General features: G+C 53.3%; 54 protein-coding genes, 1 other RNA gene, 1 pseudogene and 1 other annotated feature (2 of these 57 running past the window's edge). Of the genes and pseudogenes, 29 read left to right on the top strand and 27 right to left on the bottom strand.

Annotated elements, in window-relative coordinates:
* Positions 1–264: the beginning of an acyl-CoA thioesterase II gene (gene tesB, locus FDW97_RS11910; protein ID WP_038638304.1), read on the bottom strand. Its footprint begins 597 nt before the window's first position; 264 of the gene's 861 nt are visible here — the first part of the coding sequence; its start codon is at positions 262–264; its stop codon lies off the left edge, out of view.
* Between the two features lie 211 nt (positions 265–475).
* On the opposite strand from tesB, the gene FDW97_RS11905 reads away from it, so the two are divergent.
* Positions 476–1,045: a YbaY family lipoprotein gene (locus tag FDW97_RS11905; RefSeq protein ID WP_038638307.1), complete on the top strand. Its 570-nt coding sequence runs from the start codon at positions 476–478 to the stop codon at positions 1,043–1,045.
* 31 nt (positions 1,046–1,076) lie between these two features.
* Here FDW97_RS11905 and FDW97_RS11900 read toward each other — a convergent pair.
* Positions 1,077–1,466 (bottom strand): annotated as a pseudogene (locus FDW97_RS11900) (MGMT family protein).
* An 84-nt stretch (positions 1,467–1,550) separates the two neighbouring features.
* Here FDW97_RS11900 and ffs point away from each other — a divergent pair.
* From ffs to FDW97_RS11885, 3 genes are all read left to right on the top strand, one after another.
* Positions 1,551–1,647, top strand: an RNA gene (gene ffs / locus FDW97_RS11895) — signal recognition particle sRNA small type.
* A 154-nt stretch (positions 1,648–1,801) separates the two neighbouring features.
* A complete protein-coding gene (locus tag FDW97_RS11890; protein WP_038638313.1) occupies positions 1,802–2,053 on the top strand; it encodes a hypothetical protein in 252 nt (83 codons plus the stop codon).
* A complete protein-coding gene (locus FDW97_RS11885) occupies positions 2,050–2,268 on the top strand; it encodes a hypothetical protein (protein ID WP_137351076.1) in 219 nt (72 codons plus the stop codon). The genes FDW97_RS11890 and FDW97_RS11885 overlap by 4 nt, the downstream gene beginning before the upstream one ends.
* 59 nt (positions 2,269–2,327) lie before the next feature.
* Here FDW97_RS11885 and FDW97_RS11880 read toward each other — a convergent pair whose 3' ends face one another.
* The gene (locus tag FDW97_RS11880; RefSeq protein ID WP_121528688.1) at positions 2,328–3,755 is read right to left on the bottom strand and encodes a PLP-dependent aminotransferase family protein; all 1,428 of its coding nucleotides are present in this window, start codon (positions 3,753–3,755) and stop codon (positions 2,328–2,330) included.
* 88 nt (positions 3,756–3,843) lie between these two features.
* Between FDW97_RS11880 and FDW97_RS11875 the strand changes: the two genes are divergently transcribed.
* Complete coding sequence (locus FDW97_RS11875) at positions 3,844–4,473, top strand: YitT family protein (protein ID WP_137351075.1); 630 nt, start codon at positions 3,844–3,846, stop codon at positions 4,471–4,473.
* Between the two features lie 64 nt (positions 4,474–4,537).
* On the top strand, positions 4,538–4,891 hold the full coding sequence (locus tag FDW97_RS11870) for a DUF1428 domain-containing protein (protein WP_085047628.1): 354 nt from the start codon (positions 4,538–4,540) through the stop codon (positions 4,889–4,891).
* 51 nt (positions 4,892–4,942) lie between these two features.
* Here FDW97_RS11870 and FDW97_RS11865 read toward each other — a convergent pair whose 3' ends face one another.
* The gene (locus FDW97_RS11865) at positions 4,943–6,496 is read right to left on the bottom strand and encodes an EAL domain-containing protein (RefSeq protein ID WP_085047627.1); all 1,554 of its coding nucleotides are present in this window, start codon (positions 6,494–6,496) and stop codon (positions 4,943–4,945) included.
* Positions 6,497–6,684: 188 nt separating this feature from the next.
* On the opposite strand from FDW97_RS11865, the gene FDW97_RS11860 reads away from it, so the two are divergent.
* On the top strand, positions 6,685–6,945 hold the full coding sequence (locus tag FDW97_RS11860) for a type B 50S ribosomal protein L31 (protein WP_137351074.1): 261 nt from the start codon (positions 6,685–6,687) through the stop codon (positions 6,943–6,945).
* Between the two features lies 1 nt (position 6,946).
* On the top strand, positions 6,947–7,087 hold the full coding sequence (gene ykgO / locus FDW97_RS11855; protein ID WP_005125190.1) for a type B 50S ribosomal protein L36: 141 nt from the start codon (positions 6,947–6,949) through the stop codon (positions 7,085–7,087).
* A 73-nt stretch (positions 7,088–7,160) separates the two neighbouring features.
* Here ykgO and FDW97_RS11850 read toward each other — a convergent pair whose 3' ends face one another.
* From FDW97_RS11850 to acrA, 6 genes are all read right to left on the bottom strand, one after another.
* On the bottom strand, positions 7,161–7,631 hold the full coding sequence (locus tag FDW97_RS11850) for a YlaC family protein (RefSeq protein WP_069323967.1): 471 nt from the start codon (positions 7,629–7,631) through the stop codon (positions 7,161–7,163).
* 116 nt (positions 7,632–7,747) lie between these two features.
* A complete protein-coding gene (gene maa / locus FDW97_RS11845; RefSeq protein WP_121528689.1) occupies positions 7,748–8,299 on the bottom strand; it encodes a maltose O-acetyltransferase in 552 nt (183 codons plus the stop codon).
* Between the two features lie 185 nt (positions 8,300–8,484).
* Complete coding sequence (locus FDW97_RS11840) at positions 8,485–8,703, bottom strand: HHA domain-containing protein (protein ID WP_002892050.1); 219 nt, start codon at positions 8,701–8,703, stop codon at positions 8,485–8,487.
* Positions 8,704–8,730: 27 nt separating this feature from the next.
* Complete coding sequence (gene tomB, locus FDW97_RS11835; protein ID WP_003021733.1) at positions 8,731–9,105, bottom strand: Hha toxicity modulator TomB; 375 nt, start codon at positions 9,103–9,105, stop codon at positions 8,731–8,733.
* 487 nt (positions 9,106–9,592) lie between these two features.
* Entirely contained in the window at positions 9,593–12,742 is a 3,150-nt protein-coding gene (gene acrB / locus FDW97_RS11830; protein WP_038638345.1) for an efflux RND transporter permease AcrB, read from the bottom strand.
* A 22-nt stretch (positions 12,743–12,764) separates the two neighbouring features.
* A complete protein-coding gene (gene acrA, locus FDW97_RS11825; protein ID WP_038638348.1) occupies positions 12,765–13,958 on the bottom strand; it encodes a multidrug efflux RND transporter periplasmic adaptor subunit AcrA in 1,194 nt (397 codons plus the stop codon).
* A gap of 141 nt (positions 13,959–14,099) precedes the next feature.
* Between acrA and acrR the strand changes: the two genes are divergently transcribed.
* Together acrR and mscK are read left to right on the top strand one after the other, a co-directional pair.
* Positions 14,100–14,750 (top strand): multidrug efflux transporter transcriptional repressor AcrR, encoded by a 651-nt coding sequence (gene acrR, locus FDW97_RS11820; protein ID WP_069323969.1) that lies wholly within the window; start codon positions 14,100–14,102, stop codon positions 14,748–14,750.
* Between the two features lie 127 nt (positions 14,751–14,877).
* Entirely contained in the window at positions 14,878–18,243 is a 3,366-nt protein-coding gene (gene mscK / locus FDW97_RS11815; protein WP_137351073.1) for a mechanosensitive channel MscK, read from the top strand.
* Between the two features lie 39 nt (positions 18,244–18,282).
* Here mscK and FDW97_RS11810 read toward each other — a convergent pair whose 3' ends face one another.
* The 3 genes from FDW97_RS11810 to priC all read right to left on the bottom strand — a co-directional run bounded on the left by FDW97_RS11810 (position 18,283) and on the right by priC (position 19,973).
* A complete protein-coding gene (locus tag FDW97_RS11810) occupies positions 18,283–19,194 on the bottom strand; it encodes an Rpn family recombination-promoting nuclease/putative transposase (RefSeq protein WP_137351072.1) in 912 nt (303 codons plus the stop codon).
* A gap of 69 nt (positions 19,195–19,263) precedes the next feature.
* A complete protein-coding gene (gene rsmS, locus FDW97_RS11805; RefSeq protein WP_006685679.1) occupies positions 19,264–19,431 on the bottom strand; it encodes a pleiotropic regulatory protein RsmS in 168 nt (55 codons plus the stop codon).
* A 14-nt stretch (positions 19,432–19,445) separates the two neighbouring features.
* Entirely contained in the window at positions 19,446–19,973 is a 528-nt protein-coding gene (priC, locus tag FDW97_RS11800) for a primosomal replication protein N'' (protein WP_087857063.1), read from the bottom strand.
* Positions 19,974–20,042: 69 nt separating this feature from the next.
* Between priC and FDW97_RS11795 the strand changes: the two genes are divergently transcribed.
* The 8 genes from FDW97_RS11795 to hemH all read left to right on the top strand — a co-directional run bounded on the left by FDW97_RS11795 (position 20,043) and on the right by hemH (position 28,209).
* Positions 20,043–20,420, top strand: a complete 378-nt coding sequence (locus FDW97_RS11795; RefSeq protein WP_038638360.1) for a DUF454 family protein — start codon at positions 20,043–20,045, stop codon at positions 20,418–20,420.
* Positions 20,421–20,614: 194 nt separating this feature from the next.
* The gene (apt, locus tag FDW97_RS11790; protein WP_006685676.1) at positions 20,615–21,166 is read left to right on the top strand and encodes an adenine phosphoribosyltransferase; all 552 of its coding nucleotides are present in this window, start codon (positions 20,615–20,617) and stop codon (positions 21,164–21,166) included.
* Positions 21,167–21,283: 117 nt separating this feature from the next.
* Positions 21,284–23,212 carry a DNA polymerase III subunit gamma/tau gene (gene dnaX, locus FDW97_RS11785; RefSeq protein ID WP_085047621.1) on the top strand — a complete coding sequence of 643 codons (1,929 nt, stop codon included), beginning with the start codon at positions 21,284–21,286 and terminating at the stop codon, positions 23,210–23,212.
* Positions 22,545–22,609, top strand: a sequence feature (DnaX frameshifting element). Its footprint overlaps the gene before it by 65 nt.
* 57 nt (positions 23,213–23,269) lie before the next feature.
* Positions 23,270–23,599 (top strand): YbaB/EbfC family nucleoid-associated protein, encoded by a 330-nt coding sequence (locus tag FDW97_RS11780; RefSeq protein WP_003021764.1) that lies wholly within the window; start codon positions 23,270–23,272, stop codon positions 23,597–23,599.
* A complete protein-coding gene (gene recR / locus FDW97_RS11775) occupies positions 23,599–24,204 on the top strand; it encodes a recombination mediator RecR (RefSeq protein WP_003021767.1) in 606 nt (201 codons plus the stop codon). The genes FDW97_RS11780 and recR overlap by 1 nt, the downstream gene beginning before the upstream one ends.
* Before the next feature lie 110 nt (positions 24,205–24,314).
* Positions 24,315–26,189, top strand: a complete 1,875-nt coding sequence (gene htpG, locus FDW97_RS11770; protein WP_085047620.1) for a molecular chaperone HtpG — start codon at positions 24,315–24,317, stop codon at positions 26,187–26,189.
* Between the two features lie 231 nt (positions 26,190–26,420).
* Positions 26,421–27,065 (top strand): adenylate kinase, encoded by a 645-nt coding sequence (adk, locus tag FDW97_RS11765; protein WP_003021773.1) that lies wholly within the window; start codon positions 26,421–26,423, stop codon positions 27,063–27,065.
* 181 nt (positions 27,066–27,246) lie between these two features.
* Positions 27,247–28,209, top strand: coding sequence for a ferrochelatase (hemH, locus tag FDW97_RS11755; protein WP_085047619.1), 963 nt, complete (start codon positions 27,247–27,249; stop codon positions 28,207–28,209).
* Here hemH and aes read toward each other — a convergent pair.
* Entirely contained in the window at positions 28,206–29,165 is a 960-nt protein-coding gene (gene aes / locus FDW97_RS11750; RefSeq protein WP_085047618.1) for an acetyl esterase, read from the bottom strand. The two genes, hemH and aes, sit on opposite strands and share 4 nt — an antisense overlap.
* A 151-nt stretch (positions 29,166–29,316) precedes the next feature.
* Between aes and gsk the strand changes: the two genes are divergently transcribed.
* On the top strand, positions 29,317–30,621 hold the full coding sequence (gsk, locus tag FDW97_RS11745) for an inosine/guanosine kinase (RefSeq protein WP_038638375.1): 1,305 nt from the start codon (positions 29,317–29,319) through the stop codon (positions 30,619–30,621).
* Positions 30,622–30,710: 89 nt separating this feature from the next.
* Here the strand turns inward: gsk and ybaL are convergent, their stop codons facing one another.
* Both ybaL and FDW97_RS11735 read right to left on the bottom strand, forming a co-directional pair.
* Complete coding sequence (ybaL, locus tag FDW97_RS11740) at positions 30,711–32,390, bottom strand: YbaL family putative K(+) efflux transporter (protein ID WP_042310032.1); 1,680 nt, start codon at positions 32,388–32,390, stop codon at positions 30,711–30,713.
* Positions 32,391–32,615: 225 nt separating this feature from the next.
* The gene (locus tag FDW97_RS11735) at positions 32,616–33,836 is read right to left on the bottom strand and encodes an MFS transporter (RefSeq protein ID WP_038638381.1); all 1,221 of its coding nucleotides are present in this window, start codon (positions 33,834–33,836) and stop codon (positions 32,616–32,618) included.
* Positions 33,837–34,010: 174 nt separating this feature from the next.
* Here FDW97_RS11735 and ushA point away from each other — a divergent pair, with 174 nt between their 5' ends.
* Entirely contained in the window at positions 34,011–35,663 is a 1,653-nt protein-coding gene (gene ushA, locus FDW97_RS11730; protein ID WP_121528694.1) for a bifunctional UDP-sugar hydrolase/5'-nucleotidase UshA, read from the top strand.
* 240 nt (positions 35,664–35,903) lie between these two features.
* On the opposite strand, the gene ybaK is transcribed toward ushA, so the two are convergent.
* The 3 genes from ybaK to copA all read right to left on the bottom strand — a co-directional run bounded on the left by ybaK (position 35,904) and on the right by copA (position 39,982).
* Positions 35,904–36,383 carry a Cys-tRNA(Pro)/Cys-tRNA(Cys) deacylase YbaK gene (gene ybaK, locus FDW97_RS11725; protein ID WP_003831056.1) on the bottom strand — a complete coding sequence of 160 codons (480 nt, stop codon included), beginning with the start codon at positions 36,381–36,383 and terminating at the stop codon, positions 35,904–35,906.
* Positions 36,384–36,585: 202 nt separating this feature from the next.
* A complete protein-coding gene (locus FDW97_RS11720; RefSeq protein WP_085047617.1) occupies positions 36,586–37,380 on the bottom strand; it encodes a TraB/GumN family protein in 795 nt (264 codons plus the stop codon).
* A gap of 100 nt (positions 37,381–37,480) precedes the next feature.
* The gene (copA, locus tag FDW97_RS11715) at positions 37,481–39,982 is read right to left on the bottom strand and encodes a copper-exporting P-type ATPase CopA (protein WP_069323977.1); all 2,502 of its coding nucleotides are present in this window, start codon (positions 39,980–39,982) and stop codon (positions 37,481–37,483) included.
* Positions 39,983–40,091: 109 nt separating this feature from the next.
* Between copA and cueR the strand changes: the two genes are divergently transcribed.
* Positions 40,092–40,502 carry a Cu(I)-responsive transcriptional regulator gene (gene cueR, locus FDW97_RS11710; RefSeq protein WP_069323978.1) on the top strand — a complete coding sequence of 137 codons (411 nt, stop codon included), beginning with the start codon at positions 40,092–40,094 and terminating at the stop codon, positions 40,500–40,502.
* Here cueR and FDW97_RS11705 read toward each other — a convergent pair.
* Genes FDW97_RS11705 through FDW97_RS11690 form a run of 4 tightly spaced genes read right to left on the bottom strand, consistent with a single transcriptional unit; the run spans position 40,499 to position 44,722 of the window.
* Positions 40,499–41,215 carry a DUF3142 domain-containing protein gene (locus tag FDW97_RS11705; RefSeq protein WP_069323979.1) on the bottom strand — a complete coding sequence of 239 codons (717 nt, stop codon included), beginning with the start codon at positions 41,213–41,215 and terminating at the stop codon, positions 40,499–40,501. The genes cueR and FDW97_RS11705 overlap by 4 nt on opposite strands.
* Complete coding sequence (locus tag FDW97_RS11700; RefSeq protein WP_137351071.1) at positions 41,185–43,329, bottom strand: hypothetical protein; 2,145 nt, start codon at positions 43,327–43,329, stop codon at positions 41,185–41,187. The genes FDW97_RS11705 and FDW97_RS11700 overlap by 31 nt, the downstream gene beginning before the upstream one ends.
* A 20-nt stretch (positions 43,330–43,349) precedes the next feature.
* Positions 43,350–43,808: an NfeD family protein gene (locus tag FDW97_RS11695; RefSeq protein WP_137351070.1), complete on the bottom strand. Its 459-nt coding sequence runs from the start codon at positions 43,806–43,808 to the stop codon at positions 43,350–43,352.
* Positions 43,805–44,722: an SPFH domain-containing protein gene (locus FDW97_RS11690; protein WP_003831073.1), complete on the bottom strand. Its 918-nt coding sequence runs from the start codon at positions 44,720–44,722 to the stop codon at positions 43,805–43,807. Before FDW97_RS11690 ends, FDW97_RS11695 begins: the two co-directional genes overlap by 4 nt.
* A 402-nt stretch (positions 44,723–45,124) precedes the next feature.
* Here FDW97_RS11690 and fetA point away from each other — a divergent pair, with 402 nt between their 5' ends.
* A complete protein-coding gene (gene fetA / locus FDW97_RS11685; protein WP_085047614.1) occupies positions 45,125–45,802 on the top strand; it encodes an iron ABC transporter ATP-binding protein FetA in 678 nt (225 codons plus the stop codon).
* A complete protein-coding gene (gene fetB, locus FDW97_RS11680; protein ID WP_137351069.1) occupies positions 45,789–46,568 on the top strand; it encodes an iron export ABC transporter permease subunit FetB in 780 nt (259 codons plus the stop codon). The genes fetA and fetB overlap by 14 nt, the downstream gene beginning before the upstream one ends.
* A 78-nt stretch (positions 46,569–46,646) precedes the next feature.
* On the opposite strand, the gene FDW97_RS11675 is transcribed toward fetB, so the two are convergent.
* The 3 genes from FDW97_RS11675 to tesA are packed head-to-tail and all read right to left on the bottom strand — an operon-like array spanning position 46,647 to position 48,985.
* Positions 46,647–47,501, bottom strand: coding sequence for a co-chaperone YbbN (locus FDW97_RS11675; protein WP_003847508.1), 855 nt, complete (start codon positions 47,499–47,501; stop codon positions 46,647–46,649).
* A gap of 58 nt (positions 47,502–47,559) precedes the next feature.
* A complete protein-coding gene (locus tag FDW97_RS11670; RefSeq protein WP_137351068.1) occupies positions 47,560–48,330 on the bottom strand; it encodes an SDR family oxidoreductase in 771 nt (256 codons plus the stop codon).
* A gap of 28 nt (positions 48,331–48,358) precedes the next feature.
* Positions 48,359–48,985, bottom strand: coding sequence for a multifunctional acyl-CoA thioesterase I/protease I/lysophospholipase L1 (tesA, locus tag FDW97_RS11665; RefSeq protein WP_003021850.1), 627 nt, complete (start codon positions 48,983–48,985; stop codon positions 48,359–48,361).
* Here tesA and ybbA point away from each other — a divergent pair.
* From ybbA to FDW97_RS11635, 6 genes are all read left to right on the top strand, one after another.
* On the top strand, positions 48,953–49,639 hold the full coding sequence (ybbA, locus tag FDW97_RS11660; protein ID WP_038638411.1) for a putative ABC transporter ATP-binding protein YbbA: 687 nt from the start codon (positions 48,953–48,955) through the stop codon (positions 49,637–49,639). The two genes, tesA and ybbA, sit on opposite strands and share 33 nt — an antisense overlap.
* Positions 49,636–52,050, top strand: coding sequence for a putative ABC transporter permease subunit YbbP (gene ybbP / locus FDW97_RS11655; RefSeq protein ID WP_137351067.1), 2,415 nt, complete (start codon positions 49,636–49,638; stop codon positions 52,048–52,050). The genes ybbA and ybbP overlap by 4 nt, the downstream gene beginning before the upstream one ends.
* 187 nt (positions 52,051–52,237) lie before the next feature.
* The gene (locus FDW97_RS11650) at positions 52,238–53,371 is read left to right on the top strand and encodes a porin (RefSeq protein ID WP_069323985.1); all 1,134 of its coding nucleotides are present in this window, start codon (positions 52,238–52,240) and stop codon (positions 53,369–53,371) included.
* A gap of 245 nt (positions 53,372–53,616) precedes the next feature.
* Positions 53,617–54,447: a MetQ/NlpA family ABC transporter substrate-binding protein gene (locus tag FDW97_RS11645; RefSeq protein WP_038638419.1), complete on the top strand. Its 831-nt coding sequence runs from the start codon at positions 53,617–53,619 to the stop codon at positions 54,445–54,447.
* Positions 54,448–54,510: 63 nt separating this feature from the next.
* Positions 54,511–55,527: a virulence-associated ABC transporter ATP-binding protein SfbB gene (sfbB, locus tag FDW97_RS11640; RefSeq protein WP_085047610.1), complete on the top strand. Its 1,017-nt coding sequence runs from the start codon at positions 54,511–54,513 to the stop codon at positions 55,525–55,527.
* On the top strand, positions 55,520–56,179 hold the full coding sequence (locus FDW97_RS11635) for a methionine ABC transporter permease (RefSeq protein WP_137346936.1): 660 nt from the start codon (positions 55,520–55,522) through the stop codon (positions 56,177–56,179). The genes sfbB and FDW97_RS11635 overlap by 8 nt, the downstream gene beginning before the upstream one ends.
* On the opposite strand, the gene mnmH is transcribed toward FDW97_RS11635, so the two are convergent.
* A protein-coding gene (gene mnmH, locus FDW97_RS11630; protein WP_085047608.1) for a tRNA 2-selenouridine(34) synthase MnmH crosses the window boundary here: on the bottom strand, positions 56,180–56,186 show its 3' end. It continues 1,088 nt past the right edge of the window; the window shows 7 of its 1,095 coding nt (coding positions 1,089–1,095); its start codon lies beyond the right edge, outside the window — the gene reads right to left on this strand; the stop codon is at positions 56,180–56,182.

Genomic DNA, 56,186 nt, shown 5'->3' with positions numbered 1-56,186 from the left:
GCTGAAGCTGTTACCATCACGCAGGACTTCTACATCATAAATGATGGGTTTTTGGCTATCGCCGGGGCGTAAAAAGTAGCTGTGAAAGGAGTGCACCAGACGTTCTTCCGGAACGGTTTCTTTCGCGGCATACAGCGCCTGACCGACAACCTGTCCGCCAAAAACCTGACGTAACCCTAAGTCTTCACTTTGGCCGCGAAAGAGCCCTTCTTCAATTTTTTCCAGATTTAACAGTGTCAGCAAATTTTTGAGTGCCAGACTCATAGGAGCTCTCCAGGTGATATCGATGTCGCGCGAGTTAGGCAGAGTATAACGCAATTTTAAAAGTGGTCCGATGGGTGCAATTGTCTGAATTACTGGCCTATTACAGGCAAAAACAGCTGTCTTGTGCCACACTTAATCACGTTATGTTTTTGTTAACCACTCTTCTGGCGAGGAAAGTTCTCGCTGGTGCATAGATGATAAGGAGAATTTAATGAAACTCGTGCACATGGTAAGTGGTTTAGCGGTTGCAGTCGCTCTGGCGGCCTGCGCCGATAAAAGTGCAGATATTCAGACACCTGCGCCAAGCCCTAATACGTCAATTTCTGACACACAGTCTAAAATTCAACAGCCGAATGTATCTGGTACAGTATGGATCCGCCAGAAAGTGGCCTTGCCACCGGATGCTGTGCTGACCGTTACGCTGTCGGATGCGTCGCTGGCCGATGCGCCATCAAAAGTGTTGTCGCAAAAAGCGGTGCGTACTGAAGGCAAGCAAGCGCCATTTAGCTTTGTATTACCGTTTAACCCGGCAGATATTCAGCCCAACGCGCGTATTCTGCTGAGTGCGGCAATTACGGTGAATGGCAAACTGGTCTTTATAACCGATACCGTTCAGACGGTTATCAATCAGGGCGGGACGAAAGCCGACCTGACGTTGGTTCCCGTGCAGCAGACCGCAGTCCCGCTTAATGCTGGCGGCGGCGCAACCACCACGGTGCCTTCGACTTCACCAACCCAGGTGACTCCGTCTTCAGCCGTTCCTGCTCCCACGCAGTACTAAAGCAGTCGTAACCCTCTCCATGAGGAGAGGGTTAGTACACCCAGCGATAGCGCTGTAAATCGATTTGCCCGCTGCCGGAAACGACAATCCCTTCTGCCAGCAACGCCTGACGTTGTCGTTGCAGATCGGGGCCCGTCAATGAAATAGCGCCGTGACGATTGACGACCCGGTGCCAGGGCAGGGAACTGCCTTCGGGGAGACGTTTAAGTATGCCGCCCACCTGGCGCGCAGCGCGCGGCGATCCGGCAAGTCTGGCGACATCGCCATAGGTGGTGACGAATCCTTCGGGGATTGACGCGACGATTTGCCAGACGCGTTGGGGGAAAGTGTCTTGTATATCCATCATTTATTCCTGCGCTAATCCTTCAGCATAATCCTGAATGGCGAGTGAGTGAAGCCGCATTGCGCAAGAAAACAGCATCCGATGCTGGATGGGTTGCATTTACAGGGTACACCAGTGATAATGCGCCTGCGCGTTGGTTAACAACGCTCTCAATGGGGGCTCTGTTGGTTCTCCCGCAACACTACTCTGTTTACCAGGTCAGGTCCGGAAGGAAGCAGCCAAGGCAGATGACGTGTGTGCCGGGATGTAGCTGGCAGGGCCCCCACCCAATTCTGCCGTCCGGCAATTTCCTTCTGCTTATCTTCTTTTTCTTTGTCACTGTATTGTCATTTTATTGTCATCAAATGCTGTCAATGTGTTTCGGGGATGTTGTTTGACGCTTTTACCGTCGCCGATCACAAGGACTTTTTACAATGTCGACTGCTGTACTGAATGTCAAAATTGATGAAGCGCTGAAAGAAAAACTTCGTCATTACGCCGAAGTGCATAATGAAAATCTAAGTGTCGCGACGGAAAAGCTGCTGCTGATCGCCTTTTCCGCCGTTGAAGAGGCGGGAGTCTCCGCTGAGGATATCGACAGCCAGCATACGGAAGAATCCGTCGTTGATGCACTGACTCCTAAAGAAATCAAAGCATTGCGCAGATTACTGAAGAAGAAAAAATGAAACAACAATCGTTCTCAACCGCCTGTAATTACAGCGAAGCCTGTGAATTGCTGCGATCTGGCTATGTGAAACATGTTCGCCTGAGCTGGAATGTCGGCAGCGATGAGTTCTTCCGTATTGCTTCCGACTGGTGTGATGCCGGGGCAAAAATTAAGAAGGACGGTGAGAATTTTGTGATTTCCCTGAAAGGTTTTCCGGTTCCTCCGCAGTTTTAATTGTGCCGGGACGTTGTTGTCCGTCACAACATACAAAAGCGGGTCCTTTGGCCCGTCGCTTAAATTATTTTGCGCATTTTCCCGCTGCTGGCCTGCAAACGCAGGTTATCCCAAATGGGTTGCAACACCCTGAAGGCGGCGCGTGCTGTATCATCCGGCAATGTGAAGGGCATGCGCAAAAAACGATCGAATGCGCCATCGAGGCCGAAGCGCGTACCGGTTCCTAACTGAATCCCCGCGCTTTCGGCGCGCGCAGCAAAGAGCGTCGCCAGCGTATCGGGCAGTTCGACCCAGAAAGAGAGTCCTCCTTGTGGTTGGGTAAACTGCCATTCCGGGAAATGTGTATGCATCAGGCTGGAGCACAGGTCGCGCTGCGATGCCAGCAAGCGTCTTCTGTCAGGCAGAAAGCGCCCGGCGTTATCCAACAACCAACGGGTGGCGAGTTGTTCAAGTACCGGAGAGCCCAAATCGAAAGTGTCGCGGGTTTGTACCAGGGCGGCAATTGTTCGTGACGAAGCCCGAATCCAACCCAAACGTAATCCTCCCCAAAAGCTTTTCCCTGCCGAACCCAGTAAAATGATTGGGGCATCGCGATTGAACGCGGCAAGCGGCGGTGGTGGCGGGGCGTCGTACCACAGGTTCACCATCGTCTCATCGACGACCAACGTCGTACGTGTTCTTTCGGCAATATCCGCCACGACCTGGCGGGTTGCGGCGTCCATACAACGCCCGGTCGGGTTGTGGAAGTCCGGCATCAGGTAGGCCATTCTGGGCGCCGTTTGCGCAATAGTGGCGACCAGACCCGCCGTATCCCAACCCTGCCCGGGTAGCGACACGCCAACGGGTCGACAGGATGCGCCCTGAATAGCGGCAATCGCCAGTGGATACGTGGGGTGATCAACGACGACGCGATCGCCAGGACCTGTCAGCAAACGCAGGATGAGCGCCAGACCGCTGACCGCGCCATTCACCACCATTATTTCATCGGGCTGCGTTGGGAGTCCGCGCTCGCAATAATGCCGGGCGATGGATTCACGCAAAGCTGGCAGCCCCTGCGGCAGATACCCGGAACTCAGCAGATGCTGCGGCATCGCGAACAACGCTTGCTGATAAGCCTGATGAATTTCGGGACCGGCACTGAGCGCTGCCGTGGACAAATCAAGCGCTGTGCCAGTGCTGGTTCTCGTTGGCACATGGCGAATATGTTCCGGCAGAATAACCCGCGAACCGCTCCCATGACGGCTCTCCAGATAGCCTTCTTCACGCAGTTGCGCCATCGCGCTGGCGACGGTGGTTCGGCTCACTTCCAGAACGGCAGCGAGTTCACGCTCGCCGGGCAAACGGCTATCCAGCGCCAGCCGACCATCGAGAATCAATAGACGTAGCGCTTCTGCCAGCTGTCGCCAGAGGGGCGTTCGCGAGGGGCTTTCCTGCCAGTGGCCGAGCAGGCGCTGCAAAGACTGACTTCCATAACGGCGAGATGACATAGCAGTCCACTTTTTGAAAACTGGACGTTAATCATAGTGCCAATTGCGGGGAAGATGAAAGCTATCTGAGAGTGAGAGGGGAAAAAGCATGCTGCGTCGTTTACTTCAGCTGTATATCGGTCTGGCGCTGTACGGTGTGTCGACGGCCATGTTTGTTCGCGCCGATTTAGGGGCCGATCCGTGGAACGTGTTTCATCTGGGGGTGGCCAATTTACTGTCGATGAATATCGGCGTGGTGATTATTGTCGTAGGCGTGTTGGTGCTGCTGGCGTGGATACCGCTACGCCAGCGTCCCGGATTTGGCACCCTGAGCAATGTTATTATGATTGGGTTGGCGGCAGATGCCGCGCTGGTGGTGATTCCGGGATTCGAATCCCTGCCGGCGCGCAGCGTCCTGCTGGTGACCGCGGTGATCCTGAATGCATTAGCCACCAGCTTATACATTGGCGCTGGTTTTGGCGCGGGTCCACGGGACGGCCTGATGACCGGTATTCACGCACGTACCGGATGGCCAGTACGACGCATTCGCACCGCAATTGAAGTGTCAGTGTTGCTTATTGGTTGGCTGCTGGGAGGAACCGTGGGGGTTGGCACGGTATTGTATGCGCTGGCTATCGGGCCGTTAATTCAGATTTGCCTGCCGTGGTTTCGCCACCAGCCACAGTCGCGTATCCGAGTCAGGAGTGAACCTGGGGCACGATCGCCTGCTGGCGACTAAACTTAACCTCGACTGACGCGGCCAGAATCGGCTTGCCGCGCAGTACACTTCGGAGGTTTTTCTCATGAAGTATGTTGATGGTTTTGTCGTTGCCGTACCCGCTGACAACAAGGAGGCGTACATTGCGATGGCGGCGAAAGCAGCTCCGCTTTTCAAGGAGTTCGGCGCATTACGCGTGGTGGAGTGCTGGGCAGATGATGTCCCTGACGGCAAATTAACTGATTTTCGCATGGCAGTGAAAGCGCAGGATCATGAAGAGGTGGTATTCAGTTGGATTGAATACCCTTCCAAAGAGGTCCGCGATGCGGCGAATCAGAAGATGATGTCCGATCCCCGTATGAAGGAATTCGGTGAGTCTATGCCATTTGATGGCAAACGAATGATCTACGGCGGATTTGCGCCCATTATGGACGAGTGATGTGACTGGCTGTGCGGCGTGCCGCCAGCCATCTCAACATCAACAGCCATGTCACAGCCGTTTTTCAGCCCACAGAATAAATTCCGCTTTTGGCAGTGCTTTACTGTAAAGCCAACCCTGACCGTACTGCACGCCATGTTGGCGTAGCCAGGCTGCCTGATTTTCAGTTTCGATACCTTCTGCCACCATTTCCAGCTTCAGCGTTTTGGCAATCTCAATGATATGCGGCGTCACGTTGTTGTACTCCAGGGCATCAACAAAGGATTTATCGATCTTCAGGATGTCCACATCCAGATCCTGTAAATAGCTCAGGCTGGAATAGCCGGTACCAAAATCATCGATGTATATTGAGTGTCCCGCCTGACGATATTTAGCAATAAACGGCGCGCTGTTTTTCGGATCGGCAAACTCGCGTTCGGTCAGTTCCAGCGCGATTTGCGCTGGCTTAAGTTGCCAGTGCTTTACCTTCTGGCCTAACAGCGCGGGAAGCGTTTCAGAAGCCAGATCGGCTGACTCAAGGTTTATGGAGATATGCTGATCCGGGTGTTGACGCAGCCATTTTCCTAAATCGTCAAATACGCTTTCAATTATCAAACGCGTGAGGGGTTTTGTCAGTCCGGTCTCCTGCGCCATCGCGACAAAAATTTCAGGCGACAGATAGCTCCCATCGGCCTGCTGCCAACGGGCCAGTGCTTCTGCCCCGACCACTTTTCCCGTTGTGAGCGAGATAATGGGTTGGTAATGGACCTTGATATCCCGATGCTGGATAGCATCCTGCAACTGGTGATGGGGGGACTGTAAGCGACGCAAAATGCGCAGAATAAAGGCGGCGGTAAGCAGGCCGATGATAATCCCGGCCGGGAGCCAGATCAGGGCTTGTCGGTGCCAGGTTTTTTGTAATGGTAGGGTAGATGCCCAGGTGACGATCGTGATGCCCAGTTCAGGAAAGGGGCGGGCATTAAAAATATTGCTATCTTTCTGAAAATGAGTGATCGAATGCTCTTGTTTTACATGCTGCAAAACGTCCGATGGCAGCGCGGCGCTACTGGCAACCACCACGTTGCGCGCGGTGCCAATGATAGTGACTTCGATTGGCCATGAGCCAAACGGGATGACATCAATAAAGGAACCCGGATCGACCATCACGACATAATGCTCGCTACCTAAAGCTGCCATAAAACGCTTGATGCCCAAATCATTTTGCGTAGTAAGCCATGCGCGATATCCATCCGGCGTGACTTTCATTGCTGGTGGAAATGCGGCAGCCTGGCTGTTTTTTTCCAGAGATGAACATTGTGGAACATTGTCTTTGAGATACAGCACTTCCTGAATATAGCGATAGCTATATGACAAGCGACGCATTTCCAGCAGATGCTCATCACTACAAGGCACTCCCTGAAAGGACTCTATGTGGCGTAATGCTTTCCTGGCCTGCTCGCCGACGCGTTCTGTGCGCAATGCGACTCGTGTGGAGAACATATCGAGTTCATCAATAAACTTTGTTTCGACCTGACGATGTGCCAGCCACAAGCTTAAACCTACGGGGGCGAGGATAGAAAGAAACAGCACCCCTGTCACCAGGCTTATCAGATGTCGTGTTGTCACAATGATATCCTTATTAACACAGCGTAAGGAAAGTATATCCGAAAGCCGAAAAAGCTATTCGATTGGCATCATATATTTAGGGCCACTTATCACCCCGTTTGTTTGCCCGTCGCGTAAATCAGGTTGTGATTTAAATAAGAGTGGTGTACTTTAATGATTATGTTATAACGTAACAATTTGAGGTTACCATGAAACCGGATATCCATCCTTTATATCGTACCGTGGTGTTTCACGATACCAGTGCCAATGAATACTTTAAGGTCGGTTCGACCATCAAAACCGAACGTGAGATTGAGTTCGAGGGGAAAACGTACCCGTATGTGACCCTTGATATCTCTTCTAAGTCACATCCGTATTACACCGGAAAACAAAAGACCTTTGACAACGAAGGTAGCGCAGCCCGCTTCCAGAAACGTTTTGGTCATTTTATTGGCGCTAAGCGAGGTTAAAATGCAGGTACTCAATTCGCTTCGTAGCGCAAAACAGCGGCACCCTGACTGCCAGATAGTGAAACGCAAAGGGCGTTTGTATGTTATCTGTAAAACAAATCCGCGATTTAAAGCGGTACAGGGCCGTAAAAAAAGACGTTAATTTCTTTGCCGGCATTCAGGGACTAAAGTGCGTTTCCTTTACAGGGACGCACTTTTTTATGTCAGAGGCGAAATTACTGGCTGGCCTGCGGGCGGGTGAGCGTAAACACATCGTAGAACGAGAGTTCGCCTTTACGTGAAATCATCTTTTGCAGTTGTGTTTTATGCTCGCTATCAACGGAAGGGGAGTGCAAAATAGAGTCGATGAGTGAGGAGGGAACAAAACGCGTGTTGTACCATTCACCGTTATAACAAACTCTGAAATCCAGGACGTCGATGTCTTCATAGCGATAACGCGGCGCCACGTCGAAAAAGAAAAAGCCGTTAAGTATGACAAACAGTACTACCAGCAGCCATACCGAATCGACCAGCGTTTCTGACTGTAGCATTACCGCCAGCGTGGCAAACCATGCCACATACATACCGATAAACAGCCCCGGATGTTTGCGAATAAAACTGATGCTAAAGCGCGGTTTGTTGTCGCGCTTCTCGCGAATATTTAAGTCATCGATTGTTTCGGTAAGCAGGCGCTGTATTTCTGTCATCTCTTGCCTTCGTGATATCTGCAAAATTCAGGAGCGATCGCCCTATTTTAAAAGGGGATACCACCTGAAGGTAGTAACAGATTAACCGCAATTTAGCATAACAGTTACATTTTAGATCACAGCGTTTTGATGATCCTCGCGGGATTACCGCCGACTACGCTGTTTGCCGGAACGCTTTTCGTCACCACCGCGCCAGAGGCTACAACGACATTATCACCGAGCGTGACGCCGGGATTTATCACTGCGCGGCCACCTATCCAGACATTGTTGCCGATAGTCACGGGCTTTCCGAACTCCAGGCCACTGTTGCGTTCGGTCGCATCCAGAGGGTGTGTCGCGGTATAGATATGGACGCCGGGTGCCAGCATGCAGTTGTCGCCAATATGGATTGGACAGACATCAAGCATGATGCAGTCGAAGTTAGCGTAAAATTCTTTACCGAGATAGATGTTATAACCGTAATCACAACGGAAAGAGGGTTCAATATATGCACCTTCGCTTTGACCCAGCAGATCATGCAGGATGGCCTGACGCTCACTTTTTGCCTCTGGCGAGGTGAGATTGTAGCGGTGAGTCAACTGACGAGCGCGTAGTCGGTCCTTGCGCAACGTTTCATCTGCCGGGCGATAGCGTTCGCCGGCGATCATTTTTTGCTTTTCTTTACTCATTACGAATTCCCTGTGTCCTGATGATCATTTCAGCACAGTAAAACGCAATGCAAGCAAAGGGAACGTTCCCGTTGGTTCGCTGTGATCGTAATCACGTGATTTGAATTAAATAACCATTGTAAATACGAAAATGGTCAGTCAGACAAACAAATGTCCCGCTATACCTGACTTAACCTCGAGAGCAATTAGCGAATGAATTTCCAAACGGAAGTTGGAATCTTGTCGTAGAGCTTATTCATGGTCAATTCAGCAAGACGGTGATCCGCTGCTGAGTAAAATACAGCCAGTTCGTTGTCGGACAATTCATATTTATTTTTTTCAATAACGCGCTCAAGCGTGTCAATTGTCTGGCAGCGTCGCAGGCGCATCAAATAATCTGTTTTAGTTAATGGTTTATCAGACATAACTCTTACCTATGATTGTAATAATTTTTAACAAGACAAACTAACAGGATTAGCCCTGGTGGCATTGACAAAACAGCGAAACAGTCGATTACCTGATTTCCGCCATTTCTGCAGATCCTGCGTATTAATACCATAACTGCTGAACAACATAAAAGTGTCATCCAGGTATTCATCTATCTGCGCAATCAGCTTATTGTCCTCATTGTACTTAATTTTATAATTAAGTGCGAAGGTTGCAATATGCTCTATCAGTTCATTGAGCTGCAAGCTGGTTGCAGAGGTAGGGTCGTTAACCCAGCCATGGTTACTTTGTTCAAGGTTTGCAAGACAGTCATGATACAGAGTTTCGCAGAGAAATTTAAGCTGCGCGATATCATGTCTTTTGGGTGAGTATTCATCCATAACGCATCCCCTTCTTCGTGGCTTAAACTAACCGAACACCTTCGGGATGGATACAACAAACTACCTGGAACTTGCCCGCGACTCCTGATGATTTAACTATAATCTAGTCTAAAAAAGATTTCATCGTCATATCACGAAAAATTACAATTATGCAAAATTATGACGTGGCGTCATTTTTACATTTTAACAGATAAGTACAGTTATTTGAAATCGGACAATTTCTTTATTCTTCGGGCAATCATCGGGTTATCTTCATTAGCTATCGCAACGACAGGCAACAACCGCCAGGACGGCGCGATAACCAGGAATAATCTTAATATTTATTAAGGTAAATAAGAACTCTCAACACTTTTTAAGAATAGCCTTTAAGGCTACAGGGATTATATCGCTTATTTAAGCCGGAGAAAATAAACCGAATTTCAATAAGTGGATTTTATGATTTTTCCAGAAAAAAGGCCGCTTGCGCGGCCTTATCTTTAGAGAGGTATCAATGATGATCGACTGAGTGGCTATGCTCAATATCTTCATTTTTGCGGCTAAAGCGGCGGCGTACCACCACAAAGAACACCGGAACAAAGAAGATAGCCAACACGGTTGCCGTCACCATCCCGCCCATTACGCCAGTACCAACGGCGTTCTGCGCGCCGGAACCTGCGCCGGAGCTGATTACCAGCGGCATTACGCCCAGAATAAAGGCCAATGACGTCATGAGGATTGGACGTAAACGCATGCGGACCGCGTCCAGCGTCGCCTCTATCAGACCTTTGCCTTCTTTATCCATCAGATCTTTGGCGAATTCGACGATAAGTATCGCGTTCTTCGCCGACAACCCAATGGTTGTGAGCAGGCCTACCTGGAAGTATACGTCGTTGGTCAGACCGCGGAATGTCGCCGCCAGCAATGCGCCGATAACCCCCAACGGTACTACCAGCATAACGGAGAATGGAATTGACCAGCTCTCGTACAATGCCGCCAGACACAGGAAGACGACGATCAGTGAAATGGCATACAGGGCAGGGGCCTGGTTACCGGACAGTCGTTCCTGGTAGGACATACCCGTCCAGTCATAACCGATACCGGATGGCAGTTTGCTGGCCAGTTGCTCCATCATCGCCATCGCTTCACCGGTACTTTTACCCGGTGCGGCCTGGCCTAAGATCTCCATGGAAGGCAGACCGTTATAGCGTTCCAGACGCGGTGAACCGTATTCCCAGCGTGAGGTAGAGAAGGCGGAGAATGGGACCATCTGTCCATCGCTGCCGCGCACGTACCAGTTGCCAATATCTTCCGGCAACATACGGTATTTCGCTTCAGACATGACGTAAACTTTCTTCACACGACCACGGTCGATGAAGTCATTCACGTAGCTTCCGCCCCATGCGGCACCCAGCGTTGTATTAATATCACTAATGGAAACACCCAGCGCCTGCGCTTTTTCCTGATCGATATCGATCTTGAACTGCGGCGTATCTTCCAGACCGTTAGGACGTACGCCGACTAACAGATCAGGATGTTTCGCAACTTCACCAAACAGTTGGTTACGCGCCTGGGTCAGTTTTTCATGGCCCAAACCAGCCTGGTCAATCAACTGGAAGTCAAAACCAGTGGCGGTACCTAACTCCACAATCGCTGGCAGGTTGAAGGCAAAGACCATTGCATCTTTAATCTGCGAGAATGCGCCCATCGCACGCTCGGTAATCGCCTCAACTTTATTCTCTTTACCTGGACGTTCGCTCCAGTCTTTCAGTGAGACGAACGCGATACCGGTGTTCTGACCACGACCCGCAAAACCGAAGCCGTTAACGGCAAATACCGATTCAACGTTCGCTTTTTCTTTCGTCAGATAGTAATCCGTCATTTCATCCAGCACCTTCTGGGTACGCTCTTGCGTTGCACCCGCTGGCAGCTGAGCCATTGACAGGAATACCCCCTGGTCTTCATCTGGCAGGAACGAACTTGGCAGACGAACGAACAGATAGGCCATGCCCACGACGATGATCAAATACAGCGCCAGATAACGACCGGTGCTGCGCAGAATACCGCCCACGCTGTCGGTGTAATGGTGCGTGCTCTTATCGAACATGCGGTTAAACCAGCCGAAGAAGCCTTTTTTACCTTCTCCGTGATCGCCTTTAGCAATCGGTTTGAGCATGGTCGCACACAGGGCAGGGGTCAGAATCAATGCCACCAGTACTGACAACGCCATCGCGGAAACAATGGTGATGGAGAACTGACGGTAAATTGCACCGGTAGAACCCCCGAAGAATGCCATCGGGATAAATACCGCTGACAGCACCATTGCGATACCCACCAGCGCGCCCTGAATCTGGCCCATTGATTTACGTGTTGCTTCCTTCGGCGGTAGTCCTTCTTCCGCCATAACACGTTCAACGTTCTCGACCACCACGATGGCGTCATCCACCAACAGGCCGATGGCGAGCACCATCCCGAACATCGTCAGGGTGTTTATCGAGAAGCCGAAAATCGCAAGGACGGCAAACGTACCCAACAGCACCACCGGCACAGCGATAGTCGGAATCAACGTCGCGCGGAAGTTCTGCAGGAACAGATACATGACCAGGAACACGAGGATGATTGCTTCCGCCAGCGTTTTCACCACTTCGTGAATAGAGATTTTCACGAACGGCGTGGTGTCATACGGGTAAACGATCTTCAGACCTGACGGGAAGAACGGTTCCATCTTCTTCAGTTCATCGCGGATAGCGTTTGCCGTGTCCAGGGCGTTAGCGCCTGTCGCCAGCTTGATACCCAGACCGGATGCTGGTTTACCGTTGAACTTCGCAATGATGTCGTAGTTCTCGCCGCCCAGCTCCACTTTCGCCACGTCACGTAAACGAACCTGGGAACCATCCTGATTCACTTTCAGCAGAATTTTGCTGAACTCATCGGCGGAGGTCAGACGGGTCTGCGCGATGATCGACGCGTTAAGCTGCTGGCCTTTCACCGGCGGCGTACCACCTAACTGACCGGCTGCAACCTGGGCGTTTTGCGCTTTGATTGCGTTGATGACATCAACCGGCGTCAGCTGGAAATTGTTCAGTTTGTTCGGATCCATCCAGATACGCATTGCGTACTGCGAACCGAACAGCTGAACATCGCCCACGCCTGAAGTACGGCTAATGGCGTCCTTCATGTTGGCGCCAACGTAGTCGGAAATATCCTCCTGCGTCATGGTGCCATTGGTGTTGATAACACCGACGACCATCAGGAAGCTGCTGGATGACTTCTCAACGCTAACCCCTTGCTGCTGTACTTCCTGCGGCAGTAACGGCATAGCCAGCTGCAGTTTGTTCTGCACCTGTACCTGCGCGATGTCCGCATCAGTACCAGACTGGAAGGTTAGGGTGATCTGCACGGTACCCGTGGAGTCACTGTTTGAGGACATGTACATCAGGTTATCGATACCGTTCATATTCTGTTCGATAACCTGCGTAACAGTATCCTGTACTGTTTTGGCATCAGCGCCAGGGTAGGTCGCGGAGATCGTCACTGCTGGCGGTGCAATAGTCGGATATTGCGCTACCGGCAATTTGAGGATCGCGAGCCCCCCTGCCAACATGATGATAATGGCGATCACCCACGCAAATATTGGGCGATCGATAAAGAAATTAGGCATGTCTTAACGGCTCCTGTTTAAGTTAAGACTTGGACTGTTCAGGCTGGCTACCGCTTGCGGCTTGCTGGTTGTTATCCGCGGTAATCTCCTGGGCTTTTACCTGCGCGCCAGGACGTACTTTTTGCAACCCAGTGACAATCACGCGGTCGCCCGGCTTAAGTCCATCAGTGACTAACCATTTATCGCCAATCGCTTGTGCGGCGACAATTTGACGCATTTCAACTTTGTTATCTGCACCGATAACCAAGGCACTGGCATCGCCACGCGGTGTGCGGGTAACGCCTTGCTGCGGAACCAGTAATGCAGTTGGGTTAGTCCCTTCTTCCAGGCGAGCACGGACGAACATTCCCGGTAGTAAGGTGTGATCCGGGTTAGGGAAGATGGCGCGTAACGTAATCGAACCGGTGGTTTGATCTACCGTAACATCGGAAAATTCCAGCGTACCGGCCTGCGGGAACTTGATGCCGTCATTGGTCACCAGCTCGACTTTCGCTTTACCGTTCTCTTGCTTCAGCGTGCCGTTGGCCAACTCTTGTTTCAGGCGCAGGAAGTCGTTACTTGACTGCGTCACGTCTACATAGATAGGGTCCAATTGCTGAACGGTAGCCAGTGCGGTCGCCTGACCGTTTTGCACCAGAGCGCCTTCCGTAACGGATGACTTACCAATGCGGCCGCTGATCGGCGACGTCACTTTGGTATAGGCCAGATTGATGCGTGCAGTTTCTACTGCGGCTTTCGCGGCGACAACGGCGGCGTTCGCCTGCTGTGCGTCTGCCAGCGCGCTATCGTAATCCTGTTGACTGATGTACTTAGTACCCAACAGTTTCTGATAACGTTTGACCGTCAGTTGAGCGATATTTGCTGCGGCTTGTGCTTTGGCCAGATCGCCTTTTGCGCTCTCATAAGCGGCCTGGTAAGTCGCAGGATCAATCTGATAGAGAGATACACCCGCTTCGATGTCACCACCTTCCGTGAAATTACGCTTCAGGATAATACCGCTAACCTGAGGACGAACTTCAGCAATGCGATACGCACTGGTGCGACCCGGGAGTTCGGTTGTTATCTGTAGAGGTTCAGTTTTGAGCGTAACAACTCCAACCTCTGGCATCTGCTGGCCCCCTTGTTGGGCCTGTTTGTCGTCACATCCTGTTAGCGCTAAGCTGCCTGAGAGCATCAGAACGACTGCCAGAGGCGTTAACCCTCTGTTTTTGTTCATATGTAAACCTCGAGTGTCCGATTTCAAATTGATCAATGGCTTAAAGCCCATAAACCCATTGCTGCGTTTATATTATCGTCGTGCTATGGTACATACATTCACAAATGTATGTAAATCTAACGCCTGTAAATTCACTGACCTATGGCACGAAAAACCAAACAACAAGCACAGGAAACACGACAGCACATTCTCGATGTTGCTCTGCGTTTGTTTTCGCAACAAGGGGTATCATCCACCTCGCTTGCGGAGATCGCAAAAGCCGCTGGTGTCACGCGCGGCGCAATCTATTGGCATTTCAAAAACAAATCGGATTTATTCAGTGAAATTTGGGAGCTAGCAAAACCTAACATTGATGAGTTAGAGACTGAGTATCAAGCAAAATTCCCCGACGATCCACTATCAGTATTAAGAGAAATTTTAATTTACGTTCTTGAAGCTACCGTGACAGAAGAACGCCGACGTTTGTTGTTGGAAATTATATTCCACAAATGCGAATTTGTCGGGGAAATGGCCTCTGTTCAGCTCGCTCAACGCAGTCTGTGTATTGAGAATTACGACCGTATCGAACAAACATTGCGGCAGTGCATGAATGCCAACATGCTGCCGGAAAATCTGAACACGCGTCGCGTGGCGGTGCTGTTGCGTAGCTATGTTACGGGAATTATAGAGAACTGGTTATTTGCCCCTGAATCTTTTGATCTGAAAAAAGACGCGCGTGAATACGTCGCAGTACTGCTGGAGATGTGTCTTCTCTGCCCAAGCCTGCGGGTTAACGTGGCGAAATCCTGCTAACTTTTGCGGTCTGAACCAGGAATTATCCTGGTCGTTTTGCCTGCTGCTATTCTGCTGCTCACAGCCGTGATATTCTTGCCGCTTGACTATTTCCGGTCACTTTTCCGGTTCAGAAACGTTCATTCTCATGACTATGTTGCAGCTCTATAAACGTTCACAGCATCTTATTGCTATTACCTTTCTTTTCTTCATTCTATTGCTTTCTTGCCAGTCGTCAGCATTTGCACGGGCGCAACAGAGTGGGGATCTGCCGACGAAAGCGGATATTCAGAGCCAACTGGACGCGCTGAATAAACAAAAAGATCTCTCCGCGCAGGATAAGCTGGTTCAGCAGGATCTGACCGATACCATCGCCACGCTGGATAAAATCGATCGCGTGAAAGATGAGACCGTACAGCTTCGGCAGAAAGTTGCCGAGGCGCCGGAGAAAATGCGTCAGGCGACAGATGCGCTAAATTCGCTCAGTGATGTTGATAATGACGATGAAACGCGAAAAACGCTGAGTACGCTCTCCTTACGTCAACTGGAGTCGCGCGTGGCGCAGGTATTGGATGACCTGCAAAGCGCGCAAAATGATTTGGCCGCTTATAACAGCCAACTGGTATCGCTGCAGACTCAGCCAGAGCGCGTGCAAAATGCGATGTACACCGCGTCGCAGCAAATGCAGCAAATCCGCAATCGGCTTGATGGTAATAATGTGGGGGAGGCGGCGTTGCGCCCCAGCCAGCAGGTGCTACTGCAGGCGCAGCAGGCGCTACTGAACGCGCAGATCGACCAACAGCGTAAAAGCCTTGAAGGCAATACGATTTTGCAGGACACCTTGCAAAAACAACGCGATTACGTGACGGCAAACAGCAATCGTCTTGAGCATCAGCTCCAGCTCCTGCAAGAGGCTGTAAACAGCAAACGGCTGACGTTAACCGAAAAGACGGCGCAGGAAGCGGTATCGCCTGACGAAGCTGAACGTATTCAGTCTAATCCGTTAGTGAAGCAGGAACTGGACGTCAACCATCAGCTTAGCCAGCGTCTGATCGCCGCGACCGAAAACGGCAATAACCTGATGCAGCAAAATATTAAGGTTAAAAACTGGCTCGATCGCGCGCTGCAATCCGAACGCAATATTAAAGAACAGATCGCCGTCCTGAAAGGCAGTCTGTTGTTGTCACGTATTCTGTACCAGCAGCAACAAACGCTGCCGTCGGCAGATGAGCTTGCTGATATGACCAACCGGATTGCCGATTTGCGTCTGGAACAATTTGAGGTCAACCAGCAGCGTGACGCCCTGTTCCAGAATGATGCGTTTGTCGCCAAACTGGAAGAAGGGCACAGCAACGAAGTCAACGGTGAAGTCCATGATGCCCTGCTGCAGGTCGTGGATATGCGCCGGGAGCTGTTGGATCAGCTGAATAAGCAACTGGGCAACCAGTTGATGATGGCGATTAACTTGCAAATCAACCAGCAGCAGTTGATGAGCGTGTCGAAAAACCTGAAAGGGATCCTCACCCAGCAAATTTTTTGGGTTAACAGTAACCGTCCAATGGACTGGGACTGGATCAAAGCCTTCCCGCAAACGCTTAAAGACCAGTTTAAGTCGATGAAAATCACCGTGAACTGGGAAAAAGCCTGGCCGGCGGTATTTATTGCCTTCCTGGCAGGGTTGCCGCTGCTGCTCATTGCCGGGTTAATCCGCTGGCGTTTGAAATGGCTGAAAGAATATCAGGCGAAATTAGCCGCCGCGGTAGGCAACCTGCGTAATGACAGTCAGCTCAATACGCCAAAAGCGATACTGATCGATCTCATCAGAGCGCTGCCAGCGTGTCTGATTATCCTCGCCGTGGGGCTGATTCTGCTTACCATGCAGCTGAATATCAGCGACCTGCTGTGGGCGTTCAGTAAGAAGATGACTGTCTTCTGGCTGGTATTTGGTCTGTGCTGGAAGGTGCTGGAAAAAGATGGTGTGGCGATACGCCATTTTGGCATGCCTGCAAAGCAAACCAGCCACTGGCGTCGCCAGATTGTGCGTATTAGCCTGGCGTTGTTACCGCTTAACTTCTGGTCAGTTGTTGCTGAACTGTCGCCGCTCAATCTGATGGATGATGTGCTTGGTCAGTCCGTTATTTTCCTCAACCTGTTGCTGATCGCCTTCCTGGTATGGCCAATGTGCCGTGAAAGCTGGCGTGACAAAGAGTCGCATGGTCTGCGTCTGGTCACCATTACCGTGTTGTCTATTATCCCGATTGCATTGATGGTGCTGACGGCGACAGGGTATTTCTACACCACGCTGCGCTTGTCGGGCCGCTGGATTGAAACGGTTTATCTGGTTATTGTCTGGAACCTGTTGTATCAGACGGTGCTCCGCGGGTTGAGCGTGGCGGCGCGGCGTATCGCCTGGCGTCGTGCGTTAGCGCGTCGTCAGAACCTGGTGAAAGAAGGGGCTGAAGGCGCAGAACCGCAAGAAGAACCGACCATTGCGCTGGAGCAGGTTAACCAGCAAACCTTACGTATCACCATGCTGGTGATGGTTGCCTTGTTTGGTGTTCTGTTCTGGGCAATTTGGTCCGATCTGATCACCGTGTTCAGTTACCTCGACAGCATTACGCTCTGGCATTATAACGCTTCAGAAGCGGGGGCCGCAGTGGTGAAAAGCGTCACCATGGGCAGCCTGCTGTTTGCGATTATTGCGTCAATGGTCGCATGGGCGCTGATCCGCAACTTACCCGGACTATTGGAAGTGCTGGTGCTCTCGCGACTGAAGATGCGCCAGGGAGCGTCGTATGCGATCACCACCATTCTTAACTATGCGATCATCGCCATCGGTGCGATGACGGTCTTCGGTTCGCTCGGCGTCTCGTGGGATAAACTACAGTGGCTGGCCGCAGCCTTGTCGGTTGGTCTTGGTTTTGGTTTACAGGAGATTTTCGGTAACTTTGTTTCCGGTCTGATTATTCTGTTTGAGCGCCCGGTACGCATCGGCGATACCGTGACTATCGGAACATTCTCGGGAACGGTCAGCAAGATCCGTATTCGTGCCACCACTATTACCGACTTTGATCGCAAAGAGGTGATCATCCCGAACAAAGCCTTTGTGACGGAGCGTTTGATCAACTGGTCGCTTTCCGATACCACTACGCGTCTGGTGATCCGCATTGGCGTGGCCTACGGTTCGGATCTGGAGAAAGTGAAGAAAGTGCTGTTGCAGGCGGCGATGGAACACCCGAAAGTGATGCACGATCCGGAACCAGCGGTGTTCTTTACCGCCTTCGGCGCCAGCACCTTGGATCATGAGCTGCGTTTATACGTGCGTGAACTGCGCGATCGTAGCCATACGGTTGACGAACTTAACCGTGCGGTCGATCGTTTGTGTCGTGAAAATGACATTGATATCGCCTTTAACCAGCTCGAAGTGCACCTGCATAATGCGAAAGGGGACACCGTGACCGAAGTTAAGCGTGACATCATCAAAGGTGATGATCCGACGCCTTCGGTAGGTTAAGTTGCAATCAGGGTGGCCAGTTTGCCGCCCTGATTGTATTTAGTGAGTCAGCGCTGTCAGTTCTTCCTGCGTCAGGCCCGTAAGGTGTGTAATCAGATCCGGTTCCAGGCCGCGGGCGAGCATTTTTTGTGCGATATCACGGGCTTCTGCCTGCCGACCTTTTTCCAGCCCTTGCTGCATGCCTTCCGCTCTACCTTTTTCTTCTAACCATTCAGCAATTGTCATCAGCTGTTCCTTGTACTGTGGCGCACTCTGCGCCAGTTGGCGGACAAGTACGCCGGGTTCCGTGGTATTTCCTGCTTTCAGCATGTAATTAATCAAAACGTCGAGCTGATATTCTGTCAGGCGATCCTGCGTTAAGAGCGTAATGAGTTGATCCAATAACTCGCTCAGATCGCGTTGCCGAATATGTTTTTGCAGGAGTTCCAGCATCGCTACCCGTTGATGCTGCATGATCTGATTATCTGGCATAATGGTCAGGTCTACCAGCGCAAATTCATTGCCATAAAGCGCTTTCGCAAGCTGTGGCTCGCTAAACAACTGATGCCAGTTGAGAGTATAGGGCCACGGGCTTTCTGTACCATGATAAAACAGTACAGGTACCACCAGAGGTAAGGTTTTATGCCCGGCGTTAAGGTGATGCTGCATAGCAGCAACAGCGTAGCGCATCAGGCGAAAGGCCATTAATTTTTCGGGTTTACTCTGATGCTCAATCAGCGCATAAACGTAGCCGGGTCCATGTGTTGTTTGCAGGGAGTAGAGGATATCTGAATAGCAGGTGCGTAAATCGTCCTCAATAAAGCTGCCTGATTCCAGCGTTAATGTTTCCATATCGCATATATTGAGAAACGCTCGAGGCAGATGGATCTGCAAAAAATCTCGGGCGACCTCTTTTTGCGTCAGCATTTGCCGAAAGACCGCATCGTGCGGCGTGGTGGGGAGCCGTTCCATGATCTGTCCGTTATCGTCGTGATGTTGCGACGACTCTGACACCGAAGCCAATGGCAGACCAGAGGGCAATCAATCAGTTTGCGAGGCGCCTTCCGCACTTTTAAGCTTATTTTCATAATCGCGCATAACGATCTCCAGCGCGCGTAGCACTGTGCGTGCTGGAAGCTGATTTTCTTCAAGTAAAACAATCAAATCGACGGCCAGTTTGACCTCGTCCGGGGCGTTCTCTAATGACATAAATTCTCCGGGTATTAACGGGTTAAACGCGCCAGCACAGCTTCTATTCTTGCCAGCGCATGGCGACAGCGCGTCAGTCGCGCCTCGAACGCTTCTACTTCACGATGCAATTTCTGTTGTTCTTCAAAACCAGTAGCCTGGGACAGGCGCTCCTTGCGTTCACGCGTCATTTCAACCAGCCGGCGTTCAAATTCCTGGTGTTGAACCCGCTTGCGCTGCCAACGCGCCAGGCCGGGAGAGGCGCAGTCCCACTCTCTGAGCGACCAACTGGCTGTTTCGCGTGAAATCGCCTCTAACTGTGAAGCAAGGTGTTCCGCAAGCCAGCTAATTTGGGGGAGTTGTTGCTGATCCACCGCGCGGCGTAGGGCCGTGAGATTATCTTCTGCTTCATCCAGACACGCCTGCAGCAACGTGCTGCGAGTGTGAAACAGATGCCTGTCAAAGCGGGCGCTAAGCGTTGTATGATGCGCCAACGGGGCACAACGCTGGCGCAGGCGGTTAAGCTGGTTTTCGAGCGTCTGTAGCAGCATGACGGTTTTCACGACAACACTCCGATGAAAATGAGAACTGTTATGCTAAAGTAGCGATTCTCTGTGTTAAGTACTCATATTATGCAACGCATTATTCTAATCATCATTGGCTGGCTAGCGGTAGTATTAGGAACGCTGGGCGTGGTATTGCCGCTATTGCCCACGACGCCATTTATCCTGTTGGCTGCCTGGTGTTTTGCCCGCTCATCGCCGCGTTTTCACGATTGGCTGCTGTATCGTTCGTGGTTCGGCGGGTATCTGCGCCATTGGCAAAAACACCGCGCGATGCCGCCGGGCGCAAAGCCGCGCGCTATTTTGCTGATATTGATTACGTTTGGTATTTCACTGTGGCTGGTCAATATGATGTGGGTACGCGGCCTGCTGCTGGTTATTCTCGCCTGTTTACTGATTTTTATGTGGCGGATCCCGGTGATTGATGAAAAACAACAAAAGCAATAAAGCGCAATAATCGCTGTTGCAATTGTCGCTCACAGCCAGTAAATTCGACCGTTTTCGAGCACAGGCGCAGGTGGTCAAAGGTTAAGCAAATGTAACCCTGGCCCTTAATATAGACACAAAATCATTCAAGACACGTCGAGGATGAAGTGTATAGTGCGCCGTGAAGTAATACCGAATTAATCAGGCACAAACTTATGACCGCGACTGCACAGCAGCTTGAGTTTCTCAAAAATAGCATCAAAAGCATCCACGACTACCCGAAACCGGGCATTCTTTTTCGCGATGTCACCAGCTTACTGGAAGACCCGAAAGCCTACGCCCTCAGCATTGAATTGCTGGTTGAACGCTACAAAAATGCGGGTATCACTAAAGTGGTTGGCACCGAAGCGCGTGGCTTCCTGTTTGGCGCGCCGGTAGCATTGGGTCTGGGCGTCGGCTTTGTTCCGGTACGTAAACCCCGCAAGCTTCCGCGTGAAGTGATTGCCGAGAGCTATGAGCTGGAATACGGCACCGATCAGCTGGAAATCCACGTTGATGCCATCAAACCGGGCGATAAGGTACTGGTTGTGGACGACCTGCTGGCAACCGGCGGCACGATTGAAGCCACCGTGAAACTGATCCGCCGTCTGGGTGGCGAAGTGACCGATGCTGCTTTTATCATTAACCTGTTTGACCTGGGCGGCGAACAGCGCCTGGAAAAACAGGGGCTGACCTGTTATAGCCTGGTTCCGTTCCCGGGCCACTAAGTCGGCTATCTCATCTCGGCTGAAGAGATACCGAGACACACAACCTCGCCGTCGCTGCGAGGTTGTGTTAGCATTATCCTCCTGTGAATCCACCCTCCAGCCTTTCAGAGCCTGCCAATGAGTTATCAGGTCTTAGCCCGAAAATGGCGCCCACAAACCTTTGCTGACGTCGTCGGCCAGGAACATGTGCTGACGGCACTGGCGAACGGCTTGTCGTTAGGGCGTATTCATCATGCATATCTGTTTTCCGGCACCCGTGGCGTCGGGAAAACCTCTATCGCCCGTTTGCTGGCGAAGGGACTAAACTGTGAAACCGGTATTACCGCCACGCCGTGCGGCGTGTGCGATAACTGCCGTGAAATCGAGCAGGGGCGTTTTGTCGATCTGATTGAAATCGACGCCGCCTCACGCACCAAAGTCGAAGACACCCGCGACCTGCTGGATAACGTCCAGTACGCGCCTGCGCGCGGTCGCTTTAAGGTCTATTTGATCGACGAAGTGCACATGTTATCGCGCCACAGCTTTAACGCCTTGCTGAAAACGCTCGAAGAGCCGCCTGCACACGTTAAATTCCTGCTGGCGACCACCGATCCGCAGAAGTTACCGGTGACTATCCTGTCGCGCTGTCTGCAATTCCATCTTAAAGCGCTGGATGTTGAACAGATTCGCCATCAGCTTGAGCATATCCTCAAACAAGAGCATATCGCCCATGAGCCACGCGCGTTGCAACTGCTGGCTCGCGCCGCGGACGGCAGCCTGCGCGATGCGCTGAGTCTTACCGATCAAGCGATCGCCAGCGGCGATGGTCAGGTGTCGACCGACGCGGTGAGCACCATGCTCGGCACATTGGACGATGACCAGGCGCTCTCGCTTGTTGAAGCGGTTGTCGCGGCTGACGGCGAACGCGTTATGACGTTGGTGAACGACGCCGCCGCGCGGGGTATTGAATGGGAAGCGCTGCTGGTTGAGATGTCGGCTTTGCTGCATCGCATTGCTATGGTACAGCTTTCGCCCGCCGCGCTCGGCAGCGATATGGCCGCCATTGAACAGCGTATGCGCGAACTGGCGCGAATCGTTCCGCCAACTGACATACAGCTTTACTACCAAACCCTGTTAATCGGGCGCAAAGAACTGCCGTATGCGCCGGACAGGCGAATGGGCGTCGAAATGACGCTACTGCGTGCGCTGGCTTTTCATCCGCGCATGCCTCTGCCGGAGCCTGAAGTCCCGCGCCAGTCGTTTGCCCCCGTCGCGCCGACTGCGGTGATGACCCCGACGCAAGTACCTCAGCAGCCTGCGCCAGCGCAACAGCAACAGAATGTGCCGCTCTCCGAGGCCACCAGCCAGGTGCTGGCGGCGCGCAGCCAACTGCAACGCGCTCAGGGAGCAACCAAACCAAAAAAGAGTGAACCGGCAGCCGCTTCCCGCGCGCGGCCGGTGAATAATGCTGCGCTGGAAAGACTGGCCTCGGTGTCGGAGCGTGTTCAGGCGCGTCCGGCCGTCTCTGCGCTGGAAAAAGCGCCGGCGAAGAAGGAAGCGTATCGCTGGAAAACGACCAATCCCGTAGCCGAAGTTAAAGAAGCCATTGCCACGCCGAAAGCGTTGAAAAAAGCGCTTGAGCATGAAAAAACGCCGGAACTGGCGGCAAAACTGGCGGCAGAAGCCATTGAGCGCGACCCCTGGGCTGCTCAGGTGAGCCAGCTTTCGCTGCCTAAACTGGTGGAGCAGGTGGCGCTTAATGCCTGGAAAGAAGAGAATGGCAACGTGGTTTGCCTGCACCTGCGTTCCTCGCAACGGCATCTTAATTCCAGCGGCGCGCAGCAAAAACTGGCCGAAGCATTGAGTACCTTAACGGGGTCAACGGTTGAATTGACCATCGTTGAAGATGATAATCCTGCGGTGCGCACGCCGCTGGAGTGGCGTCAGGCCATTTATGAAGAGAAACTCGCGCAGGCGCGTGAGTCGATTATTGCGGATAATAACATTCAGACGCTGCGTCGTTTTTTCGATGCAGACCTGGACGAAGAGAGTATTCGCCCCATTTGATCGTCAGCCTGATGGTTGGACGGTCGTCATCCCTTAACGTGATTGAGAGAGAAGCCTATGTTTGGTAAAGGCGGTCTGGGTAACCTGATGAAACAGGCCCAGCAGATGCAGGAAAAAATGCAGCAGATGCAGGAAGAAGTCGCCAAGCTGGAAGTCACCGGCGAATCTGGCGCGGGTCTGGTAAAAGTGACCATCAACGGCGCGCACAACTGCCGTCGTGTGGAGATCGATCCAAGCCTGCTGGAAGACGACAAAGAGATGCTGGAAGACCTGGTCGCTGCGGCATTCAACGACGCGGCGCGTCGCATTGAAGAGACGCAGAAAGAGAAGATGGCTTCTGTTTCTTCCGGAATGCAGCTGCCGCCTGGCTTTAAGATGCCGTTCTGATGCAAACCAGCCCGCTGTTAACTCAGCTTATGGAAGCACTGCGCTGTCTGCCGGGCGTTGGCCCGAAGTCTGCGCAGCGCATGGCGTTCACGCTACTTCAGCGCGATCGCAGCGGCGGGATGCGTCTGGCGCAGGCGTTAACGAAGGCGATGTCGGAAATCGGCCACTGTGCCGATTGCCGCACCTTCACAGAGCAGGATGTCTGTAATATCTGTTCGAACCCGCGTCGCCAGGAAAACGGTCAGATCTGTGTGGTGGAGAGTCCGGCGGACATCTATGCCATTGAGCAAACCGGCCAATTTTCTGGACGTTACTTCGTGCTGATGGGGCACCTGTCACCGCTGGACGGTATTGGCCCTGATGATATCGGGCTGGATCGCCTTGAACAGCGACTGGCGTCTGAGCAAATCAACGAACTGATCCTCGCGACCAATCCCACGGTCGAAGGAGAGGCGACCGCTAACTATATTGCTGAGCTTTGCATGCAGTATGGCGTTGAAGCCAGCCGTATCGCCCATGGCGTACCGGTTGGCGGCGAGCTGGAAATGGTCGACGGCACCACGCTGTCGCACTCTCTGGCCGGGCGTCACAAGATTAAATTCTGAACAAACGGAGGCCGCGACGGCGGCTTCCGCTTGAAATCCTTCGCGCTTGTCCCCATTTCACCCTCAACGTGTTTTTACCATTGAAAATGGCATTGTTGAGGTAGATCTACATGAAAGGACAAGAAACTCGTGGTTTTCAGTCAGAAGTAAAACAGCTTCTGCACCTGATGATCCATTCTCTGTATTCCAATAAAGAAATCTTCCTGCGTGAGCTCATCTCTAACGCCTCGGATGCGGCAGACAAGCTGCGTTTCCGCGCACTGTCTAACCCGGACCTGTACGAGGGGGACGGTGAACTGCGTGTGCGTGTTTCCTTCGATAAAGATAAGCGTACGTTGACCATTGCTGATAACGGCGTGGGGATGAACCGTGATGACGTCATCGATCATCTGGGGACCATTGCGAAATCCGGCACCAAATCTTTCCTCGAATCCATGGGCTCCGATCAGGCGAAAGACAGCCAGTTGATCGGTCAGTTCGGGGTTGGCTTCTACTCGGCGTTTATCGTGGCCGATAAAGTGACCGTACGTACCCGCGCGGCGGGCGACAAACCTGAGAACGGCGTGTTCTGGGAATCTGCGGGCGAAGGTGAATACACCGTTGCCGACATCACCAAAGACGATCGCGGCACCGAAATCACTTTGCATCTGCGCGAAGGCGAAGACGAGTTCCTTGATGACTGGCGCGTACGTTCCATCATCAGCAAATATTCCGACCATATCGCGCTGCCGGTAGAGATCGAAAAATCCGAAGAGAAAGACGGCGAGACCGTGGTTTCCTGGGAAAAGATCAACAAGGCGCAGGCGCTGTGGACGCGTAACAAGTCGGAAATCAAAGACGACGAGTACAACGAATTCTACAAGCATATTGCCCACGACTTCACTGACCCGCTGACCTGGAGCCACAACCGTGTGGAAGGTAAGCAGGAGTACACCAGCCTGCTGTACATTCCGTCGCAGGCGCCGTGGGATATGTGGAACCGCGATCACAAGCATGGTCTGAAACTGTACGTTCAGCGTGTGTTCATCATGGACGACGCCGAGCAGTTTATGCCGAACTACCTGCGCTTTGTGCGCGGCCTGATAGATTCCAACGATCTACCGCTGAACGTTTCCCGTGAGATCCTGCAGGACAGCACCGTCACCCGTAACCTGCGCAGCGCGCTGACCAAACGCGTGTTGCAGATGCTGGAAAAACTGGCGAAAGATGATGCCGAAAAATACCAGACCTTCTGGAAACAGTTCGGCCTGGTGCTGAAAGAAGGTCCGGCGGAAGACCACGCTAATCAGGAAACTATCGCTAAGCTGATGCGCTTCGCGTCTACGCACACAGACTCCTCCGCACAGACCGTGTCGCTGGAAGACTATATCTCCCGCATGAAAGAAGGGCAGGAGAAAATCTACTACATCACTGCAGACAGCTATGCGGCGGCGAAGAGCAGCCCGCACCTGGAACTGCTGCGTAAGAAAGGCATTGAAGTGCTACTGCTTTCTGACCGCATCGATGAGTGGATGATGAACTACCTGACCGAGTTCGACGGCAAGCCGTTCCAGTCCGTTGCGAAAGCCGACGAGTCCATCGATAAGCTGGCGGATGAAGTGGACGAGAGCGCGAAAGAAGCGGAAAAAGCGCTGACGCCGTTCGTTGAACGCGTGAAAACGCTGCTGGGCGATCGCGTCAAAGAAGTGCGTCTGACCCACCGTCTGACCGACACGCCGGCCATCGTCACCACCGATGCGGATGAAATGAGCACCCAGATGGCGAAACTGTTCGCTGCTGCGGGTCAGGCCGTACCGGACGTGAAATATATCTTTGAACTTAACCCGGACCACGTGCTGGTAAAACGCACGGCGGATACCCAGGACGAAACGCAGTTTAAAGAGTGGATTGAACTGCTGCTGGATCAGGCTCTGTTCGCCGAACGCGGCACGCTGGAAGATCCGAACCAGTTCATCCGCCGTATGAACCAGTTGCTGGTATCCTGATAGCCATCATCTAATGCCGGATGGCGCTAACGCGTATCCGGCCTACCATATCTTTTACTCGTAGGCCGGATAAGGTGTGTACACCGCCATCCGGTAATTTCACTCCTTATTTTCAATTTTCCCTCCATTAACCGTTTCAGCGTCGGGCGTCTTCCTTGAGCCAATTGCGTGATGGTGGTATCGTTTAGCGCTTTTTAAAAAATATCGACAACCTTTAAGGGGATTTTCGTAATGCGTATCATTCTGCTTGGCGCTCCGGGCGCGGGTAAAGGAACTCAGGCTCAGTTCATCATGGAGAAGTATGGTATTCCGCAAATCTCCACCGGTGATATGCTGCGTGCCGCCGTGAAATCTGGCTCCGAGCTGGGCAAACAAGCGAAAGACATCATGGACGCCGGTAAGCTGGTGACTGATGAGCTGGTGATTGCGCTGGTAAAAGAGCGTATTGCTCAGGAAGACTGCCGTAATGGTTTCCTGCTCGATGGCTTCCCGCGTACTATTCCGCAGGCTGACGCCATGAAAGAAGCAGGTATCAACGTGGACTACGTTCTGGAGTTCGACGTACCTGACGAGCTGATCGTTGACCGTATCGTGGGGCGTCGCGTACATGCTGCTTCTGGCCGCGTTTACCACATCAAATTCAACCCGCCTAAGGTTGAAGGTAAAGACGACGTAACCGGCGAAGAGCTGACCACCCGTAAAGACGATCAGGAAGAGACCGTACGTAAGCGCCTGGTGGAATACCATCAGATGACCGCGCCGCTGATCGGCTACTACTCTAAAGAAGCGCAGGCGGGTAACACCAAATACGCGAAAGTTGATGGCACTCAGGCTGTTGCTGACGTGCGCGCAGCGCTGGAAAAAATCCTCGGTTAAGTTTTAGCGCAGTCAATGCCGGATGGCGGTGTAAACACCTTATCCGGCCTATGATTTTTTTGTAGGCCAGATAAGCGCAGCGCCATCAGGCAAATTCACGTCTTACCTCTCGCAGCAATTAGTTCTTCTTCATCACTTTTCCGCTACAATTATCAACAATTTGAATCGATAAGAGGCGGTAATGCGTCAGACGAAAACCGGTATCCTGCTGGCAAACCTCGGCACCCCCGATGCCCCCACTCCTGAAGCTGTTAAACGCTACCTGCGCCAGTTTTTAAGCGATCAACGTGTAGTTGATACTTCCCGCCTGCTGTGGTGGCCGTTGCTGCGTGGGGTGATCCTGCCGCTGCGTGCGCCACGCGTGGCAAAGCTATACCAGTCAATCTGGATGGAAGAGGGTTCGCCGCTGATGGTCTACAGCAAGGCACAACAGCAGGCGCTGGCACAACGCCTGCCCAATACGCCTGTTGCGTTGGGCATGAGCTACGGCTCGCCTTCGCTTGAAAGCGCAGTCGACGAACTGCTGGCAAGTGGCGTTGAACACATTGTCGTGTTACCCCTGTATCCGCAATATTCCTGTTCGACGGTGGCGGCGGTGTGGGATGAACTCGCGCGCATCCTGGCGCGTAAACGCGGTATTCCCGGCATCTCCTTTATTCGTGATTACGCCGATGACAGCGCTTATATTGACGCGCTGGCAAAAAGTGCCCGTGACTCCTTCGCCAAACACGGCGAACCCGATTTACTGCTGCTCTCCTACCATGGGATTCCACAACGTTACGCCGACGAAGGCGATGACTACCCGCAGCGCTGTCGCGATACGACCCGTGAGCTGGTCTCTGCGCTTGGCCTGCCGCCGGAAAAAGTGATGATGACCTTCCAGTCGCGTTTTGGTCGCGAACCGTGGCTAACGCCGTATACCGACGAAACGTTAAAAATGCTGGCGGAGAAAGGGACCCGACATATCCAGGTTATGTGTCCGGGCTTTGCGGCAGATTGCCTTGAAACGCTGGAAGAGATCGCGGTGCAAAACCGGGAGATTTTCCTCGAGGCTGGCGGCCAGCAATATGAGTATATTCCGGCGCTGAACGCCACACCGGAACATATCGAAATGATGGTTAAACTGACCGCAGCCTATCGTTAAAGTTGTGCTTTGAAGTAACGCGCGCCCTCCCGCAAGGCATCGTCGGCGGTTTTCATCATCCGCGAGTAGTGCAGGAAGGCGTGCAGCGTGCCGGGGTACATTTTGTACTGGCAGGGCTGCTGATGTGCCTGTAGCGTCTGAAATAATAAGCGGCTGTCGTCAATCAACGGATCGAACTCCGCGCCGGCGATAAAACACGGTGGCACGTCGCGCGTCAGGTCGTTATTGAATAAGCAATAATACGGTGACTCGCGATCGTCGGCGCTACGCAGGTACGCGTTTTCGTACATCTGCAGATCCTCCCGCGATAAACCATCCCACGCTCCGCCCATCAGCCGTCGGCTGGGCGAATCCTGCAGGCCGTAAAGTCCATACCACAGCAATATGCCAGCGACTTTGCCGCAGGCAATCTGTTTGTCCCGCAGCCACAACGCGCTGGCAAGCGCCAGCATCGCGCCAGCGGAATCACCGGCAAAACCAATATGATCCACATTCAGAGAATAGTCGCCCGCGTGTTGGTGATAATACTGACAGACGGCGACAATCTCCTCGATGGCTTGTGGGAAACGAGCCTCCGGCGAGAGAGAATAGTCGATGCCAATTAACGTGCACTGCGTGTAAAGCGCCAGTAAGCGCATAATGCGATCGTGAGTATCCAGATTACCAAGAATGAAACCGCCGCCGTGCAGATAATACAGCGTGGCCTGGCTATGGGGTTGCGGAGAATAAATTCGCGTGGCAACGGGGCCGCGCGCGGTAGAAATGACGCATTCTCGGGTATTCATCTGCGGGGCATCGGCATTCCACAATTGCCGTTCGTGGATATAGTGTTGGCGCTGGGCCACGATGTCATCGGCGGCGGGCCAGGGCGGCAGATCGTCGCGATGAAAATTCACCACGGTTTTCATTTCGTCTGAAATTCCGTCGAGTACGGGGATCTTATTTTCCGGCTTCATAAACGCTCCTTGTGAAGGTGATTTATTGTAGAAATTCCCCCCGTATAAACTGCGATCCCATCGTCCGATATTGAAACTCAGCGCCGCATCGCATGCGTACAGGGGAATGTGCTACCATGCACCGCTCAGCTAATCACCCGTAAAATCGACCATGAAATTTCCCGGTAAACGTAAATCCAAACACTATTTTCCTGTCAGCGCGCGCGATCCGTTGCTGCAACAGATTCAGCCTGAAAATGAAACCAGCGCAGCCTGGGTGGTGGGTATCGACCAGACGCTGGTAGATATTGAAGCCAAAGTTAATGATGACTTTGTAAAGCGTTATGGATTAAGCGCCGGGCACTCTCTGGTGATTACAGACGATGTCGCCGAAGCGCTCTACCAGGAACTGGTACGTGACAATTTGATCACTCATCAGTTTGCCGGTGGAACTATCGGTAACACGATGCACAACTACTCCGTGCTGGCAGATGACCGCTCGGTGCTGTTGGGCGTGATGTGCAGCAATATCGAGATTGGTAGCTACGCGTACCGTTATTTATGTAATACCTCCAGCCGTACCGATCTGAACTATCTGCAGGGCGTTAATGGACCGATTGGTCGCTGCTTTACGCTGATTGGCGAATCCGGTGAGCGCACGTTCGCTATCAGCCCCGGACATATGAATAAGCTGCGGGCGGATAGCATCCCTGAGGCGGTTATTGCCGGGGCCTCCGCGCTGGTGCTGACCTCCTATCTGGTGCGTTGCGAACCGGGCGAGCCGATGCCGGAAGCGACCATGAAGGCGATTGAATATGCCAAAAAACACAATGTGCCGGTGGTCCTGACGCTGGGTACCAAATTTGTTATTGCCGATAACCCACAGTGGTGGCAGGCATTCCTGAAAGAGCATGTCTCCATTCTGGCGATGAATGAAGAAGAGGCCGAAGCACTGACCGGCGAGAACGATCCGCTGCTGGCGTCCGACAAAGCGCTGGATTGGGTGGATCTGGTGCTGTGCACTGCGGGTCCGGCAGGTCTGTATATGGCGGGCTTTACGGAAGAAGAAGCCAAACGTAAAACCCAGCATCCGCTGCTGCCAGGGGCTATTGCCGAATTCAACCAGTATGAATTCAGCCGCGCCATGCGCCATAAAGATTGTACTAATCCGCTGCGCGTGTATTCGCACATCGCACCGTATATGGGCGGGCCTGAAAAGATCATGAACACCAACGGCGCTGGCGACGGCGCGCTGGCGGCATTGCTGCATGATATTACCGCCAACAGCTACCACCGTAGCAACGTGCCTAACTCCAGCAAGCACAAGTTCACCTGGCTGACCTATTCGTCATTAGCCCAGGTGTGTAAATATGCTAATCGCGTAAGTTATCAGGTGCTGAATCAACATTCACCACGCCTGACGCGCGGTTTGCCAGAGCGTGAAGACAGTCTCGAAGAGTCGTACTGGGACCGCTGAGTTCTTGCCCGATAGCGCTGCGCTTATCGGGCTTACTCTGGTGTGGGAATACGTAGGCCGGATGGTGTAGCGCCATCCGGCACGTAATATTAACTGGCAGTAGCAACGTCGCCGGCAGGTGGCGTTTCAATCAGCTCCAGCATAGTGCGGGCGATTTCACGCTCGCCCATGACGACCTGATTGGCCCCGCGGTCGGTAATATATTCCACTTCATCGTCATAATGCGCGCGGGCGATAATCTCAATCGACGGGCACTTTTCGCGAGCGGAAGCGACGATTTCACCGGCTTCATAGCCGTTTGGAATTGTCAGCAGCAGCCAGCGCGCGCAATCCAGATGCGCCAGATTCATTATCTCTTCGTTGGCGGCATTTCCCAGCACCGCGCGGATCCCGCGCTCACGCAGTTCATCCACCCGCGTACGTGAGGTTTCGATAACCACCAGCGGAATCCCGGCAGCCATCAATTTTTCGCCCAGCAGACTCCCGACGCGGCCAAAGCCTACCAGCAGGGCGTGATTGCAGATATCCACCGGAATTTGTTTCTCTTCTTCGATGGCTTCTTCCAGCGTCTGCTCTTCCAGCGTTTCGGTTTTCGCGAGATATTTTTCTAACACCGCGAACAGTACCGGATTGAGCATAATCGACAGAATAGCTCCCGCCAGCACCAGGTTTTGCCCTGCCTGCGGTAACAGGTTTAGCGCCATTCCCAGACCCGCCAGGATGAAGGCAAATTCACCAATCTGCGCCAGGCTGGTGGCAATGGTGAGCGCTGTACGTTGGGAGTGGCCAAACAGGCGCACGAGGAAATAAGCGGCAACGGATTTACCAAAGACGATAATCGCCAGCGTACCCAGTACCGCCAGCGGTTGCTGGATCAAGATTAACGGATCAAACAGCATACCAACGGATACAAAGAACAATACGGCGAACGCATCGCGCAACGGCAGGGTGTCATGTGCCGCACGGTGGCTCAGTTCGGATTCGTTCAGCACCATGCCAGCGAAGAACGCGCCCAGAGCAAAGGAGACATCGAACAATTCCACTGCGCCAAACGCGATACCTAATGCCAGGGCAAGGACTGACAGAGTAAACAGCTCTCGTGAACCGGTGGCGGCGCTACGCGCCATGATCCACGGTACCAGGCGACGGCCAACCAGCATCATAATGGCGATAAACGCCACCACTTTACCAATGGTAATGCCCATATCGACGGCCAGCGATGCAAAGCCGACATCTTCTTTTTCCAGCATTCCGGCGACGGCGGGCAGAAGAACCAGCGTCAGCACCATCATCAGATCTTCAACAATCAGCCAGCCTATAGCAATTTGCCCGCGCTGGCTGTCAATAAGCTGCCGTTCCTCAAGCGCACGCAGTAGCACTACGGTACTGGCGGTTGAAAGACACAGTCCAAAGACGATACCCACCATTAGCGACCAGCCCATCACCGCTGAAAGCGCCATACCCAGTAGCGTCGCCACAGCTATCTGGGCAATCGCGCCGGGAATGGCGATGGACTTTACCGCCATCAAATCCTTCAAGGAAAAGTGTAGCCCCACGCCGAACATCAGCAGAATTACGCCAAGCTCCGCCAGTTCAGGCGCGAGTTTGGTATCAGCAACAAAACCAGGTGTAAATGGACCGGCCAGAACGCCCGCTAACAGATATCCCACCAGAGGAGAAATACGTAGTTTATTGGCAATCATGCCTAATATAAAAGCGAGCACAAGGCCGCCGACAATGGTGGTGATAAGCGGGGTGGCGTGATGCATTCCGTCTCCTTTGGTTGCTGTGTTGATCCTGAAAACCTAAATTCCGAGTAATAGTTTATGACAATTTTAATGTTTATGTTTATGAATAATTATTGAATTTTGATGAAAACGGGATTTTAGACGTAAAAAAGCACGGATCGGAAAACTACAGGGGTATGCGGGGAGTAAAGGCTGATGGTCTCTGTAAGTGAAGACGGCCAAAGTTTACTTTTGGCCGTCAGAAAATCAGGCTTTATGTCGGTTATCAGGTAAGAATATGGTCAGTATCCCCAGAAGTGGCAGGAAAGCACATATTTTATAGACCAAATCAATACTGGTATGGTCAGCAATCAGCCCTAAAACCGCTGCTCCCAAGCCGCCCATGCCAAAGGCAAACCCGAAAAATAGCCCAGAAACCATGCCGATACGACCCGGAAGCAGCTCCTGCGCGTAGACCAGAATGGCAGAAAAGGCAGATGCGAGGATAAAACCAATGATCACGGTTAAAATCCCGGTCCATTCCAGCGTTGCATAGGGTAAAACGAGGGTAAATGGCGCTACGCCGAGGATAGAGCCCCAAATAACATATTTTCTGCCAATCTTATCACCTAACGGTCCACCAATTACGGTCCCGGCTGCAACGGCAAACAGGAAGGCAAACAGATGAAACTGGGCGTTTTGTACCGATAATCCGAATTTTTGCATCAGATAAAAGGTGTAATAGCTGCTGATGCTCGCCATATAGAAGTATTTGGAGAAAATCAGCACCAGCAGAATGCTAACCGCCAGTACCACTTTATTACGCGGTAATGGATTAACAACAGTGACTTTCGGTTTTCCTTTGCTCATCCGATGCTGCGCGGCATACCAACGGCTGATTTGCGCCAGAACCACAATCGCTAATAACGCGGCCAACACAAACCAGGCTACATTACCTTTACCATATGGCGCGATGATGACAGCCGCCAGCAAGGGCCCGAGAGAGCTACCGAAGTTGCCGCCAACCTGGAAAATTGACTGGGCGAGGCCATGACGACCGCCGGAAGCCATTCGCGCCACGCGGGATGACTCCGGGTGAAACACCGATGATCCCGTACCGACCAGCGCCGCGGCGAGTAATACCATATGGAAACTGCCTGCCATGGCCAGCAATACGAGCCCGCTTAGCGTGAAGCACATACCAATAGGCAGCGACCACGGCATTGGATATTTGTCCGTCCAGTAGCCGACAACCGGCTGAAGCAGCGAGGAGGCGAGCTGGAAGGTTAGCGTAATCATCCCGATCTGCATAAACGTCAGCGAGAACTCTGACTGCAAGAGCGGGTAAATCGCCAGGATCAGCGACTGGATCATATCGTTTAGCAGATGAGAGAGACTGATCGCCCCTAAAATGCCAAATGAGGTGCGTGCTTTAGCAACCGACGCTGACGCGCCAGCCACTGGCGGGGTTGGTTCACTTATTGCCATAGAAAGTCACTTCTGTTTGGGTTGCGATTATGAGGGTAATCTATTTTGTTATTATTACCTGCCTAACATACCTGCGGAAGGTGTTTGAAGGAAGTCTCATTTCTGAAAACATTTTCGACTATTATTTCATATCATTGTAATTTCAGTCGTTGATTTTGGCTCAGGGAGAGAAATATGAAGTTTTTAAAGCGGGGCGTGGCGCTGGCGTTATTCGCCGCATTTGCGCTGGCAGGTCAGCCTGCGCAGGCGTACGAAAAAGATAAAACCTACAAAATTACCATTCTGCATACCAACGATCATCACGGCCACTTCTGGCGCAGTGAATATGGGGAATACGGGCTGGCGGCGCAAAAAACGCTGGTGGATGGTATTCGTAAAGAGGTGGCGGAAGAAGGGGGAAGCCTGCTGCTGCTTTCCGGCGGCGATATTAACACCGGCGTACCGGAATCCGATCTTCAGGATGCGGAACCTGATTTTCGCGGCATGAACCTGATTGGCTATGACGCGATGGCGGTTGGCAATCACGAATTTGATAACCCGCTAACCGTGCTGCGCCAGCAGGAAAAATGGTCCAAATTCCCGTTTCTCTCGGCCAATATCTATCAGAAAAGCACCGGCGAGCGGTTGTTTAAGCCGTGGGCCATCTTTAAGCGTCAGGATTTAAAAATTGCCGTACTCGGTTTAACCACTGACGATACGGCGAAAATTGGTAACCCGGAGTTTTTCACCGATATCGAATTCCGTAAACCTGCCGATGAAGCCAAACTGGTCATCCAGGAACTCAATATGGGTGAAAAGCCAGACATCATTATTGCGACCACCCATATGGGTCATTATGACAACGGCAATCACGGCTCGAACGCCCCTGGCGACGTAGAGATGGCGCGTAGCCTGCCGGCGGGTTCGCTGGCAATGATTGTGGGTGGTCACTCACAGGATCCGGTGTGTATGGCCTCGGAAAACAAGAAGCAGGTTGATTACGTACCGGGCACGCCGTGCGCGCCAGATAAGCAAAATGGCATCTGGATTGTCCAAGCGCATGAGTGGGGGAAATACGTGGGCCGGGCGGATTTTGAGTTTCGTAACGGCGAAATGAAAATGGTGAACTACCAGCTCATCCCCGTCAACCTGAAGAAAAAAGTGACCTGGGATAACGGTAAAAGTGAGCGCGTACTCTACACCCCGGAAATTGCTGAGAATCAGCAAATGCTCTCGCTGCTGACGCCATTCCAGAATAAAGGTAAAGCGCAACTGGACGTGAAGATTGGTAGCGTCAATGCGCGCCTCGAAGGTGATCGTAGCAAAGTTCGTTTCGTACAGACCAATATGGGGCACCTGCTGTTGGCTGCGCAAATGGCGCGGACCAGCGCTGACTTTGGCGTGATGAGCGGTGGCGGTATTCGTGATTCCATTGAAGGCGGCGATATTACCTATAAGAGCGTGCTGAAGGTGCAGCCGTTCGGCAATATTGTGGTGTATGCCGACATGAGCGGGAAAGAGGTGATTGACTACCTGACCGCCGTGGCGCAAATGAAGCCGGACTCCGGGGCTTATCCGCAGTTTGCCAACGTCAGCTTTGTGGCGAAAGACGGTAAACTTAACGATCTGAAAATCAAAGGCGAACCGGTTGACCTGGCTAAAACTTATCGCATGGCAACGCTGAGCTTCAACGCCACCGGCGGCGATGGCTATCCGCGAATTGATAACAAGCCAGGCTATGTGAATACCGGGTTTATCGATGCGGAAGTGCTGAAAGAGTACGTGCAGAAAAACTCACCGCTGGATGCCAGTACGTATGAGCCGAAGGGCGAGGTGAGCTGGCAGTAACAGGGCTATTTTGTTCGCCATTTTGAACGCGGGCAGTGCTCGGACAAAACTCACAGAGTTTTGAACGCCCATCAGGGCGGCCCGGAGGGGGAGCGTAGCGAATAATCCTCACGTACTACATGTACGCTCCGGTTCCTGCGCGCTGGTCGCGTCCAAACTGCCTTCACCAATAACGCCCTGTAGAGTATTCGTATGTCGGCCTGATTTGCGTAGCGTCATCGGGCACCATGCTAAAACCGCTTAATCCCGGCGGGCGATGTCGGCGAACTTCGCATCCAGAATTTTCGCCAGATCGCCGGCAGCGAGTTCGATATCCAGCCCGCGTTTGCCACCGGAGACATAAATGGTGTCAAACGTTTGGGCTGGGGCGTCGATGAGTGTCGGCAATCTTTTTTTCTGTCCCAGCGGGCTGATACCGCCTACCAGATACCCCGTTGTTCGCTGCGCAACCATTGGATCGGCCATATCGACCTTTTTGGCCCCTAACGCTTTGGCGACTTTTTTAAGATCCAATTGACCCGCCACCGGCGTGACGGCAACGGCCAGATGCTTCATATCGCCATTTACGGCAACCAGCAGCGTTTTGTAAACCTGGTCTGCATTCAGACCTAACTTGCGTACTACTTCGTCACCAAAGTTTGTTTCGGACGGATCGTGATCGTAGGTGTGGATCTGGAAAGAAATTTTGTTTTTTTCGAGTAATTTAACGGCGGGTGTCATAGCAATTTTTCCTGGCCCAGACAAAATACGAGACAAGCATACGCCTGATGGCGGTCTAAAAAATAGTACCATCTTGCGCAATAGTATTGGCAGGATGATGACTTTGAGCGACAATCGACCTACACCGATGCTTTAAGCACCGGGATCATAATAATGATGAAATTCCTCTTTGACGGGCCAATAGAAATATTGGCCATTTTTTTTACCGTAACATCTCCGGCAAATTACCTTCTCCGTACAGATGCAGTGCGCCTACGGCCACCACATAATGGCCGGCTGGCATCGCCCTGAGTCGATCGCGCCAGGCGACATTGCGCTGATGCATCAATACGTCATATAACGACTGGCTGAAAGTATTAGGAAGCGTCAATTCGCTATCGCGCGGCGGCGTTTTAAGCCACCAGCCCATCATTTGTTGCAACAACCTGGCGTTGGTATGCCAGTGCGTCAGGGTATCATCCAGAAGAGCCTGGCCATTATCGGGTAACTGGCATAGCAGCTCGATTTGACTGGATGAACCTTCCAGCTCGATCACCGGTTTGTGAGCCTGTTTTGCCGCTTTCAGCAGTTGGTAATCAATCCCGTATTCCGCCCGCAACCCCAGCTGTTGTGCCTGCGTCGCCTGTAATACCATGGCTATTTGCCACAGAGGTTGCGTCGATAATAGGGAAGGGGAAATGCCCAATTCATTGGTGACTTTACGCAGATTATCTAATTGCTCTTCACTGATGCGTTCTTCCAGGGCGGCAAAGGTCGGAAGATCAGCAAATGGCGCGTCATCGCCGGAAACATCGGCTTCGACAATCAGCGCATCAGCACGATTGAGCTTTTTGAGTAATTTGGCAGGCAGAGGCGCCATATCACGGCTACCCATGTGAATACTGCCAATCAGATGAAAATGGCGGTTACCGGGTAAAGAGATGTCAATGGCGGGCCAGGTATAGTGGTTGCCGTGCAGTGCAGACCATAATTTTTTTACCCGGTATAACAAATCCATACGACCTCCCTAAGTGGACTTCCATGCTAGCGCGTGGTCCGGGAAGGTGCAACGCGTGAATTGCCGGATAGCGCGGTTGATAGCGCCATCCGGCAAAGGCTTACTCTTTCGGTTTGAAGCGTAGCAGACGGTTAGCGTTGCTTACCACGGTAATGGAGGAGAGTGCCATCGCTGCGCCGGCAACCACCGGGTTGAGCAGCGTTCCGGTGAACGGCCACAGGATCCCGGCAGCAACGGGGATACCGATGCTATTATAGATAAATGCGCCGAGCAGGTTCTGCTTCATGTTGCGCAGCGTTGCCCGTGAGATAGACAGCGCATCCGCAACGCCCATCAGGCTATGACGCATCAGCGTAATCGCGGCGGTTTCAATCGCCACATCGCTGCCGCCACCCATGGCAATTCCTACATCGGCCTGCGCCAGCGCAGGCGCATCGTTGATACCGTCACCAACCATGGCAACCTGACGTCCCTGGCTTTGCAGACGCTTAATCGCCTCGGCTTTGCCGTCCGGCAGAACGCCCGCAATCACCTCATCAATACCTGCCTCTTTGGCAATGGCGTTGGCGGTCGTTGGGTTATCACCGGTGAGCATGACCAGACGATACCCGGCACGATGCAGACGCTGCAGGGCCGCCACGCTGTCGCTACGCAGTGGATCGCGCACCGCTAACAGCGCCGCCGCTTTACCGTCAATCGCCAGCAGTACCGGCGTTGTCCCTTGGGAGGCTTGAGCGGTAATCTCAGCTTCCATTTCAGTGGTATCTACCTGCTGTTCATTGAGCAGCGCCTGGTTTCCCAGCAGCAGCATGTGACCTTCCGTTTCGCCACTGACGCCCAAACCGCGTAGCGTACGGAACCCGTTGACCTGCGGCAACGTGACATCACCGGCTTTGTCCAGAATCGCCCTGGCCAGCGGGTGACTGGAACCCTGTTCAAGGGCCGCAGCCAGGCGAATCGCCAGCGCTTCATCGGTATTGCCAAACGTTTTGATGGCGACAACCTGTGGCTTACCTTCAGTCAGCGTCCCGGTTTTATCAAACACAATGGTATCGAGCGTACTGGCGCGCTGCAGCGCATCGGCATCGCGTACCAGTACCCCAAACTCAGCGGCGCGCCCAACACCGGAAATAATCGACATTGGCGTCGCCAGGCCCAGTGCACAAGGGCAGGCAATAATCAGAACGGTGGTGGCAATCACCAGCGTATAGACAATTTGTGGCGCCGGTCCGAAGAAATACCAGATAGCTGCGCTAACCAGCGCAATAACGACCACCACAGGAACGAATACCGAGGAGATGCGGTCAGCCAGTTTGCCAATCTCCGGTTTACTGCTTTGCGCCTGGCGCACCATGCGAATAATGCGCGACAGCGTGGTATGGCTGCCTACGGCGCTGGCGCGGAATAGCACGCTGCCGTCCTGTACGACCGTACCGGCGTGGACGCTATCGCCTTCGCCTTTTTGTTGCGGGATCGGCTCCCCGGTCAGCATGGCTTCATCCAGCCAGGCTTCGCCCTGAGTGATTTCGCCATCGACCGGAACCCGGTCGCCGGTGGTCAGGCGCAGCAACATTCCCGCCTGAACGTCAGCCAGCGGCACACTCTTTTCACCTTCATCGGTGACGACGCGTGCGGTTGGCGGTGTCAGATCGAGCAGTTTTTCCAGCGCTTTGGAGGAGCGTTGGCGAGCCCGCGCTTCCAGCATATGTCCGAGGTTAATCAGACCGATAATCATCGCACTGGCTTCATAATAAAGGTGTCGCGCTTCCATCGGAAACCACTGCGGCCAGAGGTTGACGCTCATGGAATAGAGCCATGCCACCCCCGTACCCAGCGCCACCAGCGTATCCATGGTCGCGGTGCCATTCATCAGGCTTTTCCACGCATTGCGGTAAAAGTGACCGCCGGCGAAAACCATCACGGCAAGCGTTGCCAGACCAATCGCCAGCCACAGGCTGCGGTTGTCGTCACTCACCATCATGTTATCACCAATCATTCCCCACACCATGACCGGAATACCCAACAGCAGCGCGACGGCTGCCTGCCAGCGAAAACGTTTCATGGTCGCAACGGCGGTTTCCTGCTGGCGCTCGCGGCGCTTCGCGTCATCTTCTATAGCTTCAGCGCCGTAGCCCGCTTTTTCCACCGCCTGCACTAAATCTGCGGCGGACGCACTGCCCATTACCAGCGCAGTACGTTCCGCCAGGTTTACCCGTGCCTGGGTGACGCCGGGTACGCTTTGCAGAGCATTTTGTACGCGGGTCACACAACTGGCGCAGCTCATGCCGTTTAACAGCAACTGTTGGCTGTCATCATCAGCCGTAGCTGCCGGAAGCTCGGAAGGGACCGCTGCCAGTGCTTCCGACGGGATTGATGACTCCGTCAGCGGTTTAGCCTTTGGGTGGCTTAACTCCGCGCCGTAACCGGCTTGTTTGATGGTTTCAATCAGCGCTTGTGCACTGGCGCTCCCGGTGATGTGCGCTTCAGTCACAGTGACATCCGCTTGCTCAACGTCCGGGCGTTGCTCCAGACTCTCTTTAACGCGTTTTACGCAGTGACCGCAGGACAGGCCGTCCAGGGTTAGATCGATTGTTTGAGACATAACTAATTTCCTCTATGAATGGTCGGTTACTTATTGACCTTGGCAATCGTTTTGACTAACTGTTATAAAGGTTAAACCTTCCATCAAGGGGAAGGTCAAGGGAGAAGAGATGAATATATCCGATGTTGCTAAAAAAACCGGTTTAACCAGCAAAGCGATACGCTTTTATGAAGAAAAAGGGTTAGTGACGCCGCCGCTGCGTAGCGAAAATGGCTATCGTACATACAACCAACAGCATCTGAATGAACTGACGCTGCTGCGTCAGGCGCGGCAGGTTGGTTTTAACCTGGAAGAGTGCGGTGAGCTGGTAAACCTGTTTAACGATCCGGCGCGTCACAGCGCGGACGTAAAAAAACGCACATTAGAAAAAGTCGCGGACATCGAGCGGCATATCAGCGAGCTACAGGCCATGCGCCTGCATTTACTGGCGCTGGCGGAGAGTTGCCCTGGCGATGACAGCGCCGAATGCCCGATCATGGATAATCTTTCTGGCTGCTGTCATCACAAAGCGAAGGTTTAACGGCGAGGGGGATTAAGCATAAACACCACCGTGCCGCGGTACCACGGGGATTTCTCCAGCTGCGCTTCAGCCTGCAGATCCCGGCTACCGTTTTGCACCAGTCCCAGCTTAAATGGAATGCGCAGGCGGCTGAGCGCAGGCAGATACGCCTGGTAATTCGGCACCGTGCGCCGTCCCTGATAGCTCTGCACTACCAGTTCATCAACCGCCAGCGCGTTTAATGTGGCGACGTCGCCCGTTTTGGCCCAATCCAGTAGTCCGGTCACGCCAAGCGCAAACTCGGCCGGTAGCTGTTGGCGTAGCTGCTGTAGAAAACGGGCGTAATCGGTTAGCTGGTGGGTCGCCGCGTCAAAATCAACCTGCAGGCCGATGACGTGGTTGCCAGCGTTCTGCCAGCGTTGCATCAGCCGTATGATACGGGCAGGAATCACCTCCGGCACGTCGAGCGTGGTAAAGCGGACCGTCAGCCAGATTGAGGGAAAAGTCAGTCGACTGACCGGCAGTCCCAGGCGCTGGAAAACCACGTTACCCGACCGAACCAGCACCTCGCCCTGATGCAGATAGACCGTTTGCGCGTTTTTCAGCTCGTCACTGGCTTTCACTCCGGACCACAGCCAGAAGGCCGGATGGTCACGCGCGGCGACGATATCCGCCGCCTGTGCCTGGCCCACCAGTAGCGCGGTTACCAGTAATATTTGAGTTTTTGCGCCCACGGGCTTCCCGGATACTGCGTTTTCAGTTGGGTGAACCAGCCCTTACGCTGCTGTTTATCCACGTCTTCACCGCCACATTCGTTAGAGCCAGATGGCGCATAGCACATGATGGCGCGATACAGTGCGAAGCTCTTATCTTCGACTTCCGCGGTGGGTGAGGTGATTATCTGCTGATAGTAGCTTTGCCTGTCGAACTGGCCGAACGGTTGCTTACGAGAAATTGCGGCTTCAAGCACATCGTTGCCGGTGCTGTTTTTCCAGAGGTCGACATGCGTTTGCGTGGTACGGAAAAATTCACCTAAACAGTTCAGTGCGTGGGCATCATCCGCTTTTTTGCTCAGGACCGTTACCGTTTCATTGAGGCTGCGACAGGTGTAACCGGCCTGAGCCGCATCGCCGTTCCAGTCAAAAGTGCTCAGGTTGACGTCGTTAAACGCCTCGTCAATGACCGGCGGCGTGATGTCGCTGACAAGCTTTTTATCGTTTAACCAGTCGCCAAAACGATTCTCGGTAAGATCCCGTACCAGCAGCGTATGCAGGGCGATGGTACGCTCTTCGTTATTGGGCCCATGGACGGCCTGCTGGCGCAGTTGTTCCAGTGTGGCCTGTGTTTTCAGCACCTGCGAGCGAAAGCGCAGGTTGGTCACGGCGCTTTCCGGGGCGAAGATTGCCGCTACGTCACCGCTATAAACCAGCGTGGCGGCGAGCTTAGCCTGTACATACTGCCGCTGTTCGTTGTCCTGGCTGACTTTCAGCAACTGCTGCCAGAAATCACGCGCCGCAGCCCAATTCTTCTGGCCCATCAGCGCTTCGCCGTACAGCACCTGCTCGCTGAAGGCCAGCGTATCGCGCGGTGCCAGTTTTTGCGCTGGCGCGACCGCCTGGATAATCGCCGCATAGTTGCCCGTCGCCAGCCACAGATTCAGTTGCAGATCGCGCCACAGCGGCAGTTTTTGGCTCTGCTCAAACACCGGCTTGCTGGCGTCGAGTTGCGCCTGGGTCAGCGTGGGTTTGTTATCGCTATTCAGACGCAGCGCGCGTAACAGTTCGATGTAGCTGACTCGCGGCGCATCGGGGAAGGCTTCCAGCACGGATTGCTCGTAGAACGCCATGCCGTAGACATTATCGTATTCGATGACAATTTTACGCAGCTGCTGCGCGTCAGCCGCTTGCTGGATCGTCTGCTCATACAACCCGGCCAGTTGCGGCCACGCCTGTAAATACCAGTTAATACGACGCAACATACCGCGGGTGGAGTCGGCGTATTGCCCCTGCGGAAAGCGTTGCAAATAGGCTTGCGCCAGAATCTGAGCCTGAGAGGCGTCCTCGCGGTTAATTTTAGCGATGTCAAAATCGCCATATTCGCCCACGCTGTTCTGACTGCTCTTGTTCAGCGCCGTACGCATCAGCATGTATTGCGCGGTCTCCGCCAGCCACGGGCGATCGCTCTTAGCGAGCTGAGCGAAATCCCGTTCGGCACTGGCATAATCACCCGCATAGAAGCTGGCGGCTGCCGCGAGATAACTTTTGTAGTGTTGAGCTGGCGAATCCGCCGGGAGAGTGGCGAGAGATGACTCAATCTGTTCACGGGTCGCGTCAGAGTACAGCCCCATACGCGCTTGCGCTAAGGCCTGGCGTTGCTCTGCTGTTAACGCGGCATCGGCCAGCAGTGCGGCAAAATACTGGCTGACGCTCTCGGTATTATTCGAAACATGACGGTTCTCATGCTCAGCGTCGTTGAGATTGGCTTCATCCGCATTAATGTTCAGCTCGGCCATCTGTCGGGAGAGGGGGCTATCTTCAGCGGATACCGGGGCAGAGGCTGGTTGTGGGGCTGTTTCATCCCATTGCGGATGATACGCAAAATAGAAATCGCGGGAGCGGGTGATATCTTCAGGCATCGACTGCACGGGCAGATCAAAAGCTTTTTCCTGGCTCAGCAGCCGCAGCAGGTTGTCGCGGCTGTCGTTTTCCGGGTTAAAGGTCGGCGTTCCTTTCAGCAGGCAGCTGTCGTCGCTCCATTTGCAGTCTTCCATATCGAAGGAGGCGAATGCCTGAGGCGCGCCAGCCAGCAAAGAACAAAGGGCAACGGCGAGAGACGTCTTCCTGATCATAGTCTGAATTCCTGTCTATTTTAGTGTGGTACCGCTTTGATAATCAGGGTAATTCCCTCAACGGCAATGACTTCAACCTGCGTTCCCGCGCTCAAATCGTCGCGGGCGCTGACGGGCCACGAACTGTCGCCGACGCGCATATGTCCGCGACCATTGACCAGAGCGCTTTCCAGAATAAATCGACGGCCAATCAACTGCTGACCGCGCTGGTTAAGATGGCTGTCGGCTGGTTTCTGCTCTTTCACGCGTTTTGCCAGCCACTTCCACCACAGCCAGGCCGCCAGCAGCGTGAGTACCGCAAACATCGCTCCCTGCCACGCCCAGTCGAGCGGGGCGAGCCAAACCACCAGTCCGGTTAGCACCGCTGCCACGCCGCTCCATAGCAAATAACCGTTGCCGCCCAGCATCTCGGCGGCGAGCAACAGACCGCCGAGGCTGAGCCAGAAGATGTGCGGATGTACCAGAATCATCGCTATCATGATTTTTTCCGCTCGCTAGCGCTGTCCTTAACCAGTTCCGCGATCCCGGCAATGGAACCCATCAGGCTGCTGGCATCCAGCGGCATCATCACCACTTTGCTGTTATTCGACGAACCGATATGCTGCAACGCTTCGGTGTATTTCTGCGCCACGAAGTAGTTCACGGCCTGGATATCCCCGGCGGCAATGGCTTCAGAAACCATCTGCGTTGCGCGGGCTTCTGCTTCCGCGGAACGTTCACGCGCTTCAGCCTGTAAAAACGCGGACTGACGTTCACCTTCCGCTATCAGGATTTTCGACTGCTTCTCACCCTCCGCCTTGACGATTTCCGCCTGGCGGATACCTTCTGCTTCCAGAATGTAGGCGCGCTTGGTACGTTCGGCTTTCATCTGCGCGTTCATGGCATCAATCAGTTCCGCCGGTGGACGCACGTCACGAATCTCAATACGGGTGATTTTGATGCCCCAGGGATTGGTGGCCTCATCAACAATATGCAGCAGGCGCGTGTTGATGTTGTCACGCTGGGAGAGCATTTCATCAAGCTCCATCGAGCCGAGAACGGTACGAATGTTGGTCATGGTCAGGTTGATGATTGCCAGTTCGAGGTTACTGACTTCATATGCCGCTTTCGGCGCGTCGATCACCTGAATAAAGCACACAGCATCAATCGAGACGTTGGCGTTATCTTTGGAGATGACTTCCTGAGAGGGGATATCAAGCACCTGCTCCATCATGTTGATCTTACGACCAATACGATCCATGAACGGCACAACAAGGCTTAACCCAGGTTGCAGAGTTTTGGTGTAACGTCCGAAACGCTCCACCGTCCACTGGTATCCCTGTGGGACGATTTTGACGCCTGCGCCGACGATGACCAGCGCGACAAAAATAAGAATAGGAATAAAAATGAGCATTGATGAAACCTCCTGTTGTGCTGTCCTTTACTGCTTCATTAGTCAAATTATACCCGATTAATCAAGGTGGCTCCCCTATAATAAATTACAGGAATATACCCTTCATACTTCAAGCAGCATGTGCGTTAGCTACGTTATTCGGCCCATCCTTGGGCCTCGCCCCTGCGGGGCCGCTGTAAGCAGCGTTCAAATCTGCTCCCGGCAGATTTGTCGTTCACTCCAGTCACATAGTTAGCTATGCTCCTGGAGATTAATGAGGGACATCCATGTCCCTCACCGAAGGCCAGCCTTTGGCTGTTCAAATTCGTTCCTGACGAATTTGTCACTCACTTGCCGCCTTCATGCAACTCGAATTATTTTGGGTATAGACTGTCTGCACGAAAGAGGAAAAAAGGATCGATAATGGAAGAAAGCAGCATTTTGCTTCAGTTGAAAAATGTCGCATGGCAGGCAGGGGCGACGCAGGTTCTCAATAACATCTGTTTTAATCTCGATGCCGGAGAATTTAAGCTGATTACCGGCCAGTCCGGCTGCGGTAAAAGTACGTTACTGAAGATAGTGGCGTCGTTAATTAGCCCGAGTTCCGGTGAAATCCTTTTTGAGGGCAAGGAGATATCAACGCTAAAGCCTGAAGCTTATCGCCAGCAGGTCTCTTATTGCGCGCAAACGCCCGCTTTGTTTGGTGACACCGTCTACGACAACCTCATTTTTCCCTGGCAAATTCGCGATAAACGCCCGGAACCGGATGTATTTCTGGAAGACCTGGCCCGTTTTGAGTTGCCCGAGAGTATCCTCAAAAAAGGGATCAATGAACTGTCCGGCGGGGAAAAACAGCGCGTCTCGTTAATTCGTAATTTGCAGTTTCTGCCTAAAATCCTGCTGCTTGATGAAATCACCAGCGCGCTGGATGAGTCCAACAAACGTAACGTGAATGAATTAATTCACCACTATGTTCGCGACAAGAAAATTGCCGTGCTGTGGGTGACGCACGATAAAGATGAGATTAATCACGCGGATAATGTCATAACTCTTCAACCGCACGCCGGAGAAATGCAGGAAGTCAGCAATGAACGAGCATAATATTACCAATGAATCACTGGCGTTAGCGATGATGCTGGTGGTGGTCGCCATACTGATCAGTAACAAAGAAAAGCTGGCGCTGGAAAAAGATATTCTCTGGAGCGTTTGCCGGGCGGTGGTTCAGCTTATTATCGTCGGCTATGTGCTGAAATATATTTTCGGCGTCAATCACAGCATTCTGACCTTATTAATGGTGCTGTTTATCTGTTTTAACGCCGCCTATAACGCGCAAAAACGCAGTAAATATATTGATAACGCTTTTCTCTCGTCGTTTATTGCCATTACGGTTGGGGCGGGGTTGACGCTGTCGGTACTGGTGTTGTCCGGCTCTATCGAGTTCACGCCGATGCAGGTGATCCCAATTTCCGGGATGATTGCAGGCAATGCGATGGTAGCGGTGGGGCTGTGTTACAACAATCTGGGGCAGCGGTTTAACGGTGAACAGCAGCAAATCCAGGAAAAGCTCAGCCTCGGCGCGACGCCGAAGGTTGCTTCCGCGCCGCTGATTCGCGACAGCATTCGCGCCTCGCTGATCCCGACGATCGATTCTGCCAAAACCGTGGGGTTGGTGAGTTTACCGGGGATGATGTCTGGGTTGATTTTTGCCGGTATTGACCCGGTAAAAGCGATTAAGTATCAGATTATGGTGACGTTTATGCTGCTTTCGACCGCCAGCCTGTCAACCATTATTGCCTGCTACCTGACCTATCGGAAGTTCTATAATTCACGCCACCAATTAGTCGTAACGCATTTGAAGAAGACGTGATGTGATGCCGGAGGGAGCGGTATTTGTTGAATTTCCAGGCCCGATAAGCGCAAGCGCCATCGGGCAAAATCAAACGGATTAGTACAGCAGCGCGTACAACTGGCGGCGGTATTTCGAGGCCAGCGCATCGCCGGTTCCCAGCGCGGCAAGGATCTCCTGGAAGGTCTTACGCGCCTGACCGTCGGCAGCGGTAAGATCTTTCTTCAGGTGGCTGAACAGCAATTCCAGCGATTCTTCGTTACGTCCGACCTGATGGAGTTGAATGGCTAATTGCGTGGCCAGCGCGGCATCCTGCGGGTTGCTGGCAACCTGTTGCTGCAACTGTTGGATTTCCGGCGTATCCGCCGCCTGCTTCAGCAGTTCAATCTGTGCCACCAGCCCCTGATAACGGGTATCCTGATCTTGTAACGGAATCGTTTTCAGCACCGCTTCGGCATCGTCAGAACGATTGAGGGCGATTTGCGTTTCCGCCAGCAGCAGGCCGATTTCGCTGCTCTGGTTGGAGATTTGCCAGGCTTCTTTCAGCAGCGGCAGCGCATCCGCGTGATTACCGGCTTCGATAAACTCGATAGCCTGGCGTGCTTTCAGCTCTTCTTCGCTCGGCAGCACTTTCTCCAGCAGCGCGCGAATAACCTCTTCTGGCTGCGGACCCTGGAAGCCATCTACCGGCTGACCGTTCTGGAACAGATAAACCGTTGGGATCGCGCGCAGTCCAAACTGGGAGGCGATCATCTGTTCCGCGTCGCAGTCGAGCTTAGCGAGAATAAACTGACCATTATACTGGGCGGCAAGGCTCTCCAGCACCGGCGTTAATTGCAGACAATGCTGGCTGCGCTCAGACCAAAAATAGAACAGGACCGGTGTGGTCATCGACTGTTCAAGGGTCTGCTGCAGGTTCGATTCATTAATATTAACAATATTCTGTGTGGACATGGAGTTACTCTCTTTTGTCGATTTCTTGTTACATGGGGGCTGACGCGCGAGCTTCAACTCAACCCTGTAAAATTTTGTCCATTATGCGGCCTGGCAGCAGGCGTTTAAGCAGCATAATGGCCCAGGTCACCAGCGTAACCGGATAACGTAGCTTCGGTTTGTCGCTTTCGAACGCGTGACGCACTTTGGCGACAACCGCTTGTGGTCCCAGCGTAAACCGCGCGGCAATGCCGGGATTTTCCACGGGGGCATCGCTTTGCGTCTGGTTGACGTTTTCGGTAAAACGGGTGCGGATGGGGCCCGGTTCAATCAGGCTGACCTTAATCCCACTGTGACGCAGCTCCATACGCAGCGCGTCGGACCAGGCTTCCAGCGCATATTTACTGGCGGCATAGGCGCCACGTCCCGGTGTGGAGATCAATCCCATTACCGAGGAGGTCATCACGATGCGTCCTTCGCCGTGAGGTAGCATGGCGGGCAACAGGCGCATGGTGAGCTGATGCGCGCCAAAGAAGTTGGCGGAAAACTGCTGCTCCATCTGCTCGCGGCTAATCGTGGGCAATGGGCCGTAGACGCCGTATCCGGCGTTGTTAAAGATCCCATATAAACGATTATCGGTCAGGGCGATCACCTCATCGGCGGCGCGATCCACGCTTTCGGGTGAATCCAGATCCAGCAATATGCCGGTGAATCCCATACTGTTCATACGCGCGACATCGTCAGGTTTGCGGCAGCCGGCCAGAATTTGAAAACCCTGGCGCTTTAGCTCAAGTGCGCTTTCCAGGCCGATTCCGCTGGAACATCCTGTTATTAAGACCGATTTTTGCATAACTTTACCTGTCAGGATCTCCGTTGAATTACGAGTCGTGATTAACTAGAGGAGTGAGATGTTGCGCCATCCAGTCGGCAATAAACGGCTGGGCGTCACGATTAGGGTGAATACCATCATCCTGCATCCACTGGGGTTTCAGATAAACCTCTTCCATAAAAAAGGGCAGCAGAGGGATATCAAACTCTTTGGCGAGCTTTGGATAAATCGCGCTAAAGGTTTCATTATAACGGCGACCGTAGTTTGCCGGCAGACGAATTTGCATTAATAGCGGTTCGGCATTTGCCGCTTTCACGTCCTGCAAAATCGTGCGCAGGGTTTGTTCGGTTTGCGCAGGCGCAAAGCCGCGCAGGCCATCGTTGCCGCCAAGTTCGACCAGTACCCAACGCGGCTGGTGCTGCTTGAGTAATGCAGGCAGACGGGCCAGGCCCTGCTGCGAGGTGTCGCCGCTAATGCTGGCATTCACCACCGGCGTTTTGGTTTGCCATTTATCATTAAGTAGCGCAGGCCATGCGGCGCTGGCGGACATACGGTATCCGGCGCTCAGGCTGTCACCCAGAATTAATAACGTGTCCGCAGCGGCGGCGCGGAAAGTTAACAGGACCAGGAACAGGAAAGGCCAATGCCAGCGGAAAACATTGTTGAAGTTCATCATCTTAAGAAATCCGTCGGTCAGGGTGATCATGAGCTATCCATCCTTACCGGAGTTGAACTGGTTGTCAAACGCGCCGAGACCATTGCGCTGATTGGCGAGTCGGGATCGGGGAAATCCACGCTGCTGGCGATCCTCGCCGGGCTGGACGATGGTTCCAGCGGTGAAGTCAGCCTGGTGGGGCAGGCGCTACATACCATGGATGAAGAAGCCCGGGCGCAGCTGCGGGCAAAACATGTGGGATTCGTTTTCCAGTCATTCATGTTAATCCCGACCCTGAACGCGCTGGAAAACGTCGAACTGCCCGCGTTGCTGCGTGGCGAAAATAGTGGTAAAAGCCGCGACGGGGCCAAAACGTTGCTGGAGCAACTTGGGCTGGGAAAACGTCTGGATCATCTTCCGGCCCAGCTTTCCGGCGGGGAGCAGCAGCGCGTGGCGCTGGCACGGGCCTTTAACGGGCGTCCGGATGTGCTGTTTGCCGATGAGCCGACGGGCAACCTCGATCGCCAGACCGGAGACAAAATTGCCGACCTGTTGTTTTCTCTGAACCGGGAACACGGCACCACCCTGATTCTGGTGACGCATGACCCGCAGCTGGCGGCGCGTTGCGATCGGCGCTTACGTCTGGTGAATGGACAGTTGCAGGAGGAGGCATGATTGCCCGTTGGTTCTGGCGCGAATGGCGCTCGCCTTCATTACTGATTGTCTGGCTGGCGCTGAGCCTGGCGGTAGCCTGCGTACTGGCGCTGGGCAACATCAGCGACCGTATGGAAAAAGGGCTGAGCCAGCAAAGCCGCGAGTTTATGGCGGGAGATCGCGCGCTGCAAAGTTCACGTACCGTGCCGAAAGCGTGGATTGACGAGGCGCTGCAGCGGGGGTTGAAAGTCGGCGAGCAGCTGACTTTCGCGACCATGACTTTTGCCCGTGACACGCCGCAGCTGGCGAACGTCAAAGCGGTGGATGAAGTGTATCCGATGTACGGCACGTTGCAGACCAATCCGCCGGGTCTGAAACCGCAGCCAGGCTCGGTGTTGCTGGCCCCACGCCTGATGGCGCTGCTCAATCTAAAAATCGGTGATTCTATTGACGTCGGAGACGCCACGCTGCGCATCGCCGGCGAGGTGGTGCAGGAGCCAGATTCCGGTTTTAATCCGTTCCAGATAGCGCCGCGCCTGATGATGAGCATGGCGGATGTCGAAAAAACGGCGGCGGTCCAGCCGGGAAGCCGCGTGACATGGCGCTATAAATTTGGCGGAACGCCGCAGCAACTGGACGCGTACGAAAAATGGCTGTTTCCGCAGCTAAAGCCTGAACAGCGCTGGTACGGGCTGGAGCAGGATGAAGGCGCGCTGGGGAAATCACTTGAACGTTCACAACAGTTTCTGCTGCTGTCGGCGCTGTTAACGCTGCTGCTGACGGTCGCTGCGGTTGCTGTGGCGATGAGCCATTATTGCCGCAGCCGTTACGATCTGGTGGCTATACTGAAAACCCTCGGCGCGGGCAGAGCGCAACTACGTAGGCTGATTGTTGGTCAATGGCTGATGGTGCTGGCGTTGTCTGGCGTGACCGGTGGGCTTTTCGGGCTGTTATTTGAGCACGCGCTGGTGGTGTTACTCAGGCCGGTCCTGCCCGGCGATCTGCCGCCCGCCAGCCCCTGGCCGTGGCTGTGGGCCTTAGGCACCATGACGGTAATTTCGCTGTTGGTAGGGTTGCGTCCTTATCGGCTACTGCTGGCGACGCAGCCGCTACGTGTGTTACGCCGTGACATGGTGGCAAACGTCTGGCCGCTGAAGTTTTATTTGCCGGTGGTATTGGTTGTTGTGGTCGTCCTGCTCGCTGGACTGATGGGGGGAAGCCTGCTGTTATGGGCTGTGCTGGCCGGTGCGGTAGTACTGGCGCTGGTGTGCGGCGTGCTCGGTTGGATGCTGCTTAACGTGCTGCGTGGTCTGACGCTCACCTCGCTGCCGTTGCGTTTAGCGGTCAGTCGACTGTTGCGCCAGCCGTGGTCAACGCTCAGTCAACTGTCGGCATTTTCACTTTCCTTTATGCTGCTGGCGCTGCTGCTGGTGCTGCGCGGCGATCTGCTCGATCGCTGGCAGCAGCAAATGCCGCCGGAAAGTCCAAATTATTTCTTGATCAACATTGCCAGTGAACAGGTTGTACCGCTGAAGTCATTCCTGTCGGAACATCAGGTGATCCCGGAATCGTTCTATCCCATTGTACGTGCGCGTCTGACAGCCATTAATGATAAGCCGACCGAAGGAAATCAGGATGAGGCGCTTAACCGCGAACTTAATCTGACCTGGCAGGATACCCGCCCGGATCATAACCCGATAACCGCCGGAAGCTGGCCGCCGAAAGCGGGGGAAGTGTCGATGGAAGAAGGGCTGGCGAAGCGGCTAAACGTGAAGCTCGGCGATCGGGTGACTTTTATGGGCGATACCCAGGATTTCAGCGCCACGGTCAGCAGCCTGCGTAAAGTGGACTGGGAAAGCCTGCGGCCTAACTTCTTCTTTATTTTTCCTTCCGGGGCGCTGGACGATCAGCCCCAGAGCTGGTTAACCAGCTTTCGTTGGGAGAACGGCAACGGCATGTTGACGCAGCTTAACCGCGAATTCCCGACCATCAGCCTGCTGGATATTGGCGCCATCCTCAAACAGGTGGGCCAGGTGCTGGAGCAGGTAAGTAGAGCGCTGGAAGTGATGGTGGTGCTGGTTACCGCCTGCGGCATGTTGTTGCTGTTGGCGCAGGTTCAGGTGGGGATGCGTCAACGTCATCAGGAACTGGTGGTCTGGCGCACGCTGGGAGCAGGCAAGAAATTGCTGCGTACCACGCTGTGGTGCGAGTTCGCTATGCTCGGGATGGTCGCCGGGCTGGTGGCGGCCATCGGTGCGGAAACCGCGCTGGCTGTATTGCAAACCCGCGTATTTGACTTCCCGTGGGAGCCAGACTGGCGGCTTTGGGTTGTGCTGCCGCTTTGTGGGGCATTGCTCCTCTCTTTATGCGGCGGATGGCTCGGTTCACGACTGCTTAAAGGTAAAGCGCTGTTCCGTCAGTTCAGTAATTAATTCCTGCCAGTGATGATTACGCACCGGTTTTTTAAATCGGTGCGTTTTTTTATCTATGTAGCACAAATTGATAACCCCTTGATATTTAACAGCACAGAACAATAAAAACCCAGCAACACGAGTGTATTAATAAACGTTAATATTTGTATGCTTAATAATTGGCAGGCTATCTATCAAGGTACAAATAATGACTATAAAAAAAACGGCGCTGGCGGTATCGATCGGCGCAGCAGTGGCATTAACGACTTTCGCTTCCCAGGCGGAAATCACGATCCTGAAACAAGATCCGCAGGCGGGCGATCCGCTGAGCCGTCTTAACTTCACCGTCGGCGGGAGTATTCGTCCGCAGTTCCAGAATATGGCCGGTGACGATGGTAAGAATGGCTACAAACGTAATGGCTTCGACGGCGGGACGCGTTTCCGCTTCGCCGCAGACTACTATCTGTTTGATGATATCAGTTGGGTGAGCTACTACGAGCTGGGCGTTAACTTCCCGGCCATGTTCAACTGGGATAATCACTACGCTGACGGCGCCAACGATACCACGCGTCGTATGCTGTACACCGGTCTGAAGAGCGCGACCTGGGGTACGCTGACCTTCGGCCAACAGAACAGTATTTACTATGATGTGGTCGGGGCGAAAACGGATATCTGGGATTACGATATGATCGGTCAGGCGCCAGGTAACGGTATCAATGGCGACTATGACGGTTCCTATCGTACACGTAAATCATTGAAGTATAAGAAAACGGTGGGGGATGTTGATCTCTACGCATCTTATCTGTTCAGCGATGATTACAACCCGAACAACGGCCTGCGCTACAAGCGTAAAGGCGGCGGCTCGTTGGGTGTGGATTACCACATCACCGATGACCTGACCTGGGGTACGGCGTGGAACTACACCCGTGCGGAAATGCGTGGCGACACCAGCAAAACCTACGATCAAAACATCGTCGGTACCGCACTGAGCTGGAAACCGGACAACTGGACCTTCTCAATGGGCGGCGGCTGGTATCAAAACTTCATGACCACCAAAAAAGTTTCGGTTAACGACTACTTTGCCGGTGATGCCTGGGGTCTGGAATACTTCGCGGGTTATACCTTCCCGATTGGTCAGTATGCGCTGAAATCTGTTCAGCCGTACTTTATGGGCGATCGTATCGAATACGTGAATGGTCGTAACTATCTGCGTACCGACAACGGTGTGGGTATCAGCTTCCAGTTGGATTACGGTTTCCGTGTGGATTACGAACACGTCTTTACCTCCAGCACCGACAACCTGGGCGATATGAACCTGGTGCGTCTGCGTTACGACTTCTAAGTCAATTTTCCTTCCAAAGCCGGGTAGCCAGGGCGTTATCCGGTTTTTTACTCTCCGTTGCCGAAAAACGCATAAGCACCTTCCTTGCACATTCAACGACATACTTCGCAACATCATGAAATAATTTCAAGGACAGCGGGTTGTGATCTGTGTCATGTTAGAAATCTGCCTGTTATCAGGCCAACGAGAACAACGCCGCATGAACGGCGTGAGACATGACACCACAACGTTAAAATGGAGAAAATATGGGATTGCGTCAGAGTTTACGCGTCGCGACCGGGGCGCTGTTACTGGCCTGCGGCTTACAATTTGCTCATGCGAACAGTGACCCGCATACCATCGTGTTTGGCGTCGCGCCTGGACCGTACGGCGATATGGTGAAACAGGCTATTGCCCCTACGCTGAAAGAGAAAGGCTATAAGGTGGTGGTGCGCGAATTCAGCGACTACGTGCAGCCGAATATGGCGCTCTCCAACGGCAGCATTGATGCCAACCTGTTCCAGCACTCGCTCTATTTTGACAAATTCACCGCCGATAAAGGACTGAAGCTGAGCAAGCTGATTGTGGTCCCGACGGCCGGGATGGGGTTTTACTCGCACAAAATCAAAAGTCTGGATGAGTTGAAAAAAGGGGATGTGATCACGCTGTCCAACGATCCGACCAACCTGGCCCGCGGTCTGCGTTTCCTGCAATCCATTGGCCTTATCACCATCAAAGACAATATCGATCCCACGAAAGCCTCCGAGCGTGATATCGCCAGCAACCCGAAAGGGCTGGTGTTTAAACCCTTGGAAGCGGCGCAACTGCCGCGCACTTTGGACGGTGTGACCGGCGCGCTGGTCAACGGCAACTTTGCCGTGGCGGCAAAACTGGATCTTTCCAGCGCCATCAAGCAAGAGCATCTGGATGAAAACCTGAAAAATATCATTGCGGTACGCAGTGAAGATGCGGATAAACCGTTCGCGAAAGATATTGTTGAAGCGGTGAAGTCTCCGGCGTATCGCGCGGTGATCGACGATCCGCAAAACATCTACAGCGCTTTCCAGAAACCGGAATGGATGTCGGCAGCCCAATAATCGCTGCATGCAAGGGTTAACAGGGGCAGCGGCGACTGCCCTTTTCGCATTTCTGAGGTGGATATGATTGAGATAGAAAAGGTTTGCGTGGATTTTACCGCAGGCCGTGGACCCTCAACCCGGGCGGTTGATGACGTCAGCTTGCATATTGGCGCGGGCGAGATATTTGGTATTGTCGGGACCAGCGGTGCGGGGAAAAGTACGCTATTGCGCACCTTGAACGCCTTAACGCGTCCGAGCAAGGGAAGTGTGAAGGTGAACGGCGTAGAAATTTCTGCGCTGGAAGGCACTCAGTTACGTAAAGCGCGTCAGCGCATTGGCATGATTTTTCAGCACTTTAATCTGATGCATACCCGCACCGTGGCGCAAAACGTCGCCTTTAGTCTGAAAGCTGCCGGATGGGAACGCAGCAAGATTGCTCCACGCGTCACGGAGATTCTGGCGCTGGTCGGACTGTCTGATAAGGCGAACCGTTTTCCGGTTCAGCTCAGCGGTGGTCAGAAGCAGCGCGTGGGTATTGCCCGTGCGATTGCCAATCATCCGGATGTGTTGCTGTGTGATGAACCCACTTCCGCGTTAGATCTCGAAACCTCGGCCACGATTCTGGCGCTGCTTAAGCAGATCAACCAACAGTTGGGGATCACGATCGTGCTGATCACTCACGAGATGAACGTGATCAAATCGATTTGCGATCGCGTGGCGGTGATGTCAGGCGGCAAGGTGGTGGAGTCCGGGGAGGTGTTTGACGTTTTTGCTCACCCACAGCACGCCTTCACCCAGCAACTGGTGTCGCATACCCTCAATCTGACGCTACCTGAGCGTCTGCGCCAGCATCTGCCCGGCCAGTTGCTGAAAATTCTTTTTATCGGCGATTCGGCGGAACAGCCTGTGCTGTCAGAAGTTGCGGTTAAATTTGGCGTGGCGGTGAACATTCTGCACGGCAAAATTGAATATATCGGCGAACGCGCGCTGGGGATTCTGGTGGTACAACTCACCGCGCCGCATAACCCTTCTGCGGTGGATGTCGCCGTGGAACATATTCGTCAACGTACTGCTCAAGTGGAGGTGATTCGTGGATGATTTATTGCCTGATTTGACGCTGGCGTTTAATGAAACCTTCCAGATGCTGAGCATCTCAACGGTGCTGGCGATTATTGGCGGTTTGCCGCTCGGTTTTCTAATTTTCGTCACCGATCGGCATTTATTCTGGCAGAACCGTTTTGTGTATCTGCTCAGCTCCGTGCTGGTAAATATTATCCGCTCGGTACCGTTTGTGATCCTGCTGGTGCTGCTGCTACCGCTCACCCAGTTTTTGCTCGGCAATACCATCGGACCGATTGCCGCCTCCGTGCCGCTTTCCGTGGCGGCGATTGCTTTTTATGCCCGGCTGGTGGATAGCGCGCTACGTGAAGTGGATAAAGGCATTATTGAGGCGGCGGAAGCGTTTGGCGCCACCCCGATGCGCATCATCTGCACCGTGTTGTTGCCGGAGGCCAGCGCGGGACTGTTGCGTGGACTGACGATCACGTTGGTGAGCCTGATCGGTTACTCCGCGATGGCCGGGATTGTCGGCGGCGGTGGGGTAGGTGACCTGGCGATTCGCTTTGGTTATTACCGCTATGAAACCCAGGTCATGATCGTCACCGTTGTCGCGTTGATTATTCTGGTGCAGGTCGTGCAGGTGCTGGGCGACTGGCTGGCGAAACGCGCGGATAAGCGCGACAGGCATTAATTACTGT

The sequence above is a fragment of the Citrobacter sp. wls708 genome, assembly GCF_005281255.1.
Classification (GTDB): domain Bacteria; phylum Pseudomonadota; class Gammaproteobacteria; order Enterobacterales; family Enterobacteriaceae; genus Citrobacter; species Citrobacter werkmanii.
This window is presented reverse-complemented; position numbering and strand designations above follow the sequence as displayed.

Excerpts from the sequence above, each read along its gene's own strand:
- FDW97_RS11905 (WP_038638307.1), top strand. The coding sequence starts at position 476 with ATGAAACTCGTGCACATGGTAAGTGGTTTAGCGGTTGCAGTCGCTCTG.
- FDW97_RS11890 (WP_038638313.1), top strand. The coding sequence starts at position 1,802 with ATGTCGACTGCTGTACTGAATGTCAAAATTGATGAAGCGCTGAAAGAA.
- FDW97_RS11885 (WP_137351076.1), top strand. The coding sequence starts at position 2,050 with ATGAAACAACAATCGTTCTCAACCGCCTGTAATTACAGCGAAGCCTGT.
- FDW97_RS11880 (WP_121528688.1), bottom strand. The coding sequence starts at position 3,755 with ATGTCATCTCGCCGTTATGGAAGTCAGTCTTTGCAGCGCCTGCTCGGC.
- FDW97_RS11875 (WP_137351075.1), top strand. The coding sequence starts at position 3,844 with ATGCTGCGTCGTTTACTTCAGCTGTATATCGGTCTGGCGCTGTACGGT.
- FDW97_RS11870 (WP_085047628.1), top strand. The coding sequence starts at position 4,538 with ATGAAGTATGTTGATGGTTTTGTCGTTGCCGTACCCGCTGACAACAAG.
- FDW97_RS11860 (WP_137351074.1), top strand. The coding sequence starts at position 6,685 with ATGAAACCGGATATCCATCCTTTATATCGTACCGTGGTGTTTCACGAT.
- ykgO (WP_005125190.1), top strand. The coding sequence starts at position 6,947 with ATGCAGGTACTCAATTCGCTTCGTAGCGCAAAACAGCGGCACCCTGAC.
- FDW97_RS11850 (WP_069323967.1), bottom strand. The coding sequence starts at position 7,631 with ATGACAGAAATACAGCGCCTGCTTACCGAAACAATCGATGACTTAAAT.
- maa (WP_121528689.1), bottom strand. The coding sequence starts at position 8,299 with ATGAGTAAAGAAAAGCAAAAAATGATCGCCGGCGAACGCTATCGCCCG.
- FDW97_RS11840 (WP_002892050.1), bottom strand. The coding sequence starts at position 8,703 with ATGTCTGATAAACCATTAACTAAAACAGATTATTTGATGCGCCTGCGA.
- tomB (WP_003021733.1), bottom strand. The coding sequence starts at position 9,105 with ATGGATGAATACTCACCCAAAAGACATGATATCGCGCAGCTTAAATTT.
- acrB (WP_038638345.1), bottom strand. The coding sequence starts at position 12,742 with ATGCCTAATTTCTTTATCGATCGCCCAATATTTGCGTGGGTGATCGCC.
- acrA (WP_038638348.1), bottom strand. The coding sequence starts at position 13,958 with ATGAACAAAAACAGAGGGTTAACGCCTCTGGCAGTCGTTCTGATGCTC.
- acrR (WP_069323969.1), top strand. The coding sequence starts at position 14,100 with ATGGCACGAAAAACCAAACAACAAGCACAGGAAACACGACAGCACATT.
- mscK (WP_137351073.1), top strand. The coding sequence starts at position 14,878 with ATGACTATGTTGCAGCTCTATAAACGTTCACAGCATCTTATTGCTATT.
- FDW97_RS11810 (WP_137351072.1), bottom strand. The coding sequence starts at position 19,194 with ATGGAACGGCTCCCCACCACGCCGCACGATGCGGTCTTTCGGCAAATG.
- rsmS (WP_006685679.1), bottom strand. The coding sequence starts at position 19,431 with ATGTCATTAGAGAACGCCCCGGACGAGGTCAAACTGGCCGTCGATTTG.
- FDW97_RS11795 (WP_038638360.1), top strand. The coding sequence starts at position 20,043 with ATGCAACGCATTATTCTAATCATCATTGGCTGGCTAGCGGTAGTATTA.
- apt (WP_006685676.1), top strand. The coding sequence starts at position 20,615 with ATGACCGCGACTGCACAGCAGCTTGAGTTTCTCAAAAATAGCATCAAA.
- dnaX (WP_085047621.1), top strand. The coding sequence starts at position 21,284 with ATGAGTTATCAGGTCTTAGCCCGAAAATGGCGCCCACAAACCTTTGCT.
- FDW97_RS11780 (WP_003021764.1), top strand. The coding sequence starts at position 23,270 with ATGTTTGGTAAAGGCGGTCTGGGTAACCTGATGAAACAGGCCCAGCAG.
- recR (WP_003021767.1), top strand. The coding sequence starts at position 23,599 with ATGCAAACCAGCCCGCTGTTAACTCAGCTTATGGAAGCACTGCGCTGT.
- htpG (WP_085047620.1), top strand. The coding sequence starts at position 24,315 with ATGAAAGGACAAGAAACTCGTGGTTTTCAGTCAGAAGTAAAACAGCTT.
- adk (WP_003021773.1), top strand. The coding sequence starts at position 26,421 with ATGCGTATCATTCTGCTTGGCGCTCCGGGCGCGGGTAAAGGAACTCAG.
- hemH (WP_085047619.1), top strand. The coding sequence starts at position 27,247 with ATGCGTCAGACGAAAACCGGTATCCTGCTGGCAAACCTCGGCACCCCC.
- aes (WP_085047618.1), bottom strand. The coding sequence starts at position 29,165 with ATGAAGCCGGAAAATAAGATCCCCGTACTCGACGGAATTTCAGACGAA.
- gsk (WP_038638375.1), top strand. The coding sequence starts at position 29,317 with ATGAAATTTCCCGGTAAACGTAAATCCAAACACTATTTTCCTGTCAGC.
- ybaL (WP_042310032.1), bottom strand. The coding sequence starts at position 32,390 with ATGCATCACGCCACCCCGCTTATCACCACCATTGTCGGCGGCCTTGTG.
- FDW97_RS11735 (WP_038638381.1), bottom strand. The coding sequence starts at position 33,836 with ATGGCAATAAGTGAACCAACCCCGCCAGTGGCTGGCGCGTCAGCGTCG.
- ushA (WP_121528694.1), top strand. The coding sequence starts at position 34,011 with ATGAAGTTTTTAAAGCGGGGCGTGGCGCTGGCGTTATTCGCCGCATTT.
- ybaK (WP_003831056.1), bottom strand. The coding sequence starts at position 36,383 with ATGACACCCGCCGTTAAATTACTCGAAAAAAACAAAATTTCTTTCCAG.
- FDW97_RS11720 (WP_085047617.1), bottom strand. The coding sequence starts at position 37,380 with ATGGATTTGTTATACCGGGTAAAAAAATTATGGTCTGCACTGCACGGC.
- copA (WP_069323977.1), bottom strand. The coding sequence starts at position 39,982 with ATGTCTCAAACAATCGATCTAACCCTGGACGGCCTGTCCTGCGGTCAC.
- cueR (WP_069323978.1), top strand. The coding sequence starts at position 40,092 with ATGAATATATCCGATGTTGCTAAAAAAACCGGTTTAACCAGCAAAGCG.
- FDW97_RS11700 (WP_137351071.1), bottom strand. The coding sequence starts at position 43,329 with ATGATCAGGAAGACGTCTCTCGCCGTTGCCCTTTGTTCTTTGCTGGCT.
- FDW97_RS11695 (WP_137351070.1), bottom strand. The coding sequence starts at position 43,808 with ATGATAGCGATGATTCTGGTACATCCGCACATCTTCTGGCTCAGCCTC.
- FDW97_RS11690 (WP_003831073.1), bottom strand. The coding sequence starts at position 44,722 with ATGCTCATTTTTATTCCTATTCTTATTTTTGTCGCGCTGGTCATCGTC.
- fetA (WP_085047614.1), top strand. The coding sequence starts at position 45,125 with ATGGAAGAAAGCAGCATTTTGCTTCAGTTGAAAAATGTCGCATGGCAG.
- fetB (WP_137351069.1), top strand. The coding sequence starts at position 45,789 with ATGAACGAGCATAATATTACCAATGAATCACTGGCGTTAGCGATGATG.
- FDW97_RS11675 (WP_003847508.1), bottom strand. The coding sequence starts at position 47,501 with ATGTCCACACAGAATATTGTTAATATTAATGAATCGAACCTGCAGCAG.
- FDW97_RS11670 (WP_137351068.1), bottom strand. The coding sequence starts at position 48,330 with ATGCAAAAATCGGTCTTAATAACAGGATGTTCCAGCGGAATCGGCCTG.
- ybbA (WP_038638411.1), top strand. The coding sequence starts at position 48,953 with ATGCCAGCGGAAAACATTGTTGAAGTTCATCATCTTAAGAAATCCGTC.
- tesA (WP_003021850.1), bottom strand. The coding sequence starts at position 48,985 with ATGATGAACTTCAACAATGTTTTCCGCTGGCATTGGCCTTTCCTGTTC.
- ybbP (WP_137351067.1), top strand. The coding sequence starts at position 49,636 with ATGATTGCCCGTTGGTTCTGGCGCGAATGGCGCTCGCCTTCATTACTG.
- FDW97_RS11650 (WP_069323985.1), top strand. The coding sequence starts at position 52,238 with ATGACTATAAAAAAAACGGCGCTGGCGGTATCGATCGGCGCAGCAGTG.
- FDW97_RS11645 (WP_038638419.1), top strand. The coding sequence starts at position 53,617 with ATGGGATTGCGTCAGAGTTTACGCGTCGCGACCGGGGCGCTGTTACTG.
- sfbB (WP_085047610.1), top strand. The coding sequence starts at position 54,511 with ATGATTGAGATAGAAAAGGTTTGCGTGGATTTTACCGCAGGCCGTGGA.